This is a genomic window from Bartonella sp. B35(2025) (assembly GCF_053794465.1).
This window is the reverse complement of the sequence record NZ_CP200035.1, coordinates 1440858-1498528: the sequence shown is the minus strand read 5'-3', so window position 1 is coordinate 1498528 and position 57671 is coordinate 1440858. Positions and strand designations below refer to the sequence as shown.

41 protein-coding genes and 1 pseudogene (2 of these 42 cut by a window edge) are annotated in these 57671 nt (G+C 36.2%); 27 read left to right on the top strand and 15 right to left on the bottom strand.

The window, feature by feature from the left end:
* Positions 1-732: the 3' portion of a methionyl-tRNA formyltransferase gene (gene fmt / locus V4P56_RS06245; RefSeq protein WP_455482036.1), read on the top strand. It extends 198 nt beyond the left edge of the window; only the last 732 of its 930 coding nucleotides appear in the window; its start codon lies off the left edge, out of view; the stop codon is at positions 730-732.
* 1 nt (position 733) lies between these two features.
* The gene (gene truA / locus V4P56_RS06240; protein ID WP_455482035.1) at positions 734-1477 is read left to right on the top strand and encodes a tRNA pseudouridine(38-40) synthase TruA; all 744 of its coding nucleotides are present in this window, start codon (positions 734-736) and stop codon (positions 1475-1477) included.
* 34 nt (positions 1478-1511) lie between these two features.
* On the opposite strand, the gene V4P56_RS06235 is transcribed toward truA, so the two are convergent.
* Positions 1512-2351, bottom strand: a complete 840-nt coding sequence (locus V4P56_RS06235; protein ID WP_455482034.1) for an LOG family protein — start codon at positions 2349-2351, stop codon at positions 1512-1514.
* 128 nt (positions 2352-2479) lie between these two features.
* Here V4P56_RS06235 and dapD point away from each other — a divergent pair, with 128 nt between their 5' ends.
* On the top strand, positions 2480-3328 hold the full coding sequence (gene dapD / locus V4P56_RS06230; protein WP_455482033.1) for a 2,3,4,5-tetrahydropyridine-2,6-dicarboxylate N-succinyltransferase: 849 nt from the start codon (positions 2480-2482) through the stop codon (positions 3326-3328).
* 81 nt (positions 3329-3409) lie between these two features.
* Here the strand turns inward: dapD and lepA are convergent, their stop codons facing one another.
* From lepA to dnaK, 5 genes are all read right to left on the bottom strand, one after another.
* Positions 3410-5215 carry a translation elongation factor 4 gene (lepA, locus tag V4P56_RS06225; protein WP_455482032.1) on the bottom strand — a complete coding sequence of 602 codons (1806 nt, stop codon included), beginning with the start codon at positions 5213-5215 and terminating at the stop codon, positions 3410-3412.
* Positions 5216-5668: 453 nt separating this feature from the next.
* On the bottom strand, positions 5669-6580 hold the full coding sequence (locus tag V4P56_RS06220) for a DMT family transporter (protein WP_455482031.1): 912 nt from the start codon (positions 6578-6580) through the stop codon (positions 5669-5671).
* A gap of 33 nt (positions 6581-6613) precedes the next feature.
* Positions 6614-7519 carry an acetylglutamate kinase gene (gene argB, locus V4P56_RS06215; RefSeq protein ID WP_455482030.1) on the bottom strand — a complete coding sequence of 302 codons (906 nt, stop codon included), beginning with the start codon at positions 7517-7519 and terminating at the stop codon, positions 6614-6616.
* A gap of 1325 nt (positions 7520-8844) precedes the next feature.
* A complete protein-coding gene (gene dnaJ / locus V4P56_RS06210; RefSeq protein ID WP_455482683.1) occupies positions 8845-9987 on the bottom strand; it encodes a molecular chaperone DnaJ in 1143 nt (380 codons plus the stop codon).
* 157 nt (positions 9988-10144) lie between these two features.
* The gene (dnaK, locus tag V4P56_RS06205; protein WP_455482029.1) at positions 10145-12034 is read right to left on the bottom strand and encodes a molecular chaperone DnaK; all 1890 of its coding nucleotides are present in this window, start codon (positions 12032-12034) and stop codon (positions 10145-10147) included.
* 913 nt (positions 12035-12947) lie between these two features.
* On the opposite strand from dnaK, the gene V4P56_RS06200 reads away from it, so the two are divergent.
* Positions 12948-13505 (top strand): copper chaperone PCu(A)C, encoded by a 558-nt coding sequence (locus tag V4P56_RS06200; protein ID WP_455482682.1) that lies wholly within the window; start codon positions 12948-12950, stop codon positions 13503-13505.
* A 148-nt stretch (positions 13506-13653) separates the two neighbouring features.
* Here V4P56_RS06200 and V4P56_RS06195 read toward each other — a convergent pair.
* Positions 13654-14077 (bottom strand): annotated as a pseudogene (locus V4P56_RS06195) (peptidoglycan-binding protein LysM).
* 362 nt (positions 14078-14439) lie between these two features.
* Between V4P56_RS06195 and V4P56_RS06190 the strand changes: the two are divergent.
* From V4P56_RS06190 to V4P56_RS06170, 5 genes are all read left to right on the top strand, one after another.
* Positions 14440-15162 carry a response regulator transcription factor gene (locus V4P56_RS06190; protein WP_455482028.1) on the top strand — a complete coding sequence of 241 codons (723 nt, stop codon included), beginning with the start codon at positions 14440-14442 and terminating at the stop codon, positions 15160-15162.
* A gap of 58 nt (positions 15163-15220) precedes the next feature.
* On the top strand, positions 15221-16987 hold the full coding sequence (locus V4P56_RS06185; RefSeq protein WP_455482681.1) for a stimulus-sensing domain-containing protein: 1767 nt from the start codon (positions 15221-15223) through the stop codon (positions 16985-16987).
* 23 nt (positions 16988-17010) lie between these two features.
* The gene (locus V4P56_RS06180; protein ID WP_455482027.1) at positions 17011-17475 is read left to right on the top strand and encodes an HPr kinase/phosphatase C-terminal domain-containing protein; all 465 of its coding nucleotides are present in this window, start codon (positions 17011-17013) and stop codon (positions 17473-17475) included.
* Between the two features lie 130 nt (positions 17476-17605).
* A complete protein-coding gene (locus V4P56_RS06175) occupies positions 17606-18013 on the top strand; it encodes a PTS sugar transporter subunit IIA (protein ID WP_455482026.1) in 408 nt (135 codons plus the stop codon).
* 5 nt (positions 18014-18018) lie between these two features.
* Complete coding sequence (locus V4P56_RS06170; RefSeq protein WP_455482025.1) at positions 18019-18315, top strand: HPr family phosphocarrier protein; 297 nt, start codon at positions 18019-18021, stop codon at positions 18313-18315.
* Between the two features lie 807 nt (positions 18316-19122).
* Here V4P56_RS06170 and grpE read toward each other — a convergent pair.
* Positions 19123-19809, bottom strand: coding sequence for a nucleotide exchange factor GrpE (gene grpE, locus V4P56_RS06165; RefSeq protein WP_455482024.1), 687 nt, complete (start codon positions 19807-19809; stop codon positions 19123-19125).
* Between the two features lie 123 nt (positions 19810-19932).
* Positions 19933-21003 (bottom strand): heat-inducible transcriptional repressor HrcA, encoded by a 1071-nt coding sequence (hrcA, locus tag V4P56_RS06160; protein ID WP_455482023.1) that lies wholly within the window; start codon positions 21001-21003, stop codon positions 19933-19935.
* Between the two features lie 316 nt (positions 21004-21319).
* Here hrcA and rdgB point away from each other — a divergent pair, with 316 nt between their 5' ends.
* Both rdgB and hemW read left to right on the top strand, forming a co-directional pair.
* Positions 21320-21967 carry an RdgB/HAM1 family non-canonical purine NTP pyrophosphatase gene (gene rdgB / locus V4P56_RS06155; protein WP_455482022.1) on the top strand — a complete coding sequence of 216 codons (648 nt, stop codon included), beginning with the start codon at positions 21320-21322 and terminating at the stop codon, positions 21965-21967.
* The gene (gene hemW / locus V4P56_RS06150; RefSeq protein WP_455482021.1) at positions 21964-23160 is read left to right on the top strand and encodes a radical SAM family heme chaperone HemW; all 1197 of its coding nucleotides are present in this window, start codon (positions 21964-21966) and stop codon (positions 23158-23160) included. Before rdgB ends, hemW begins: the two co-directional genes overlap by 4 nt.
* Before the next feature lie 47 nt (positions 23161-23207).
* On the opposite strand, the gene dapE is transcribed toward hemW, so the two are convergent.
* The 3 genes from dapE to V4P56_RS06135 all read right to left on the bottom strand — a co-directional run bounded on the left by dapE (position 23208) and on the right by V4P56_RS06135 (position 26156).
* Positions 23208-24380, bottom strand: a complete 1173-nt coding sequence (gene dapE, locus V4P56_RS06145; RefSeq protein WP_455482020.1) for a succinyl-diaminopimelate desuccinylase — start codon at positions 24378-24380, stop codon at positions 23208-23210.
* Between the two features lie 216 nt (positions 24381-24596).
* On the bottom strand, positions 24597-25343 hold the full coding sequence (locus V4P56_RS06140; RefSeq protein ID WP_455482019.1) for a M48 family metallopeptidase: 747 nt from the start codon (positions 25341-25343) through the stop codon (positions 24597-24599).
* A gap of 33 nt (positions 25344-25376) precedes the next feature.
* The gene (locus V4P56_RS06135) at positions 25377-26156 is read right to left on the bottom strand and encodes an alpha/beta hydrolase (protein ID WP_455482018.1); all 780 of its coding nucleotides are present in this window, start codon (positions 26154-26156) and stop codon (positions 25377-25379) included.
* A gap of 192 nt (positions 26157-26348) precedes the next feature.
* Between V4P56_RS06135 and infC the strand changes: the two genes are divergently transcribed.
* Together infC and V4P56_RS06125 are read left to right on the top strand one after the other, a co-directional pair.
* A complete protein-coding gene (gene infC / locus V4P56_RS06130; protein ID WP_455482680.1) occupies positions 26349-26867 on the top strand; it encodes a translation initiation factor IF-3 in 519 nt (172 codons plus the stop codon).
* A 217-nt stretch (positions 26868-27084) separates the two neighbouring features.
* Positions 27085-28851, top strand: coding sequence for an ABC transporter ATP-binding protein (locus V4P56_RS06125; RefSeq protein ID WP_455482017.1), 1767 nt, complete (start codon positions 27085-27087; stop codon positions 28849-28851).
* Positions 28852-28879: 28 nt separating this feature from the next.
* On the opposite strand, the gene V4P56_RS06120 is transcribed toward V4P56_RS06125, so the two are convergent.
* Entirely contained in the window at positions 28880-33529 is a 4650-nt protein-coding gene (locus V4P56_RS06120; protein WP_455482016.1) for a translocation/assembly module TamB domain-containing protein, read from the bottom strand.
* Positions 33529-35493 (bottom strand): autotransporter assembly complex protein TamA, encoded by a 1965-nt coding sequence (locus V4P56_RS06115; RefSeq protein ID WP_455482015.1) that lies wholly within the window; start codon positions 35491-35493, stop codon positions 33529-33531. Before V4P56_RS06115 ends, V4P56_RS06120 begins: the two co-directional genes overlap by 1 nt.
* A 368-nt stretch (positions 35494-35861) precedes the next feature.
* Here V4P56_RS06115 and V4P56_RS06110 point away from each other — a divergent pair, with 368 nt between their 5' ends.
* The gene (locus V4P56_RS06110; RefSeq protein WP_455482014.1) at positions 35862-37394 is read left to right on the top strand and encodes a YifB family Mg chelatase-like AAA ATPase; all 1533 of its coding nucleotides are present in this window, start codon (positions 35862-35864) and stop codon (positions 37392-37394) included.
* A 12-nt stretch (positions 37395-37406) separates the two neighbouring features.
* Here V4P56_RS06110 and V4P56_RS06105 read toward each other — a convergent pair whose 3' ends face one another.
* A complete protein-coding gene (locus V4P56_RS06105; protein ID WP_455482013.1) occupies positions 37407-38276 on the bottom strand; it encodes a transporter substrate-binding domain-containing protein in 870 nt (289 codons plus the stop codon).
* Positions 38277-39275: 999 nt separating this feature from the next.
* Between V4P56_RS06105 and gyrB the strand changes: the two genes are divergently transcribed.
* The 13 genes from gyrB to addB form a co-directional block, all read left to right on the top strand.
* Positions 39276-41708, top strand: coding sequence for a DNA topoisomerase (ATP-hydrolyzing) subunit B (gene gyrB / locus V4P56_RS06100; RefSeq protein ID WP_455482012.1), 2433 nt, complete (start codon positions 39276-39278; stop codon positions 41706-41708).
* A gap of 118 nt (positions 41709-41826) precedes the next feature.
* The gene (gene ubiE / locus V4P56_RS06095; RefSeq protein ID WP_455482011.1) at positions 41827-42609 is read left to right on the top strand and encodes a bifunctional demethylmenaquinone methyltransferase/2-methoxy-6-polyprenyl-1,4-benzoquinol methylase UbiE; all 783 of its coding nucleotides are present in this window, start codon (positions 41827-41829) and stop codon (positions 42607-42609) included.
* Positions 42610-44193 (top strand): 2-polyprenylphenol 6-hydroxylase, encoded by a 1584-nt coding sequence (ubiB, locus tag V4P56_RS06090; RefSeq protein ID WP_455482010.1) that lies wholly within the window; start codon positions 42610-42612, stop codon positions 44191-44193.
* A gap of 64 nt (positions 44194-44257) precedes the next feature.
* Positions 44258-45652, top strand: a complete 1395-nt coding sequence (coaBC, locus tag V4P56_RS06085; RefSeq protein WP_455482009.1) for a bifunctional phosphopantothenoylcysteine decarboxylase/phosphopantothenate--cysteine ligase CoaBC — start codon at positions 44258-44260, stop codon at positions 45650-45652.
* 701 nt (positions 45653-46353) lie between these two features.
* Complete coding sequence (locus V4P56_RS06080; protein WP_455482008.1) at positions 46354-47073, top strand: sulfate transporter family protein; 720 nt, start codon at positions 46354-46356, stop codon at positions 47071-47073.
* 587 nt (positions 47074-47660) lie between these two features.
* A complete protein-coding gene (gene accD / locus V4P56_RS06075; protein WP_455482007.1) occupies positions 47661-48581 on the top strand; it encodes an acetyl-CoA carboxylase, carboxyltransferase subunit beta in 921 nt (306 codons plus the stop codon).
* A 3-nt stretch (positions 48582-48584) separates the two neighbouring features.
* A complete protein-coding gene (locus tag V4P56_RS06070; protein WP_455482006.1) occupies positions 48585-49904 on the top strand; it encodes a bifunctional folylpolyglutamate synthase/dihydrofolate synthase in 1320 nt (439 codons plus the stop codon).
* 43 nt (positions 49905-49947) lie between these two features.
* Positions 49948-50946 (top strand): complex I NDUFA9 subunit family protein, encoded by a 999-nt coding sequence (locus V4P56_RS06065; RefSeq protein WP_455482005.1) that lies wholly within the window; start codon positions 49948-49950, stop codon positions 50944-50946.
* A gap of 649 nt (positions 50947-51595) precedes the next feature.
* On the top strand, positions 51596-51727 hold the full coding sequence (locus V4P56_RS06060; protein WP_455482004.1) for a hypothetical protein: 132 nt from the start codon (positions 51596-51598) through the stop codon (positions 51725-51727).
* Between the two features lie 552 nt (positions 51728-52279).
* Positions 52280-53677: an adenosylhomocysteinase gene (gene ahcY / locus V4P56_RS06055; RefSeq protein ID WP_455482003.1), complete on the top strand. Its 1398-nt coding sequence runs from the start codon at positions 52280-52282 to the stop codon at positions 53675-53677.
* A gap of 40 nt (positions 53678-53717) precedes the next feature.
* Complete coding sequence (locus V4P56_RS06050; RefSeq protein ID WP_455482002.1) at positions 53718-56183, top strand: PAS-domain containing protein; 2466 nt, start codon at positions 53718-53720, stop codon at positions 56181-56183.
* Between the two features lie 53 nt (positions 56184-56236).
* Positions 56237-56713, top strand: a complete 477-nt coding sequence (gene tsaE, locus V4P56_RS06045) for a tRNA (adenosine(37)-N6)-threonylcarbamoyltransferase complex ATPase subunit type 1 TsaE (protein ID WP_455482001.1) — start codon at positions 56237-56239, stop codon at positions 56711-56713.
* A gap of 414 nt (positions 56714-57127) precedes the next feature.
* A protein-coding gene (gene addB / locus V4P56_RS06040; RefSeq protein ID WP_455482000.1) for a double-strand break repair protein AddB crosses the window boundary here: on the top strand, positions 57128-57671 show its 5' end (the start). Its footprint extends 2558 nt past the window's final position; the window shows 544 of its 3102 coding nt (coding positions 1-544); it begins with the start codon at positions 57128-57130; the stop codon falls past the right edge of the window.

The following is a 57671-nucleotide window of genomic DNA, read 5'->3' as shown; positions in this document are numbered from 1 at the left end:
ACTCTTAGAACGCCTGAAGAACAAGCTCGCTTTATAGCGCTCTCCATTGATACTGCTATCGTCGTAGCCTATGGATTAATTTTACCGAAAACCATTCTTGAAATACCACGCTTTGGTTGTTTCAATGTTCACGCTTCACTATTACCACGCTGGCGCGGTGCTGCGCCAATCCAGCGTGCGATAATGGCTGGTGATCAGGAAACAGGTATAATGGTCATGAAAATGGATGAAGGACTCGATACAGGGCCAATCGCTCTATCCCGCTCCATCCCTATCACCGATAACATTACAGCCACTGAACTTTCAGATAAACTTTCACATATAGGAGCAAAACTTATCGTGAAAGCTTTGTCAGATCTTGAAAAAGGTCAACTTAAACTAACACCGCAACCATCAGAAGGGATTACCTACGCCTCTAAAATCACAAAAGAAGAAACACAAATCGACTGGACAAAATCAGCGGAATTCATTCACAGAAACGTCTGTGCTCTCTCCCCTTTTCCTGGTTGCTGGTGTGAAATGATTATAGGTGGAAAACGACAACGAGTGAAAATTCTTGGAAGTCGTTTAGCAACAGGACGCTCTCTAGAAATTGGTCGGATAGAACCAAATCATCTTATTATCCATTGTGGGCAAGGACGTCTTGAAATAACTCATCTTCAAAGATCTGGTGGAAAGATTCTTGATAGCTCAACATTTCTAAACGGATCTAGTATTTCTGCTGTTTTTTGATATGCCACGTTTTAAACTCACTCTTGAATATGATGGCTCAAATTATGCCGGATGGCAACGTCAAGAAAATCTTCATACCATACAAGGTGCCCTTGAACAGGCTATTTTTCGATTTAGTGGAAAACAACTGACCATTATGACAGCTGGTAGAACTGATGCGGGTGTACATGCTACGGGACAAGTTGCTCACATTGATTTTGAAAAAAATTGGCGCACCCACACTATACGTGATGCGATCAATGCCTATTTACAACAACAACGTGAAAATATTTCAATCTTAGATGTACAAAACGTTTCTGAGAACTTTCATGCACGTTTTTGTGCAATTAGGCGCCATTACCTTTTTAAAATTCTCAATCGCCGCTCACCACCAGCTTTAAATATCAAACGTGTATGGTGGTTACCAAAACCCCTCAATGCTGATGCCATGCATGAAGCAGCCCAAAAACTTGTAGGACGGCATGATTTTACTACTTTCCGATCAGCCCACTGCCAAGCTAAAAGCCCTATTCGTACTCTTGAACGCTTAGATGTACAAAGAAAAGGAGAAGAAATTTTCTTTTATGCACAAGCTCGTTCTTTTCTTCATCATCAGATCCGTTCATTTGTAGGAAGCCTCATGGAAGTTGGTATTGGACGTTGGACAGTACAAGACCTTGAAGCAGCTCTCCACGCTAAAGATCGTATGCGCTGTGGTATGGTTGCACCTCCCTCAGGATTATACTTGACTCAAGTTGACTACTAACTGTTCCTGTACAAATTTTTCCCTCACAAATTATTTAAGCGAGCTTATAAAAGGAGTGTATTTTCTCAAAAGCTTCCGCTGCTGTGTTTACAAATGTCATAAGCGTAAGATCAGAAGGCGAAATCGTGCCTTGTGCAGATAAATACTCAAAATTGATAACATTTCTCCAAAATTCCTTGCCAAACATTAAAATTGGAACCCGTTTCATACGCCCCGTTTGCATTAAAGTTAATGCCTCAAATAACTCATCCAGAGTACCAAACCCTCCAGGAAAAACAGCTAATGCCTTCGCTCGTATTAAAAAATGCATTTTGCGCATCCCCAAATAACGAAAATTAAAACACAAATGTGGAGTCACATAAGGATTGGGTGCTTGCTCATGAGGTAAAACAATATTCAAGCCAACCGTTGGTGCACCAACATCAGCAGCACCACGATTTCCTGCTTCCATTACCCCAGGACCTCCCCCAGTGACAACCACAAATTCTTGATATTCAGTAGTAGCAGAATAACGTGAGCATAAACGCGCAAATTCTCTTGCCTCATCATAATAAGACGACATAGCATGCAAATTTTTCTTTTGTGTTTTATTTTTTTCTGCCCATACTGCTTTACTAGGCTCAGGAATACGCGCACCACCAAATAAAACAACTGTTGATTGAATACCATATTCTTGAAATGCTATTTCTGGTTTTAAAAATTCAAGACCAATGCGTTGTGAGCGTAATTCAGAACGCATCATAAAATCCTGATCAATGTAAGCTAAACGATAAGTAGGTGAACACACTTGTGGTGCATTTGAAACTTTATACATCTGTTGTACTGTCTCCTTTTTATGGAGAAATGAACATCCACTCTTTTTTTCTTTTTTCATTTTTCTCCTGTAGCCTTTCTTATACGCTTCCTGCTTGCTAATCGTTTTATTGACTGAATACATTTCTTCACGTAAGTTATAGGAAGGTAAATCTTGAAGCTTTCAACTTATTTAACAAAATTTTAACTATGATCAATCTTACACAACTTGAAATAATTATTGAAAAAGCCTTCAATGATCGTAATTCTGTCGATACCATGACAAAAGGTGAAATCCGTGACAGTGTTGAACATGTATTAAACCTTCTTAATCAAGGTAAAATTCGCATTGCTGCACGCCAAGAAAATGGTAAATGGTATGTACACCAATGGTTAAAAAAAGCTGTTCTTCTCTCCTTTCGGCTTAATTCTATGCATATTATTCCTGGTGGAGCGAATGAAACATATTGGTGGGATAAAATACCTTCAAAATTTTCTGGTTGGCAAGAAGATGATTTTAAAAAAGCTAATTTCCGTTCAGTTCCTGGAGCAATTGTACGTCATTCTGCCTATATCGCACCAAATGTTATACTGATGCCTTCCTTTGTGAATGTTGGTGCTTTTATTGATGAAGGAACAATGATTGATACATGGGCTACCGTTGGTTCCTGTGCACAAATTGGTAAACATGTGCATCTTTCTGGTGGTGTCGGAATTGGAGGCGTTTTAGAACCACTGCAAGCTAACCCAACAATCATTGAAGATAATTGTTTTATCGGTGCACGCTCCGAAGTCGCTGAAGGCTGTATCATACGTGAAGGTGCTGTTTTGAGTATGGGAGTTTTTATTGGAAAGTCAACAAAAATCATTGACCGTACAACAGGCGAAATTTTTATAGGCGAAGTACCAGCCTATTCTGTTGTTGTACCAGGCTCACTTCCTGGAAAGCCATTACTAAATGGCGAGCAAGGACCCAATCTTTATTGCGCTGTTATTGTTAAACGAGTCGACCAAAAAACGCGAGAAAAAACATCAATTAATGATCTATTGCGCAGCTAAAGAGTATTTTTCAAAGATCTTAATTGATAAGTAATATGTATAAATTCAATTGATCAAGAGAAAAATATTGCACTCTTTCTATTATTTACCCATTTTGAGCGCTTGAATAAACGCAGATTGAGGAATTTCTACCTTCCCAAATTGACGCATCCGCTTTTTACCTTCTTTTTGTTTTTCTAAAAGTTTACGCTTACGTGTAACATCACCTCCATAACATTTGGCTGTTACATCTTTGCGCAAAGCGCGAATTGTTTCACGAGCAATGATTTTACCACTAATTGCTGCCTGAATCGGAATCTGAAACATATGTTGAGGAATAAGATCTTTCAATTTTTCACACATAGAACGCCCACGCTTTTCCGCTATACTGCGATGCACAAGGATCGACAATGCATCAATACATTCCCCATTAACCAAAATAGACATTTTAACTAAATCACCCTCAGAATATTCAGTTACCTGATAATCAAAAGAAGCATATCCCTTGGAAATTGACTTTAAACGATCATAAAAATCAAAAACCACCTCATTTAAAGGCAAATCATACGTTACCATAGCACGTGTCCCAATATAGGACAGATCAGCCTGTACCCCACGTCGTTCTTGGCAAAGCTCTAGAATAGCCCCAAGATAATTATCAGGTGTCATAATTGTTGCCCGAATCCATGGTTCTTCAATGGAAGAAATTTTAACAGTATCAGGCATATCCGCTGGGTTGTGCAATTCCTTAACAGAACCATCATTCATATTCACCCGATAAACAACAGAAGGTGCTGTCGCAATTAAATCCAAATTAAATTCGCGCTCTAACCGTTCTTGAATAATTTCAAGATGAAGAAGCCCTAAAAAACCACAACGAAAGCCAAAACCCAAAGCGGCTGATGTTTCCACTTCAAAAGAAAAACTAGCGTCATTCAAGCGCAATTTTCCCATAGCTGCACGTAAATCTTCAAAATTAGCTGCATCAACTGGAAACAATCCACAAAAGACAACTGGTTGAGCAGATTTAAAACCAGGCAACGCATCTTCACAAGAACGTCGTTCTTCAGTAATGGTATCACCAACCCGCGTATCAGCAACTTCTTTGATAGAAGCCGTTATAAAACCAATTTCTCCTGGTCCTAATTTATCAACCTGAATCATTTTGGGAGTAAATACTCCAACCCGTTCAACTGGATATTTTGCTCCTGTCCTCATCATACGAATGGTTTGACCTTTTTTCAATACACCATCAATCACTCGCACCAAAACGATAACACCGAGATAAGCATCATACCAACTATCAACCAGCATTGCCTTTAAAGGGTTGGTAATATCACCAGTGTGTGGAGGTGGTAATTGTATTACAATCGCTTCCAAAACATCAGCAACACCTAAACCTGTTTTTGCTGATATTTCAACTGCCTGAGATGTATCAATACCAATCACATCTTCAATTTGTTCTTTAACACGCTCAGGTTCTGCGGCTGGAAGATCAACTTTATTAAGTACAACAACCAATTCATGAGAATTATCAATAGCTTGATAAACATTTGCCAATGTTTGTGCTTCCACCCCTTGGCTCGCATCTACTACCAGCAATGAGCCTTCACAAGCTGCCAACGAACGTGATACCTCATAGGCAAAATCAACATGGCCAGGTGTATCGATAAGATTTAAGATATAGGTTTCACCATTCTTTGCTTTATAGCACAAACGAACCGTTTGTGCTTTAATGGTAATCCCCCGTTCACGCTCAATATCCATAGAATCCAGAACTTGCTCTTTCATCTCCCGTGTTTCAAGACCACCAGTCATCTGAATTAGACGATCAGCCAAAGTTGACTTTCCATGATCAATATGAGCTACAATGGAAAAATTACGTATATTATTGCGATCTATAGTCATACAGCGCGATTTAGCAAAGAATAACACAAAACGCAAAGACCAATTACGTACTCTTAAAAACCTTTTAAAGAATAAAGGTAGAAGTTACTCTTAAAGAAATAACCCTTCATAGTTTGAAAGAAGCTAAATATTTTCCAGTTTGGATTTCACCAACATGCTACTTTTATATCACATTAAAATTTTGTATATTATAGATCGTTTTATCAACTTTGTTGAAAAATCTTCAATTAACTGGCTTGGTAAGCAAAATCTTGAAGATATATTTTGCTTTTTGATGCTCTTCAAAAAGTACAAAATGTAGAATACTGATCTCTCTAAAACGAATCATAAATATGAAAAATCTTGTTTTAGTTTTTTAGATTTTTTATTATAAGATTTTCAACGATCTAAATAAATAGCTTCTGTTTAAAAAAAATCACCACTCAAATAATAGTTACAAAAGAAGTAAATTAATCAAATTTTTTCAATCATTTTATCTTGTTTACGCCATTGCGAAGGCTGTAATTCAGCCACTACAATCCCAATCAAAATAAGTAAACCACCAAATAAAGCTAAAGGAGATAAATATTCACCAGCCAAACGCCCAACAATACCAGCCCATACAGGCTCACCTGCATAAATAAGTGTTGCACGAGTGGGTGAAACGGATTTTTGTGCCCAATTCATCGTTAATTGAATCACCGCACTCATCAATGCCAATCCTATACCAATATTCAACCATATCCATGAAAATGCAGGAACACTTTCACCTACCAAAGGCATACAGCAAAATGAAAAAATACCGGCAAAAAACAACTGAATAATTGTAATGCGACGACTATCAACCTTGCTAGCAAAAAGCCCAATCAAAATAATTTCTCCAGCAATCGCTAAGGCGCCCAGCAAAGTAAGAATTTCACCTTTTGAGAAACTAATACCCTGTCCCCCTTGTCCCGAAACAAACATTAATCCCAAAAAAGCAAAAATAATACCAATCCAACTAGTTAAACGAGGTGATTTTTTAAAAATAATCCATTGCAATATTGGCACCATCGGCACATAAAGCGCTGTAATAAAAGCTGATTGACTGCTGATAATAGTCTGAAGTCCTGATGCCTGCAAAGCATAGCCAAGAAACATTCCTACACCGATAGCCATACCAGCAAAAATCTCATAAATAGTTAAGCCTTTCATAGAGCGCCAAAAAATCATCCCACACATAAATGATGCAACGATAAAACGAAATCCGACGAAAAAGAAAGGACCACTATAGCGTACCGCAATATGAATCACTAAAAATGTAATCCCCCAAAGTATTGTCGCAGAAAATAACGCCAATTCCTGTTTACTGAATAAAGGAGGCTTTAACTGTTTAATTCCAGCCATAAAAGTTTTATCCTTTGATTGATTTTATACATTTTAGGAAACAATAAGTGTCCCAACCCCATGTTCAGTGAATAATTCAAGCAAAACAGAATGAGGAGTTTTGCCATTCAAGATAACTACACCTTCTACACCATTTCGAAGAGCATCTACACATGTTTCTACTTTTGGAATCATACCTTCTGAAATTGTTCCATTCTTGATGAGGGCTTCAGCTTCAGCAATAGTCAATTCTTTTAAAATTCTACCCTCTTTATCCAATACTCCAGGAACATCAGTTAGAAACAAAAGGCGTTTGGCTTCTAAAGCACCAGCAATAGCTCCAGCAAAAACATCAGCATTAATATTATAGGTTTTACCATCACGCCCCGGAGCAACAGGAGCAAGAACTGGAATCATTTCAGAAGATGCTAAAAGATCCAGCAATGTTCGATCAATTTCAACAGGTTCACCAACAAATCCCAAATCTAAAATACGCTCAATATTCGAATCAGGATCAATTACAGTCTTATAAGCCTTTTCAGCAAAAACCATATTGCCATCTTTGCCACACAATCCTATTGCCCATTCACCTTCAGCGTTGATAAGAGCAACAATTTCCTTGTTTATGGATCCTGCTAAAACCATTTCAACAATTTCAATAATTCGTTCATCGGTTACGCGCAAACCATTTTCAAATCGTGACTCAATCCCCATTCTCATTAAAATCTTAGCAATTTGTGGACCGCCACCATGAACTACAATGGGATTAATACCTGATTGCTTTAACAAAGCAATATCACGTGCAAATGCCCGCCCCAAATCAGGATCACCCATGGCATGACCACCATATTTCACAACAACCGTTTCATTTTCATATTTTTGCATATAAGGTAAAGCAGACGATAAAAATGCTGCTTGTTTTTCAAAAATATCTGCAGCAGCTTTCCCAATATCATCCATAAAAAGAGTCTCCTCATCACTTTTCATCATCTCTTAATGAAATTTAGGAAAAGTAAAAACAATTTTAAAATAAATTTTACTCTATCCATCCCCTGAAAAATCGTCAAACCTTCTTAAAATTATAGCTAAAAATAAACAATGATATGAAACAAAAGCAACTTTCTCAGAAATATTAGCGTCGAAAAATCAAATGAAGTAGAAATACACAATGCTATTATCTTATGATTTTTATGTATAAAATTTGATAGCAGAATTTATGAGATTTTTTAAGCAACACTGTACACTGAATTAATTGACTCCATCGTCTAATAGAGTCTTTAATAAAACATAGATATATACGAAATCATTGATTTTATAAATTAAAAACAAAAACTTTTTATAATGGGATCAATTCTCATATCATTAATACAAAAATAACTATATTTCAGATATTATCCACCTAAGTTGCAGTTTTATTCTAAAAACCTATCGCCTTTCTAATAATTAGCAATAGCAACATATCAAAAAATGTAGAATAATCCAATATACTTATCTTACCAAATCACATACCTTCTTTTCTCTAAATAACCTACAAAATTATTAAAGATCATTTACGTTCAACATGCTCATAGTAACTAAATTATCTTCTACCAATAAGATCCTGAAAGAAATCAAAATATCCTTCCATAGAATTATATCATTACAAAATGAAAACCACTATTGTTGTTTTCTTAAAGGAATAGAAACTTATTTGTTGAAAGCCTTTCACTGCTTTCAAAATGCGTAAATCTAAATATGATCAGTGTATACTACTAAAGCCCTTACAACCACAAAGCATTGAGATTTATTAAAATCTCTTTATAGACAAAATTAAACACAACCAATTAAATACAGAAAAGTATTATGAAGCATCTTACCAAAATCTTTCTCTATACCGCAAACAATGCTTTCATACGCATCAATTCTTATATTTAATATTTAACAAAACAACCTTAAATCAATCGTAATTCAAACTTAAATAACAAACTAATTACAAAATAGAAAGAAAAACAGATTTTGAATTGATAGTACAAATACAGATATTATTAGTACATTCAATACCTTGTTGCATAAAAAACCTCGTTCAAGATTATAAACATTTAAAACAAAATTTACTCGCAGAGCCATATAATGAAAACCATAAGCGAATAAGCATACTTATCAAAGCACAGATAATTTAAAATTAGACTTAAGTGAATAGAAACTCTTATCTTTTTAAATGTTAACCATTTTAATGATTTTGATTCAACAAAAATCTAATTAAAATATTCTGTTAAGTATGCCCTTTCTGTACTTGTTCATTTTCATTAATTCTGACTAGAAATATTCTCAAAAAACTCTTTCATACGTGCAAAAAAACCATGCGATTGTGGTGAATTTTCGTGATTTGAAAGCTTCTCAAATTCTTGCAGCAATTCACGTTGTTTTTTCGTCAATTTTTGTGGTGTTTCAATAGTTATGTGAATATAAAGATCACCCCTTTCTTGTTGGCGTAACATAGGCATTCCTTTACCTTTAAGGCGAAACTGGCACCCATTTTGTGTACCTTCAGGAACTTTAACACGTGCCTTGACACCATCAAGACTGGAAACCTCAAATTCACCTCCTAAAACAGCAGTAACCATTGAAATAGGAACATGACAATGAAGATCTGCTCCATCTCGCTGAAAAAATTCATGTGGTTTTATAGAAAGAAAAATATAAAGATCACCGCTAGGGCCACCACGAATGCCAGCATCACCTTCACCAGAAAGACGAACACGCGTACCATCTTCGATACCAGCTGGAATGTTCACACTTAATGAACGGTTTTTTTCTACCCGTCTTGTTCCACGGCATTTAAGACATGGATCCGTAATGATTTCACCACGTCCATGACATACAGGACAGGTTCTCTCAATAGAAAAAAAACCCTGCGCAGCACGCACACGGCCAGATCCATGGCAGGTTCCACAAGTTTGTGGTTTAGAACCTTTTTTCGCACCTAATCCCTCACAAGAATCACAAACCACAGAACTGGGAATATTAATTTGTGCAGTTTTTCCTGAAAACGCCTCTTCCAAAGACACTTCCATATTATAACTCAGATCCGCACCACGCTCACGACCATCACTGCGCTTACGGTGCCCACCTCCCATAATTTCACCAAAAAAATCCTCAAAAATATCAGCAAATCCACCTCCAGTAGCAAAACCACTAAATGGATTTGCTCCTTCCCGACCATTATTGTCAAAGGCTGCATGGCCAAAACGGTCATAAGCTGCCCGTTTTTGAGGATCTTTAAGAACTTCATAGGCTTCACCAATTTCTTTGAATTTCCGCTCAGCCTCTTTATCTCCTGCGTTACGATCAGGGTGATATTGCATCGCCAGCTTACGAAAAGCAGACTTTAGCTTTTTATCATCACATTCACGGGTTACGCCAAGAATTTCATAATAATCAACCTTCATCATGTATTCCTGATAAATTTTTACTATCTATTTCAAGATAGCATTTATTTTCAATTTAAGCTCCTAGCAACAGCATTACAATTGCTCTCAAACAATAAATCCCAGCCTTATATCTCAAAGGCTGGGTTTATCAAATGATCAGCATCATTGGCTTATACTATTTATTTTTATCATTAATTTCTTCAAAATCAGCATCAACAACATCATCATTTTTTGTATCTGTTTCAGTATTAGTTGCTGCTTCCGAAGCTTCGTACATAGCTTGTCCAAGCTTCATACTAACTTCCGCTAATTTTTGCATCTTGGCTGTTACCTCTTCAGTATCAGTACCATCAAGTGCAGACTTTAAATCAGATATTGCAGTTTCAATTTGGCTTTTATCTTCGGCTGATACCTTATCACCATATTCATTCAGTGATTTTTCAGTTGAATGGATAAGAGCTTCTGCCTGATTTCTGGTTTCAACACCTTCACGGCGTTTTTTATCCTCTGCCGCATGCTTTTCTGCATCTTTTACCATTTGTTCGATATCAGCGTCACTTAAACCACCCGATGCTTGAATACGAATCTGATGCTCTTTACCAGTTCCTTTATCCTTAGCAGAAACATTTACAATACCATTCGCATCAATATCAAAAGTCACCTCAATCTGAGGTATACCACGTGGTGCAGGTGGAATACCAACAAGATCAAATTGAGCTAATAGCTTATTATCATTAGCCATTTCGCGTTCACCTTGGAAAACACGAATAGTTACAGCATTTTGATTATCATCAGCTGTTGAAAAAACTTGTGATTTTTTAGTTGGTATAGTGGTATTACGTTCAATAAGACGAGTAAAAACCCCACCTAATGTTTCAATACCCAAAGACAAAGGCGTCACATCCAAAAGCAATACATCTTTTACATCACCTTGCAATACCCCCCCTTGGATAGCAGCACCCATCGCCACAACTTCATCAGGATTAACACCTTTGTGTGGATCTTTGCCAAAGAATCCTTGTACAACTTCCTGAATCTTGGGCATACGAGTCATGCCCCCCACTAAAACAACTTCATCAATCTCGCCGGCACTCAGTCCTGCATCTTTTAGTGCAGCTTTACAAGGTTCAATAGTACGCTGAACTAAATCATCAACTAAAGATTCAAATTTTGCACGAGTTAATTTCATCGTTAAGTGTTTAGGGCCAGATTGATCTGCTGTAATAAATGGCAAATTAATTTCCGTTTGCTGTGAAGAAGAAAGCTCAATCTTTGCTTTCTCTGCCGCTTCTTTTAAGCGCTGCAATGCAAGTTTATCATTTTTCAGATCAATCCCTTGTTCTTTCTTGAATTCAGCCACAAAATAACTAACCAAGCGCATATCAAAGTCTTCACCACCTAAAAAGGTATCTCCATTGGTCGACTTAACTTCAAAAACGCCATCCCCAATTTCAAGCACAGAAATATCAAATGTACCACCACCAAGGTCGTAAACAGCAATAGTTTTTCCGCCTTTTTTATCCAAACCATAGGCTAAAGCAGCAGCTGTCGGTTCATTGATGATCCGCAAAACCTCAAGCCCAGCAATTTTTCCTGCATCTTTAGTAGCCTGACGTTGTGCATCATTAAAATAAGCAGGAACAGTAATAACCGCCTGTTCAACCTTCTCACCAAGGTAAGACTCTGCGGTTTCTTTCATCTTTTGCAAAATCATAGCTGAAATTTGTGATGGAGAATATTTCTTATCAGCTTCTTCAACCCATGCATCACCATTGTCACCTTTAACAATTTTATAAGGAACAAGCGCTTTATCTTTTTCAACCATAGGGTCATCAAATCTGCGCCCAATCAAACGCTTAACTGCAAAAACTGTCCCCTCAGGGTTTGTAACTGCTTGCCGTTTAGCAGGCTGCCCAACAAGCCGCTCACCCCCATCAGTAAAAGCAACAACAGAAGGTGTTGTTCGTGCTCCTTCTGAGTTTTCGATAACCTTTGCATTTGTGCCATCCATAACAGCAATACAAGAGTTTGTTGTCCCCAAATCAATACCAATTACTTTTGCCATATCATAATCTCCATTCAGCAAACTGCCTCAACCTTTATAAAGCATCTTTCCAAGACAGCTCCTTATCATATTCAAAGCCTGCATTTAATTTCAAATTACACAAAATAATAAACTGAGAATCATAACAAGCTTTGTTGTCTGGTATATAAGAATAGGCTCTTATCCCTACAAGAGAATAATGAGAGAAACATTTCCAAAATAAAATTTTTCTTTAAAATAGGAATTATACTTGTGGATCAACATCACCTTTATAAAAGATACAAACATAACGATATATCTTTCTTTTGATCCCCATAAATATAAAAATATCAGCTTATAAATCTTGAAAAAGCAGGGATAATTATCACGTATTTTCCTTGATACCTTTATCCCTTATAACAGATACTCATAAAAAACTTTTAAAAATACCGTTTAAGTACAATAAGTTTACACCATGAATATTACAGCTTTTTTAGTACCCCCAAATCTTTATACAGCTAACAAACACAGTATTTTCTAAACTTAATTATAGAATTAAATCTAATCTTTCCAAATACTTATTTAAGATAAGTGCTATTTGTAAACTCAATCTCAGCAGCTTTATTTCTAAGCACTTAATCGTTCACTGCTGTTTAAGAATTACATTTTAAGTATATACAATATATTAAGTATATACAATATAATCTTCTTCTTTATAATCTTCTTCTTTTCTTAAATTTTCAAATATATAAAAATAAACCTTTCACTCTTAAACACAATGTTATTTTAAATCTCTCCTTCTTCTTCCAAACTCAATAAATTCACAAATTCCTAATTCTGCACTCAAATAAATATAATTTGAGTAGTTCTTTCTTTTATTTTGAATAAAAATTCTGCTAGAAATAAATTAAATAAAGAATATTCCTAGGTGAATTTAATGAAGGAGGGTAAAGCAATGATAAAACTTATCACCCAAAAAATTAAAGATTCTATATATAAAAATCTTGCTTACATGCAATGTTTATTCAAGAAGATTACTAAAAACACTGTATTAGCTCTTATCTTTGCTTTCATAGCTCTACCTACTGCAACCGCACATCAGTACCAACTTGGGAATATAGAAATCATTCATCCTTGGATACGTGCAATACCCAACAGTACAAAAGTTGGCAGCGGTTATCTTTACATCATTAATCATGGAAATACTCCAGACCGTTTGATTGCAGTTTCAACAAGCGGAGTACAAACAACAGAAATTCACTCCATGACAGTCGTTAATGATATTATGAAAATGGAAAAAATACATAATGGTATTGAAATTCCAGGTAATGGGGAAATAAGACTTAAACCCGGTGGTGACCATATCATGTTCATGGGGCTCGCACAGCCATTCAAGCCAGGTGACAAAATTAATGCAAAATTGACATTTGAGAAAGCTGGTACAATTGATGTTGATTTTTATGTAAGTTCTATAAGAAAAAAAACATCTTCCAAATCAGTATCTTCTCAATAAACTTTCTCATCAACATTTTAAAATCGGAAGCGTGAAAAAATTTGCACGCTTCTTGGTTTTTCATCACTATTGTAGAACATATCGTAAACAAACAAAGAATTTTTTCTCTGTCTGATTATGCCTGATCAATTTTAAAAATACGCAAAACTTATCCAAGATAAATTTCATCAGGTGATTTTTACATAGGCTTATTAGCTTCAAAAATAAACGTATTCTTATCACCTTATCCTTTGCTGTAAACTTCTTCAGCAATTTTTCAAAGGCTATCGCCAAATTTCACCTCATAAAAACGAGAAGCTTTTGTAGACGAAGTATCTGCAATATCTGATTGAGAAACATCAATCGAAGAAATACCTTGCGAATTACCAACAACCAAAATTTCTTTTTCAAATTTTTCTCTGTCTTGAACTTCACCACTCAAAACAGCTTTACCATTTTCAACTCGAACATTCACTGTGTCTGTCCTAAGCTGAAGGTTATCAAATGCAGCCTTAAAATCTTTTTCCTCTGGCTCATAATCTCCAATCCCAAGCTTTTCACCAACCAGTTTTTACAAAATCAAAAAATCCCATCATGATTTCCTTCCATGCAGTGCGGATACATTTTTTACCTAGATGTTAATATCTGCTTTCTTTGCTTTTAAAACAGAGAGGTAAGTTTTCTAAACTTCAGCGATCAAAAATAAATTTTTGGGCATAAACAATAACAAATATCGATAAAAACACCTTTAATGAAAATTTTGTTTAAATGCAGGGATCTTGACATAAACAAAAACGTTATAAAATGACAAAACAAGATAGCTTTTACCATAAAGATGAAAGGTTTTTTACTCTGTAATAATTTGTACCATATTTGTTTTGCAAAAAAAATGTGAACTCCCATATAAATAGCGTAGGCGATTTGCTACCACAGCAATAGAAAGGTCTAAGAAGCCATGAAGGATAATCCAACAATCACCCAAACGATTGTACTTGTTGATGATGATCGCAATATTTTAACATCCTTATCTTTTGCGCTTGAAACAGAAGGATATCGGGTTGAAAGCTACACAGATGGAGCGTCTGCACTTAAAGGCTTAACGTTGCATCCCCCACACTTAGCTATTTTTGATATTAAGATGCCTCGAATGGATGGTATGGAACTTTTACGCCGACTGCGTCAAAAATCGGATATTCCAGTTATTTTTCTTACCTCTAAGGATGATGAAATTGATGAATTGTTTGGTCTTAAAATGGGTGCTGACGATTTCATTACAAAACCCTTTTCTCAACGTCTTCTCATTGAGAGAGTGAAAGCTATTCTACGACGTTCAAATGCTCGTAACCAACCACTTGCAACAGGAGCTTCACCTGCCTCCTCTCTCAAACGTGGAGATCTTGTGATAGATCAGGAACGTCACACCTGTACATGGAAAGATAAACCTGTTATCTTAACTGTTACAGAGTTTTTGATTCTTCAAACCTTAGCACAACGACCAGGGGTTGTGAAAAGTCGTGATGCTTTAATGGATGCGGCTTACAGTGATCAAGTTTATGTAGATGATCGTACCATTGATAGCCACATCAAACGCTTGCGTAAAAAATTTAAACAGGTGGATGATGATTTTGCAATGATTGAAACGCTTTACGGTGTAGGTTATCGTTTCCACGAAGTGTAAAGCTAGTTTATTATAAAAATTTGAATAGCAATCAAATTAATGACAAAAAAATACTCAACTGGAGACTTTGCCCAAAAAAACACCAAATGTTATCTCCTTAATACGGTTTTCTATGCTTGCCAATTTACATTTTCGAGTACAACGCCTACTCAGGCAATTATTTTTTTCTAGTCTTACACGCCGTATTGTCATCTTGAATCTTGCTGCTCTTGGCATTCTAGTTACAGGGATTTTATACCTTAATCAATTTCGTGATGGTTTGATTGAAGCAAAAATAGAAAGTCTATGTACCCAAGGAAAAATTATCGCTGGAGCCATTGCTGCCTCTGCAACGATAGATACAAACTCTATTCTCATTGATCCTCAAAAACTTTTGGAATTACAAGCTGGAGAAAGTGTTACCCCCACACCTCAATCAACTGATTCTTGGGATTTTCCTATTAATCCTGAACAAGTTGCCCCACTTTTACGGCGCCTTATTACACCAAAAACAACAAGAGCACGTATCTATGATCGTGATGCCACTCTGCTTCTCGATTCACGTGTTCTTTATTCTAGTGGCGAAGTTTTTAGCTATGATTTACCCCCCATTAAGACTGAACAAAATCTGTGGGAACGTCTCTATTGGTGGTTTTCAAATACACTCTATGGCAAGAAGACTAATTTTGATAGAAAGAAAGTAAAAAGCAGTGATATTGCTCATCCAGAAGTTTATCGAGCATTAAACGGATCTATCGCTACTGCCAAACGACGAAACAGACAGGGTCAATTAATAGTTTCTGTTGCTGTACCTGTCCAGCGTTATCGCGCTGTAGTAGGTGCTCTTCTTCTTACAACCACTGGTTCAGATATTGATAACATTGTAAAAGGCGAAAGATTAGTTATTTTCAAAGCTTTTGTAGTTGTTGGTAGCGTACTTTTAATACTTTCCCTGTTTTTAGCTCATACAATTGCTCATCCATTAAGTAAATTGTCTGCCTCTGCCAACCGTGTGCGCCATGGCAACAATAAGCGTATAGAAATTCCTGATTTCTCTAAACGTGAAGATGAAATTGGTCATCTTTCAACTTCTATTCGTGATATGACTAATGCACTTTATATGCGCATAGAAGCCATCGAACGCTTCGCTGCTGATGTAAGTCACGAATTAAAAAATCCGCTTACTTCACTGCGTAGTGCTGTTGAAACACTCCCATTAACTAAAAATGAAGAAGCACAGATACAATTATTTAAAATTATTCAACATGATGTGCATCGTCTTGATCGTTTGATTACCGATATTGCTGATGCCTCACGGCTAGATGCAGAACTTGCTCGTGAAACTTCGAAACCAGTTGATATGAAACTACTTTTAGAAAATTTTGTTCATGCTATGCGTGAAATATATCGTAGTACAAAAGCCATTAATATCAGCCTTAGTATTATTCCACGCCCTCATGGAAAAGCCTATCTTGTATTGGGACATGAACTGCGTTTGGGTCAAGTTATTTCTAATATCATTGAAAATGCGTGTTCCTTTATTCCTAATGATAATGGTCAAATTTGTATAACTATGAAAAGTGATGCTTCAACCCTCATCTTAATTATTGAAGACAATGGCCCTGGTATTCGTTCAGAAAATATTGAGCGTATTTTTGAACGCTTTTATACTGATCGACCAAGCGAAGATTCATTTGGACAAAACTCGGGACTTGGACTTTCTATTAGTCGACAAATCATTGAAGCCCATAATGGGACAATTATAGCTGAAAATATTGTTGATCCCGTAATTAAAAATAATAAAACTGGTGCACGATTTATTATTATGCTTCCCTTCATGAAATAACCTATCAACCAAAAGCAAAAGGTATGACAATAAAAAATGAAATACTGCATGCAAATTGTCTCCAACTTGGAGGCAAGGGGCTGTTAATTTTAGGTTCATCAGGATCAGGAAAATCAACTATCACCCTTTCTTTGCTTGATCGTGCTGAATGGTCAAAACGTGAAGCAAAACTTATCAGTGATGATTATACAATGCTTTGTGTAAAAAATGGGAAACTTCATGGATACACTCCAGAAGGATTGCAAGGTGGTATTGAAATTCGCGGTGCTGGTTTACGTACAATAAATTTTGATAAACAAACAACAATCGAATGCGTTATTCTTCTTGGTTCTGAATATGAACGCTTCCCAACAAATCAGACGTTTAAATTTGCGAATCTACACATTCCCCTTTTAAAACTTCCTAGTCTTCATGAAGCAGATTGTACAGCCATTTGTCAGGCCATTGAGGCGTTCTTTTTTAGAAAAATATGGCTAAAATCTGTCTAATTTTTTTCAAAATAGAAAAAAATCATTATTTTTGCTTTTTTTTGAAAATTTTCCTTGGCAGTACGGTAAAGCCTTGTAAAATAGTCCCTCTGCTATATGGTCATGTTTTTTTAATAGGAGTTTCTGTAAAATGATTGGACTCGTGCTTGTAACGCACGGTGGATTGGCTGTCGAATTTCTACATGCTGTAGAACATGTTGTTGGAACACAAGAAAAATTCGCAACAATATGTATTTATCCTGATGATGACATGGACCAACGCCGAGGTGATATTATAGCCGCAGTTTCCTCTACAAATACAAATCATGGCGTAATCATACTAACAGATGTGTTTGGCGGAACGCCATCAAATATGGCTATTTCTGTTATTAAAAAGGGACATATTGAAATGATTGCAGGTGTTAATTTACCTATGCTCATTAAACTGATTTCTATCCGCCAGTGCCCTGATATCTCATTATCAGAAGCATTAAGAATAGCGCAAGAAGCAGGGCGCAAATATATTAATGTACCAAGTATGATTTTAGCGGATAATTAACACTGATGCTTTCTAAAAAAACTCTCCCAAATATATTAAGTCGCCATCTCAATATATGTAATAAACGTGGATTACATGCACGTGCTTCTGCAAAATTTGTACAAACTGTTGACAATTTTAATGCCATTGTTGAAGTTGAAAAGAATGGAAAAATTGTTGGTGGTTCATCAATCATGGGACTTATGATGTTAGCTGCTACATCTGGTTGCAATGTCACTATCCGTGTTTCAGGACCAGAAGCGACTGATGCTCTCAATGCTCTCGAAGAACTTATCAATAATAAATTTGGAGAAGAAAGTTAGAGCTTTTCACTAAAAAGGGAACGTTATAATCCACCTTTATGAAATAAAGAGAGAATTCAACTTATAATTATGAGAGTCACTTTTTAACCATTCTTTATCCACAATAGCGCCTTTTCTCAGTAAAGCAGTTACTTATCAGCCCATCCACCATCGTACCTGTAAGATTATATTTTAACCATAGGAAGATACCATATCACGCCTATTTAGTGCTCTTTAAAATTCTTCAAAAAATAATGGAAACACTTATATCGCTACAAAATGGCTTGCTTAAAGCGCAATAGATTAATACCATTTTATCTTTTTTTGTGAAAGTTAAAAAATCTGTAATAAATGAGCTTATGTATAACTTTGACACCATCCCCCCCTCCTTTTATGTTGCACATCAATGGCTTCAAAGTATTTAGTTTAGAGGATGCTCCCTATTCTCTTGTTGTTCGCATTAAACCTTGTGAAATTCTCAACCTTTTACACGAACAGATGCAATATACCCAAAATTGCTTGAGATTAATCCCTGATAAAAAGTAGTTTACTCCGCACCATCATTCTTGCACGATTACTCGATATTAAATCTGAGGGTCTTTCTTCTTATCGATTTTCTTGAGATGACTTTTCGTTTCCTTTTTTTGAAATTAGCCATTTTACCTTATTTTCATCATAATCTTCCCTGAATAGTAATCTTTATATTGTGAAAAAAGTTGTGCGCTTAAAGTATAAAAGGGTGCTAACCACCCTTTGAAGCGTTTCTTTTATATAAGATTTTAAATATGAGACTACCCACAACACTTTTGTTTTGTGCTGAAGATATTATTACTGATGTGTTTGTGCTGGACTAGATTCAACAGAAGCTTCTTTCACTCCTCCTTTAGCGACACCAACTATTGCCGGACGTAAAACACGTTCACCGATAATATAACCTGCCTGAACAACTTGTTGAACGGTATTATCTGGAACATCGGCATTAGGAATCTCAAACATTGCTTGATGAAAATGAGGATCAAATTTTTGCCCTTCTGGATGGATTTTCTTCACCCCATGACGCTCTAATGCTGCTATCATTGCACGTTCAGTCATTTCAACACCCTCAGCCAATGTTTTTAAACCAGCATCACTCTCTCTCGCACCTTCTGGGATAGCTTCCAAAGCACGATTGAGATTATCAGAAACAGATAACATATCGCGTGCAAAATTAGCAATAGAATAAGCTCTAGCATCAGCCACATCACGCGCAGTACGACGCCGAAGATTTTCCATATCTGCAGCAAGACGTAAAATTTGATTTTTCAGTTCTTTATTTTCATCTTGTAAAGTAGCTAAGGGATCAGTAAACTCGTTTCCTTCTTCTTCAATATCTGTTTCAATATCTGTGCGAGTTTCTTCTTCGCACATTTTTGAAGATTCATCAGTTTCTTGTCTAAGTACATCATGATCACCTGAATTTTCTAAATCGCAATTTTCAAATGAAGTGTCAGCAAACTTATTTTTTTCATCAGACATAAAAATTTTATTCCTTCATAATATTTGTTATTATCGATATCGAAATTTTACAAACAAAAATCAAGAGGTATTTACGTATCTTAACACAATGCGTGTTTATAATAAAATATCCACTTGGTTATTCTAACGCAATAACTGTGATATAAGCTGAGCTGTATAATCAACCATAGGCACAATCCTTGCATAATTAAGCCGTGTTGGCCCAATAACACCTAAAGCACCGATAACTTTTTGCTGTGAATCGCAATAAGGTGCCACCACTAAGGAAGAACCAGAAAGTGAAAAAAGCTTATTCTCTGAACCAATAAAAATACGAACTCCTGAACCTTCATCTGCTAAATCGAGCAGCTGCGCCATACTTTCGCGCGTCTCAAGATCATCAAATAAATGTCGTAACCGCTCTAAATCCTCTTCTGCCTTCACATCTTCAAGCAAATTACCCCGCCCACGAACAATAAGGTGTATTTTATTATTAGCATCCTCCCCTCCCCAAAGAGCCAATCCAGTTTCAATAAGATGATGAGATAAATGATCAAGTGCAGCTCGTGTTTCTAAGCATAAACGTGCAATTTCTTTTTTAGCTTCACTCAATGTACGCCCCTGAATATGAGCATTAAGAAAATTTGTTGCCTCTGTTAATTGTGCATGTGTAACACCTTCTGGCAAATGAACAATACGATTTTCAACTTCACCTTGTTGAGTCACTAAAACTGCAAGAGCATTCTCTCCATCAAGGCGTACAAATTCAATATGTTTTAACGTTCCTTCGTGTTTTGTTGCCAAAACTAGCCCCGCCCCACGTGAAAGATCTGAAAGAACTTGGCTAGCTTGTATGAGAAAATGCTCAACTGATTGTGCATGGCCAGCCTCTTTAACTTGAGTTTCAATACTTTCACGCTCCTCAATTGGCAAATCACCCGCTTCCATAAATGTATCAACAAAAAATCGCAAACCTGATTGCGTTGGCATTCTCCCTGCAGACACATGAGGAGCATAAATTAAACCGAGATGTTCAAGATCACTCATCACATTACGAACTGTCGCAGGCGATAAGGCTTTTTGCAAAAGCCGCGAAAGATTTCGTGATCCTACAGGTTCACCATCATTAAGATAAGCCTCAACGATATGGCGAAAAATATCACGAGAACGTTCATCAAGACATTTTAGTGCATCATTAATAGACTTATACTTCATCACAATTTTTTCACCGCTTTAAAAAACTTTATTCTTAATATAAGTTTTGCTAAGGATCTGGTCAAATAGTCTAAAGCAAAACAAAAAGATATCACGTATTTACTGCAAAAAATACTATCATAAAAAAGGCATCTCCATGTGTTTCTTCAACTTATTACCTTCATTGAATACGAAAGATTTCCTTTGAATAAAATATCAGTAATCATGCAAAAAAAACCATATCTTGTAAAATCTGGCAAGATTCATATCATGTGATCATTTAAGCTGGTTTTAAGCACAGTAGACAGCTATCCCCCTCATTTCTGGAGAAATGGATATGAGAAATATAACAACTAAAAAACTTGTCATTGCCACACATAACACTAATAAATTACATGAAATCACCACATTAATCGTTCCCTTCGGCTTAAAAATACAGTCCGCAAAAGAATTAGATTTACCTGAACCAAAAGAAACAGGAATAACATTTGAAGAAAATGCTTATATCAAAGCTTTTGCAGCCGCAAAAAATACGGGACTTCCCGCTCTCTCTGATGATTCTGGTATGGAAGTAGATGCATTGGGTGGTGCACCAGGCGTTTATACAGCTGATTGGGCTCTTCAGCCTGATGGTACACACAATTTTTCAAAGGCTATGCAAAAAATCGAAGATGAACTTCAAAAAATCAAAGCTCACGAAAAAAAACAACGGAAAATCCGATTTATATCGGTCATCTGCATTGCATGGCCTGATGGTTATGCAGATTATTTTCGTGGCAGTGTTGAAGGTACCTTTGTTTGGCCTCCACGTGGCAATAAAGGTTTTGGATTTGATCCCGTTTTTTTACCAGATGGATATGAAAATACCTTTGGTGAAATGTCAATGGAACAAAAACACGGCTGGAAGCTTAATAACAAAACACCCCTCTCACATCGTGCACGTGCTTTCAAACTTTTAGCAGAAAATCTTTTAGCATTCTCATGAATGAACCTTTCGGCATTTATATTCACTGGCCCTTTTGTACTGCAAAATGTCCCTATTGTGATTTTAATTCACATGTTCGCGCCAATGAAGTTGATCAACCACGTTTTGTTGCCGCCTTTGAACGCGAAATAGAAACACAATACCACAAAATAGGCCCACGTCATGTTACAAGTATTTTTATCGGTGGGGGTACCCCTTCTCTTATGGTACCTAAAACTGTTGATGCCTTGTTGCAAGCACTCACAAAAAAGTGGACAGTTGATGATAAAGCTGAAATCACACTGGAAGCTAACCCATCCAGTGTGGAAGCAGAACGCTTTCATGGATACCGTGCAGCAGGAATTAACCGTTTATCTTTAGGTGTACAAGCTCTTAACGATAAAGCACTGCGACAACTTGGCCGACTCCATGATGTGAAACAAGCCCTTAACGCTATTGCTTTAGCACGAGAAATCTTTCCACGCTTATCCTTTGATTTAATTTATGCCCGCCCTGAACAAACACTCAAACAATGGGAATCTGAGCTTTTTCAAGCTATCGATTTGGCAGCAGATCATCTTTCTCTTTACCAACTTACTATCGAAGAAGGTACTGCCTTTAAACGGCTTCATACTGCAGGAAGACTTATCCTCCCCACATCAGACCTTGCAGCAGATTTATATAATCTTACTCAAGAAATAACTGCTACATACGGACTTCCAGCTTATGAGATCTCAAATCATGCAGTCCCTGGTGCTGAATCAGCACATAATCTTCTTTACTGGCGTTATCATGAATATGCAGGTTTTGGTCCAGGAGCACATGGACGCTTTATCAAAAACCCGCCAAACAATTCCTCTACCTTTTCACAAGTAACTTTATCTCAAATTGAAAACCATGAACGTTTTGTCACCATAAATGAAAAGTACCCTGAGCATTGGCTCGAATTAGTTGAAACTACGGGGCATGGCTGCATCGAAACAGAACAATTAACAAAAGTGCAACAAGCAAATGAAATGCTTCTTATGGGCTTACGCCTTTCAGAGGGTTTAGATCTTACACGCTATGAAACTTTAATCCCCGGATTACCAATGGAAAAACTTATCAAGTTGCAACAACAAGGATTAGTAGAGATGATGGGAAATCAGCGCTTAAGAGTTACAACAACAGGACGAATCCTTCTTAACCACATCATCAACCAACTAGCAAACTAAAATCTTTCTAGCTTTAACCCACATTACATCAAATATAATTCTTTATTCTATACGAAAAAATCAACAATGAACCGTTCATAAATAGCAGTAAGACTTTCCATTGCATCAAGAGCCACACACTCATTTACCATATGCATAGTTTGCCCTGGTAAACCAAACTCAATCACTGGGCAATAATCTTTAATAAATCGTGCATCTGAAGTACCTCCTGAAGTTGAACATTCTGGTATATTTCCTGTTACACTTTCAATAGCATTTGATAAAATTTTAATGAGTTTATCATTTTGAGTTATAAAAACACTCCCTAAACTTTGTAGCCATTCAAGTTGATAATATGGTAATTGATCACAATTATTTTTTGATTGCACTAAAGCAAGACGCTTTTCAATTTCTGCAATAATCGTTTCTTTTGTCCAAAGATCATTATAGCGTATATTAAAATGGATCGTTGTTTGTGCTGGAATAACATTTACTGCAGGATTACCCGTATCAATGGTCGTTAATTCCAGATTACTTGGTTGAAAGTTCTTTGTTCCTCGATCCAAAGCAGTTTGTGTCAACGCTTGGATAAGCTTACTTGCTAAAGGTAATGGATTGGCGGTCCGCTCAGGAAAAGCAACATGACCTTGGCGACCTTTAACCGTAATGATACCAGAAATTGATCCTCGACGGCCAATCTTGATTACATCACCAACAGTCTTTACACTTGTCGGTTCCCCCACAAGAGCTGCAGTCCATTTTTCACCTCTTTGCTCTGCCCATTTTAGGAGTTTTATCGTACCGTTAACAGCCGGACCTTCTTCATCACCAGTGATCAAAAGGCTTACTATTCCTTTAATAGGCTGTCTTTCAAGGATTCGAGCTAATGCAGCAACAAAACATGCTATCCCACCTTTCATATCAACAGCACCTCGCCCATATAATTTTCCCTGATTTATCACACCTGCAAAAGGAGGGTATGTCCAGTCTTTCAGCTCACCTGGTGGCACCACATCAGTATGACCAGCAAACATAAGATGTCTCCCCTCTTTCCCTATTTTTGCATAAAGATTCTCAACATCTTGTGTATTTTTATCCTTAAAAATGGGACGCTCAACACAAAATCCCATCTTTCTTAAAAAATTTTCCAAAGTTGATAAAGCACCTGCTTCATGAGGCGTAACAGAAGGACAACGAACAAGTGCCTGTAAAAGTTGAACGGGATCTGTAAGGACAGGCATCAGCGCACTTCCAATTTAAATTAAGAGTTATCGAAAAATTATTAAGCTGAATTATAAAAAAGATAAAGCAAAAACATTGAAGACACTCAGCAAACCAAGCAGGGGAAGACAATCGTACTGAGGCTTCAATGACTTCTTTACAATGTAATAAAGTATACACATAATGAAGTTCTACACAAAAAGTTCCATAAAATATTACCTTTATTCAAGATTTCTTCACGTCTCTAACCCATATGAATGAAAATTAATTGCATGTAGCATATAACCATTTTCCTTCAACCAAGAGCGATAAGTTTTACTATTAAGGCACAATTTTTCACAAAGAGCCCAAAATTTTGGCCCATGATTCATTTCAATAAGATGAGCTATCTCATGCGCAACGACATATTCAACAATTTCTTTTGGTGCCATAACAAGGCGCCAAGAAAAAGAGAGGCTTCCATCTCTTGAACAAGATCCCCAGCGGCTTTTGGTATCTTTATAGCAAATTGATTTCACTTTGCGCTCTACTTTATCTGCATAATACGTCACTAGTGGTGTTATAGTAAGCGCAGCCTGTTTTTTCAAAACATCAGCAACACGCCTTGGTAAATATTCTAATCGACCATAAACAATAATCTCAGGTTCTTGTCCCGTATCACCTGTAATAATTTTAGACACCCCACGTCCTTCTTTATGCTTTATGGTATGCACAACACCTAATACAGGAATCTTTACACCTTCTTTGAGATAAAAATTTTGGGGAGAAACCTTTATGCATGCAAGACGTTCTTCAATCCATGATCGGTGCTTGTCAATGAAATCCTGAATCAAATAGAAACTTATAGCCGGTGGTGTTGTTAAAAAAATTTCCTGACCATTTGTATCAATACGAAGTATAAAACGGCGTGCATACTTATGTTCCCGTATCCGTAGAGGTACAGTGCGATCAGAGAAAATAAAACTCTGTTCATAAATAGTCATACATTTACGCCTTCATTACTCATGAATCTGACCCTATCCTGCATTAATCTGGTCAATTAATGATTTTAATACTATTTCGATACAATTCAAATCCTGCGGACGTGAAAATCGATGATCTGCATCACGAACTAGTGTTAATGTCACATCATGTAAGGGTAAATGATCAAGTAAAGTCAATGTATGCTGATAGGGTATTTCTTTATCTTCCATCCCTTGCAAAATATGGATCGGACACCCAACATCAATGCATCCTTTCATAATGCAGTTATTTCGTCCATCTTCAATCAAACCCTTTGTAAAAGGCATTGGCTCTGCATCACCAACTGCAGACCATTCAATATATCCTTTTTCTTCTAAAGTTTTCCATTCTGCTGAACCCAATGCTGATTCCACTAATGTTTGTGTGAAATCAGGAGCTGGTGCTATTAAAACCATACCGGCAAGCATCTTGTTTTTCTGTGCTAACATCATAGCAAGTTTTAAGGCAATCCACCCACCCATAGAAGAACCAATTAAAATTGGTGGTTCTTCACAATAAGTTTCAAGAATCGCTAAACTTTCATTAATCCAACGTGAAATCGTACCTTGAAAAAAATCTCCCCCAGATTCTCCATGACCAGAGTAATCAAAACGTAAACAGGACAAATCATTTTTTTGGGCAAAAATATCAATCGTCACCGCCTTACTCCCTAGCATATTAGATCGGTAACCAGAGAGCCATACTAAACCGGGAGAGCCACTACCTTTACGATGACGTACCGCAAGAGCAGTACCTTCAAATGAAAAAAATTGGCAAGGAATACTTTGATCCATCACTATTTGCCTTCCAAAAAATATTTTCACCCAAATGAAAAAAAATTCTATCCTTCAAATTAAACTAAAAGGTAATAAACCAAATCATGAAAAAAACATGAATTTTAGTTGTTTTTCTGTGTATAATTGTATATTAATATACCGTAGATTAATCAAGATTAAGGAGCATAAATCATTCGCAGGCCTTTTAAAATAACACCTACCCAGAAAGATGGGCCACGTTCAAATCATGATATTCGGGTTCCCTGTATTCAACTTATCAATGATGAAGGACAACATCAGGGAATTGTTACAACGCAAGAAGCACTTGCCATGGCTGCAAATGTTGGGCTTGATTTGGTCGAAATTGTACCAAATGCAGAACCGCCTGTATGTAAAATCATCGATTTGGGCAAACTAAAATACCAGACTCAAAAAAAAGCAGCTGAAACACGCAAAAAGCAAAAAATCATCGAAATCAAAGAGATTAAGATACGCCCAAATGTTGATGTCCATGATTATGAGGTCAAGCTTAGGGCTATTCATCGCTTTATTGATAATGGTGATAAAGTAAAGATTACCTTGCGTTTTCGTGGTCGTGAAATGGCACACCAAGATCTTGGGTTAAAGCTTCTTCAGCGAATTAAAGAAGATACAAGCAGCATTGCTAAGATTGAATCTGAGCCAAAATTCGAAGGCCGTCAAGTAATGATGGTGATAGCGCCTAAGTAATTTTGTTGAGATAATGTATAGCGTGCAGCTTATCAAAAATGGCGTGTGAATATGATTTAAGAGCACTGTATGTGATAGGTATGGTGCTTTTTTAAATTGATGGTAATTTACATCAGACTTATCTATAGGAAAGCACTTTATTATAGAAAAGGTTAAATAACTCTAATAAGGAGTGCCTATATTTTATATAAACAATGATAAAATATAAGCATGTTTCATGGTCAAAAAACGAATTTCCTCTTTTGATAAACATCTTGTCATCCGTCTTTTACGAGAAAATTTTCATAAACATGTATATTGGTACAGCGCAGCTATTTTTTCAATGATCATCATTTCTTGCACGACTGCAGCCAGTGCGTGGATTATGCGTGACGTTGTCAATTATATCATTGATACACAAAATTTTAGTATGATCATTTTAATTTCTAGTACCATCGCTGTCATTTTTATTATCAAAGGAATTGCAACTTTTTTTCAAACTTATTTTCTAAGTAAAGCAGGCAATAGTATTGTTGCTGAACAGCAACGCAAAATTTACACACGCCTTATGGAACAGGGAGTCTCTTTTTACCAAAATAATACCTCATCTGATCTTCTTGTCCGTGTAACCCACAATGCTACAGCAGCTCGTAATATCATTGATACCATTATTACAACTTTTGTACGTGATTTACTCTCTGTTAGTGGTCTGTTGCTTGTTATGTTCATTCAAAACTTTGCGTTAATCACTATTACCTTAATAGTGGGTCCATTAGCTTTTTTAGGAGTGAGAATGGCTTTAAAACGTATTCGTAATCTTGTGGAAAAAGAACTTCTCTCACTCAGTGAAATTATCAAAATCATACAAGAAAGTACTGTTGGTATTCGGGTTATTAAAGCTTTTTCATTAGAAGAATTGATGAAAACCCGAATGAATAGGGCTATTTGTAATGTTGAAAAACAAGCAAACAATATTGCAACGCTTGAAGCCATTACAAACCCCATTATGGAAACGCTTGCTGGCGTCGCTATTGCGGGCATTATATGCTTTTCCGGCTATCTTGCAAGCCAACGTTTAAGCGCTCAAGGTGAATTAATGTCTTTTATTGTAGCCTTGCTTCTAATTTACGAACCTGCAAAAAGACTAGCAAATGTACGTGTCAAAATTGAATCTGGTTTGGTTAATATCCGGACAATGTTTGAAATACTCGATCGTCCCCTTACCGTTATAGAACATGAAGAAGCTAAAGATTTAGATAAAACACAAGGATCCATTCGTTTTGAACATGTTTCTTTCGCATATACGGATGATAAAATGGTATTGAAGGATATCAATCTAGAAATAGAATCTGGAAAAATGACAGCATTGGTAGGCCCTTCAGGTTCCGGTAAATCAACTCTTATTAATCTTATTATGCGCCTTTATGATCCCACACAAGGACGCATATTGATTAATAATCAAGATATCCGCTACACTACATTTCGCTCTCTTCGCAACCTTATGGCTTATGTAGGACAGGATACTTTTCTCTTTCAAGGAACTATCAAATATAATATAGGACTTGGAAAAAAAGATGCTAGTGATGATGATATTATCAAGGCAGCAAAAACAGCCAATGCCCATGATTTTATTATGGATTTACCGAATGGTTATGATACACAAATAGGTGATAATGGTAATAATCTTTCAGGCGGACAAAAACAACGACTAGCCATCGCCAGAGCAATGCTGCATGATGGTGAAATCTTGATTCTTGATGAAGCAACAAGCGCATTGGACTCACACACCGAAGCACAAATTAGTGAGGCTCTTCATCATCTCACTAAAGGACGAACAACAATCACAATTGCTCATCGCCTTTCAACAATTGCTTGCGCCCATAAAATTGTTGTAATACAAAATGGACAATTGATTGAACAAGGTACTCAGAAAGAATTGCTAGCAAAAGAAAATAGCTTCTATAAAAAACTTTATAATATCCAGTTTAAAAAGCAAGAATCTTAAATAACTTCACATTAAAAGCTATTAATTTTTAATAGTATTTCTCATAAAATAAACCAATACTGAAATTCTTTTCATTTCCTATGGCACCTTTAGCTTTGAGATGACGTGAAATATCCAAGTTAATTGTTCCTTTTGTTGTTCCAGCTGATCCTGCTTCAAAACCTAAGTAAATGTTGTTGTGTATATAGCGTCCAATACGTAAGCCTGTATTACCCTTTTCATCAAAAATAACATCAAGATCATCAAGACCAATTTTAGCCCGTAAAGTATTCAACAAGGATATATTAGAAGCACCCGCAAGATCAGCAGCAACTGCTGCAAGCTGAGCAATCTGAAATGGCGATAGCTCATTAAGAGAGCGGTTAAAAGTCAAACGTGCTAAAACCTCATCCTGCGGCAAACTAGGTTGTGAAGAAAAATTAATATCAAGATTATCAATATTTCCACTTACAGTTACAGTGATACGAATATCACCGCTATTTTTATTGGATACAAAATAAACAGTAGGATTAAGATTACCACTAAAGCTCGCTTGTCCTTGGTCAAAATTAAGACGCTGTGAAAGAATATCAAAACGTCCACGAATCATCTGAAACTCACCAACTGGATGGACATCATGCAATGAACCCGTCAAGTTAATGCGTCCTCCCAATTCAGTATCTAAACCTCGCCCACGCACAAAAAATTGATTGCGTGCTGTAATCTTCATGTTTAACCGTATAATCGATGAAAACTCTTTAGAAACACCACGATTTTGACTGTAACTTTTAATATCTGCATGTTCGAGTGTTTTTTGAATTGATGTTGTTAAATTTTTATTTTTGATATTAAGAAACTGGGCGTTTTGAAAACGGTCAGAAACAAAAATCTCAGCTTTTTCAACTATGATATTACCACCAATAACAAGATCACCTAAAAAATAACCCGTCATTGTCATCTTACCTGACAAAGTTGTGAAAATCATAGAACCATCATTATAATTGGCATGATCAAGATCTATAATCAAATCTGTCTGTAGATTATTCGTAATATAACCCGAAGCAAAAATAGATCCCCCACCAGATGAAGAAGCAGAAGCTTTCTCTATGAGAATACGATTGCCATCTAATTTACTTTCAATCTCTATATTGTGTAACTCTAGATTTGTTTTTGAATCGAAAAAATTTCCATTAATAACAGAAAAATTTCCAACCAACTGTGGCTGAAACCATGTACCATTTAGAGCAGCATCAATTTTTGCTATGCCTGTTACGTATGCACCACGTTCAGCTAAAAATGGATCAAAAAAAGCAAGAGGCATTATCCCCTTAATATTTAATTTAGTTCCTGAATTGCTCAGAGAAACAATTCCACCTACGGAGAGATCCAATTCTTTATGTCCATTTGCAACAATACGCTCGATATGAAATATAGATTTTTCATAAACACCACGAGCACTCATATTTATTGATGCAAGCCCTTTATGCGTTGTAACGGTCAAGTTTTGGCTAGAAAGATCAAAATGAACAGAAGGATTTTTTAATATTCCACGAATATCAATCTTACCTGTCACCATTCCTTTAAGTGCCTGTTTTTCTATAAAACTGTTAGCTAGATACGCAGGCAAATTTTGTAAATTTACATGCAAATCTAACTTACCTTTATCTAAAGACACAGTTCCCTGTGCTTGCGCTTGTATTCCCTCTCCCGTTAAATCTGCATTCAAAGTAAGAATGTTGTCTATGGTTTTACCTGCAGAAGAAAGCACAAGAGGCACTATTTTTTTATCTTGCAGAGCAACAGTTGTCAGTCCCTCACCTTTTATGTCATAAATTACATTAGGTTCTTTTAAACTACCATGAATCATAACTTGCCCTGTTAAAGTACCAGTAGCTTTAAGATTGGGTTTCCACAGATTTACCAAAGCAACAGGAAAAGCATTCATTGTAAGATGCAGATTAAGAGCATCATAAAAATTGCCTGAAAGTACAACCTTGCCTCCATTAACTGCAATCCCTAATTCACTTACCGCCACCCCATTTTTATTAAAAATAATTGTAGTTGGTTGAAGTAATGTCGCATGAAAATTGGGTTGTTTAACATTTAAAGTTTCAATTTGTATTTCTTGTTTTATACTTTCCGAAAGCCCCACTGTAATCACACGGCCAGCAAGCTGTGCATTTATATTATTATATAACATCGTTTGAATAGTAAAAACTGTTTGCCCATCATTGCAACTAGCATCAACATTTAAATGATTAACCATCATAAAAGGGGTTTTAATATGCTTTGCATCGATAAAGCCTTCAAATTGTGTCATACCAAAAGGATCAAATATATCAGCTTCTACTGTCAACTTTTTAATTTTATTCTTTGCAAAACTTAAATGATCAACATACACTTTAAGATTGGCTTTTTGTTTGTTATCTTGTTTGTCAAAAATAAAATCTCCTTTTACTTTTCCACTACCTTCCTGAAGAAATAATGCAGCAAGCACTGAAATATCATCAGCATCAATATGTAACGTTCCTTTCATCAAACCTTCAAGTGTTTGAGAAAGATTACCAGTTATCCTCGCATTTCCTCCTCTAATATTGATATCCTGAAGTTCTCGAATATTGTTGGAATCTCTAAAAGAAGCAGCTAAATGTAAAGGTTTCTGAGCAAAAGTCCCTTCACCTTTTATAGAGCCTGTTAAATAGGTAGCAATCGGCGACGTATTATCAACAAGTGTATTAACAATGAATGTTGCGTTCTGGAGTTTCTTTCCCACTAAAAATGCTTCAGCAACGTAAGCACGTGTGTTAAGTGTTATAAGATTATTGTGACCTCTAGCTGTACTTTGAACTGTAAGTGCACCATTTATCTTTGGATCCAATATAGTAAGATCAGATACTTGAGCAAATAAATCCATTTTAGCGCTCTCACTTGAAAAATATCCATCAGCCTTTACACTTGCATATTTATTTTTCAAATCTAAACGACGCAAAACTAATCCTGTCGTATTCCGAGCAATACCACCTGAAAGAAAAAAATTTCCTTTGAATAAATGATCAAAAGACTTCACACCTATTTTCATATTTTGGGACATACCCAAGACATCAAGATCAAAACTACCACTAATTAAACCAATCGTTCCTCTGGCTTTTATATCTGCACTACCAGAAAATGATTGTCCATTAAGTAAACTCAAAGGAGCTAATGTTTTTGCGTCTAAACCAAGATTACCTTTAAAAACAAAACGATCTATTTTTCCTTTTAACCAAGCAGAAAAATCCTGAGCTGTAACATTAAAATTATGAATTAAAATTGGTTTTCTAGAAATAACGTCTGTATCTAGATGCACATGAATCGTTTGGTTTAAATCTTCTACCAATACACCTGTAGTTTTTGTAGTCCCCTGAAGAATTCCTTTAACTTGGATACCAACATGACGAGAAGATACATTATCAAGATTTTCACTTACGCCCCCCATATCAAAAATTGCATCACGAATATAAACATTTTTATTGCGAAAATTATGAACAACAAACTGCCCCTTCCAGAATTTTTGTCCTTCGCGGCCATAGTCAATGGTCAAAGCAAGATTATCTATATGCATTGGTGCTTCTAATATGGATAAGTGGGTAGATTCTTTTTCCTTCTCAAAAACCATTTTTCCATTAACAAAAAGCTGCCGTAAAAATCCATCTGCTGTTATTGCAGCATTAGCCACGACATTCATTGCTTTATTCTGAATAGTTATATGATCAAAATGTGTCATACCTTCTTTTGTCATCCTAACTTTTGCTTCCAACGTTACATCAGATTCGAATAGGCAACGATATTGAGAAGGCATCAAAACACCAAGTGTGCCTACCAACTTAGTAGAAAGAGTGTATTCTTCTGAAATATTTGCAAGAACAACACTGCCATTTAAAACAGTATGATGATCAGCTGCTAAATAAAGCTTAACAATTAAATCATCAAAAGTACCATTGCCATTGATAGCAAGATTTAATGCAGGACGTTTTTCGATTTTAAGAATATTCGCAATAATACCATTTTGTGGCTCGCTAATAGCAAGGTCAATTTTTGCCATACGGCTGCTATTAGATACCTTCGTCAAGATAGAAAAATTACCTGGTGCATCTAAACGATGAGCTGCTATATCAGCTTCAAAATTACCATTAGCTAAGGTTAAATATCCTTTTAAAGATACATCAGCAGAAAAGCCCAAAAGATCTTGCTCAAATACTACATGCTTAGCAATAAGTGTATTAATAAAAATGGCTATAGGCAATTTTGGTAAAGAAAATTTCTTCGCTTCAATGAAAGAAATAAGAGAACGGCTCTGCGGTTTGCGTAAAAACGTAATCTGTTCAGCTGAAAGCTGGTCAATATCCAGACACCCCTTCAGCAACATTAAGCGGTTCCAATCCATTTTAGCATTGGTAATTTTAAGCCAAACACCCTTTCTATCACTGACAGTAATAGCATCAATTGACATTTGAGAAGATAATGCTCCCTGCACATTATGCAAACGAACCTGATAATTAGGAGCTGAAAGTCTGCGTTCAATGAAAGAAATAAACCATGAATGATTATCCATTTCTGCTTTGCTAGAAGATGAATTGTCTCTCTGCACAAAAAAAAGAACGCTCATAAGAAGGAAAAAAAAACTAAATAAAAAGATCCATAAATATACTGTTTTTTTCATTAAAATGCTTGCCCTATACCCACATAAAAACCAACACGAGGATCTCCCTGCTCTCGCTTAAGGGGGAAAGCTAAATCAATTCGTAAAGGACCAAGACCTGTTATATAACGCCCTCCGATACCAGCACCCCATTTAATTTTTTGTGAAAAATCAAAATGTACTTTTTCCTCTACAATACCTCCATCAATAAAACTGACGAAGCCTAACTTATCGTTCAAAGAAAAACGTAATTCTGCTGAACCCTCAACAAGTAGATGCCCTCCAATAACAGCATTATTTTCTGTTTTGACACCAATATTGCGATAAGCGTAACCACGAACAGATCCACCACCACCAGCAAAAAAGAGTATATCTGAAGGCACCTTAGCCACATTACTCCCAATAATTGTACCAAGCTTTGCTCTTGCTGCAAAAATAAAACGATCCCTTTCGTCCAACACCCAATAAGAACGACCTTCCACAGCTATCTTTGTTAAAAAATTACTAAAACGCACTTCATAAAAAGGTTCAAAGATAATTTCACCATACAAACCTTTTGCCGCATCAAACTTATTATCACGAGTATCGTAAATCAAACCACTCGGTAACCCAACTGTCGTAAAATTACGACACCCAAAATAGGCATCATATGAATAGCTAGTAGAAATTTCTACAGCAAACTGTCCCAATAAATCACCATTGAAGATATGTGTAATACCCAATTTTCCTTTGATGGCTTTTGTAGTGTAATTATCTAAAACATCTTGCTGTACTTTCAGTTCTGCTCTAAAATCCGTATTAGGAGTAAATATACCAGGCTTTATGAACATACCTCCAAAAAGATAATCAAAATTCTTGAAGTTATACGGTTGCTCCTTATTGCTACCAATACCGCTCATTTTAGTCTCGATTTTAAGACGCTCTGCATAACCAAAAAGATTGTTATGTATCCAATAAGTTTCAAAACCGGCACCATCTAATGTTGAATAGCTACCACCAGCGCCAAAACGCCGTGGTTTACGTTCTTCTAAAATAATCGTAAGTGGTAAACTATTATCAAGGTTAATTGTGTCAGCTTCATGTAGATTTACAGAACGAAAAATATCAAGTCGTGCAAGTCGTTCACTAGCCCTAACTAAAGCGTCAGAATCATATTTCTGACCCGACTTCAATCCTGTCATCCATGCAATATAGGCTGAATCTACCCGTGGTTTTTTACTTACATTACGCACGCTTAAAGAACCGTAGTAAGCTTTTTGACCAAGATCAACCGTAATCTGTGCATTAATGAGACGCGTAGCGTGATCAGCAATTACTTCACGATTAATAATTTTAGCTTTAGCATAACCTTGTTGACGCCATCCCTCAATCACCCATCTTTCTGCTTTTAAAATGGTCTCAGATTTAGCAACTGCACCAACCTTATAACCTAAATCTTCTAGTGAGGGCATTTTATTGGTTTTATATTTTGAGAATGGAGCAATTTTATTGATATTTGCTACTTTAAAAACATACTGTGGACCAGCATCAACCGTAATAACAATATTGGATCGAGCTGGTAATTGTGTTACAGGACTCAAATCAGCAACTTCTAATCCATTAATCTTAATACTAATAATCCCACCATAGCGTCCATCAGCATAAAAAGCAGAAAGAATTGCTCGATAATCTGAGCGTGCTTTAGCTAATAAACCAGAAGAACTAGATAATGCTTTACTTTGATCAGAAACAAGAGAAGACACTGCCTTAACTATTTTAATACCTTCTGACGATGCTCCCGGTGGTGCAACAACCTCAACTTTATAAAATTTTTCTGTATCACTAATGTTATATGAAGAAGAATTTGTCTTCTTTTGATCCAAAATAGGAATACCGAAAAGCTCAAATGCAGCAAGTAGCTGTGGAAAAAAGAAAACTAGGCATAAACCTATAAATATGCTGCGCATGGTTCCTGATTTTAACAAAACTCCCATTTGATATATCATCAAATCAGATACCTTTAGCACACTCTACATAACTTTCTTATCAATAACATCAAACAAAAAGAATAAACATACCTGCTTTGGATATTTCACATATTTAACCACATCAAATGGCACATCTTTGCTTATATATAAATGTCACATCCACTCTTATATTCAAAAAACTCTAAACTGCTGTATTATATAAATGGCTTTGCTCTTTTCATATTCATTTTGCCCATATATAGATACAAATCACCATTTACAATTGCACTACAAAATTTATACAATAATATAGATCTCTCCATCCCAAAAACCATATAGACACTTCTTGATTTTTATATGCAAATATGATTACCTCCTTACAGTAAAAGGGGAGAGAAAATCAACTAATGATTGCGCGTGTCACAACTGTTGCTTTTCGCGGTCTAGAAGCAATACCTGTTGACGTGCAGGTTATGATTTCCTCTGGTAAGATAGGAATGGCTATTGTTGGGTTGGCAGATAAAGCAATCGCAGAGAGCCGTGAACGTGTGCAGGCAGCTCTTCATGCCTGTGGTCTTTCTATGCCTAATAAACGAGTAACCATTAATCTTGCACCAGCTGATTTACCTAAAGAAGGATCGCATTACGATTTGCCAATTGCCGTAGGCTTAATGCGCGCCATGGGACTTTTTCCTCTTGAAGCAGCACAAGACTATATTATTTTAGGTGAATTATCATTGGATGGATCTATTGCAGCCGTTAATGGTGTTTTACCAGCTACAATAACAGCTTTATCACTCAATAAAGGGATTATTTGTCCTCATCAATGTGGATCTGAAGCAGCATGGGTAAATGCAGAGATGAATATTCTCGCACCTGAGACTCTTCTCATTCTTGTTAATCATTTTAGAGGCACTCAAATTCAAAAACGTCCGCAACCACGCCAATACACAATTCAAACTGAACTTTCAGATCTTTCCGAAATTAAAGGACAACAAACTGCTAAACGTGCATTAGAAGTTTGTGCAGCTGGACGGCATAATCTCTTATTTGTAGGACCTCCTGGCTCAGGAAAATCTATGTTAGCTCAATGCTTACCTTCTATTTTACCACCTCTTGATAGCCATGAGCTTTTAGATGTTTCTTTGATTGCCTCTATAACAGGAGAAACAGTACATAATACCATTTCACTCCACTGCCCTTTTCGTGCTCCGCACCATTCTGCTTCTATGGCAGCAATGATCGGCGGTGGTCTTAAAGGACAACCAGGAGAGGTTTCGCTTGCACATAATGGTGTTTTATTTCTCGATGAATTACCTGAATTTTCACCACAAGTTCTCGATTCTCTTCGCCAACCTTTAGAGAGTGGAGAATGTATTATTGCTCGTGCTAATTACCATATCAGCTATCCTGCTCGTATTCAACTCATTGCCGCAATGAACCCTTGTCGATGTGGTATGGCAGGTGAAAAAAACCATGTTTGTACTAAAGGAATTCGCTGTCAAATCGATTACCAATCCCGTATTTCAGGCCCCTTGCTTGACAGAATTGATTTACGAATTGATGTCCCTGCTTTAACAGCTATGGATCTTATGCAACCAGAACAATCAGAAAAAAGCTGTGATGTTGCAAAACGCGTTGCACAGTGCCGTACCATTCAAGCTAAACGTTTTACTAAATTGGGTCTTGATCATATCCGCACTAACGGTGATTGTCCTGCAAAAATTATCGAACAAATTGCTGTTCCTGATCAAGATTCAGCCAAACTTTTACGGGATGTTAGCGAAAAGATGCACTTTTCTGCACGTGCCTATCACCGTATTCTTAAAGTCGCACGCACCATTGCTGATCTTGATGAAGCAGACCATCTTTCACGCCATCATCTTGCAGAAGCCATTTCCTATCGGTTGGGTAATGAAAGGTTAACAGCTATTACCTAAAGAAAATATCCATCAATAAAAACTAACTGGAAAATAGCGCAAATAAAGCTCTACGAGCTTGCCATCAGCTTCTAGAGCCTTCAAAGCATAATTGAGCATATCCACTAATTTTACATTTTCTTTCGCAACAGCAATTCGCATTCCTTCCCCCAATAGCTGTGGAGCTAAATACGTACCCCCAACAAAATGACAGCAATCACCAGACTTTGGGCTATTTAACCATAAAGATAAAGCAAATCCATCATCAAAAATAAGATCAATTTTTTTATCCTGTAACGCTTTATAAAGCTCTGTTCTATTCTTAAATCCCTGCCTTTTTGCTTTAGGAAAATAACTATGCAACAGCTTTTCATGAACACTCTTGAGTAAAAATCCGCTATTTAAATGCGTAAGCCTATCACTTATTGGCTCACCGAGATTCACAAGTTTAGAAGCAATAAATCGAGCAGGAAAGCGAAGATAAGTTCGAGTAAAAGCAAGATCTTGATATGTTTCGATTGTTTCTTTTAAACCAGCGATAATTATGTCTGCATCACCATTTTTGATATGATTTACGAGTTCTTCCCAAGGTACAACTTCTACTTCACAGAATTTCTCTAGGTTTAATTTTGAGCAAATAGCGCGCAATAAATCAATATTATAACCTATAAGGTGTCCTGTTTTATCAAGGAAATTAAAAGGAGGAAAATCAAAAGTTGTTACAAAACGTAAACGAGTTATACCTGTTGTATCAGGTTGTACCAAACGTGAATGTGAATCAAAGAAAAGAGGCAATCTTCCAGCTGTTTCAGCATTTGCGAAAGGCAAAAAGAAGAACTCCCATATTATAAATAGAACTCCAATAATAACATTTAGTATGTCTATAGATTTATTTATTTTCAAAATCTTTTTCTCCGATTTTCCAAAGCTAAAAGACTATTCTCCTAAACCATAGTATCTAATGCACTTAACTAAAATATCTGGTATTTTAATAAATTAAAATATTTGATGTTCTCCCAAAATTGTCAAAAACTTTATAGTTTTCATATATTTTTCAAATACATCTGGTATGCGAAAATTTAATGAAAAATATCAGAACTTGAGCAAAAATCTTCTCAAATGAATGTACAAAAAAGCAAATTTTTAGCAAAAATTTAAAACAAAAAACTTTTATAAATCTATTTTCTTACAAATTATTTTAACCAAAGCAAAAGCCATTTTTTTATATCTTTATCTCTAAATAAACACAAAATTCTGTTTCTGAGAAAATACATTTTAACTTTTCTACTTATAATACGTTAACCTGTACATACTTTGATCAGCATTCCACAATTTTGTAAAAATCCACTACATTTATAAAAATTTACCATGCTCCTACAAAAAATAATGCAAAAATTATCACCAATTTTTATATATTACGCAGGCATATTTTTATTAAATTGATTATATTATTATAAAAGGACATCATAAAAAAATATTTATAAAAGCACAAAGATTTATTTTGTTACCTTGCCAAATACTCCTTAATTACAGTTACCATCATCAAAAAAACGATAATATCTTTTTCTTCGATATTATTACAAAATACAAATAACTATTATCTCCTTCCTTAAACATTAATACCCCATAGAGAATAAATTTTATTAAATAAGTTATGAGTATTTTTGGTACACAGTCGGTATTATCAGACTTAATATAAACTTAAAATTCATAAATGTAACATAATAGTACAACATCATTGATTAGATAATCATTCTACTATTATCTGCTCACAGATGTTGAATATAAATTCGATATACGGTAAACATTTAATATGGTTATTATATAGATAATTGGTTAGACCATTAAGCTCAAAAAAAGCTGATGAAATATCGCAAATTAAATACAAAAATGGATTAACTTATGAGTGATGAAATAACCTCTTCAGTGGGTAATGATGACTATGATGCGGCTTCCATAAAAGTTTTAAAAGGTCTTGATGCTGTACGCAAACGTCCTGGCATGTATATTGGCGATACTGATGATGGTTCAGGCTTGCACCATATGGTATATGAGGTTGTAGACAATGCTATTGATGAAGCTTTAGCTGGTCATGCCACCCTTGTAAATGTCACACTCCATGCTGATGGCTCTTGTTCTGTTTGTGATAATGGACGTGGAATCCCAACCGATATTCATCCAACAGAAGGTGTTTCAGCAGCAGAAGTCATCATGACTCAGCTTCATGCTGGTGGAAAATTTGATCAAAATTCTTATAAAGTTTCTGGAGGATTACACGGCGTTGGTGTTTCTGTTGTCAATGCACTATCGGTTTGGTTACAACTTAAAATCAGACGCAATGGCAAAATCCATGAAATGTCATTTACCAATGGTGTTGCCGATTACCCACTAAAAATTATCGGCGATTGCGGTAAAGAAAGTGGAACAGAAATAAGGTTTTTACCAAGTTCTGAAACTTTTGCTATGGTTGATTTTGATTTTGAGACTTTAGAACGTCGTTTACGAGAATTAGCCTTTTTGAATTCTGGTGTACATATTCTTCTTGTCGATCAACGCCATGCTGATGTTCAGTCAATTGAGTTACACTATGAGGGTGGATTAACTGAATTTGTCAAATACATTGATCAATCAAAAAAAGCACTGCTTGATAATCCTATTTACATTGCTAGTGAAAAAGATGGAATAAGTGTTGACGTTGCTTTGTGGTGGAACGATTCTTATCATGAAAAAGTATTATGTTTTACCAATAATATTCCTCAGCGTGATGGCGGAAGTCATTTAGTCGGTTTTCGCAGTGCGCTAACACGTCAAATTAATGGTTATGCTGAATCTTCGGGTATCACAAAAAAAGAAAAAGTTAACCTAACCGGTGATGATTGTCGTGAAGGATTAACAGCCGTTCTTTCAGTCAAAGTTCCTGACCCAAAATTTTCTTCACAAACAAAAGATAAATTAGTTTCCTCTGAAGTACGACCAATTGTTGAAAATTTAGTGAATGGGGGTCTTTCCACATGGCTAGAAGAACACCCTAATGAAGCAAAAATTCTTACAAGTAAAGTAGTAGAAGCTGCAGCAGCTCGTGAAGCAGCTCGCAAAGCACGTGAACTTACAAGACGGAAAGGTGCTCTTGATATTACATCTCTACCAGGAAAGCTTGCTGATTGTCAGGAGCGTGATCCAACGAAATCAGAGCTCTTTATTGTTGAGGGAGATTCCGCTGGTGGATCGGCAAAAAGTGGACGTTCACGCCAAAATCAAGCAATTTTACCTTTGCGTGGTAAAATCCTCAATGTTGAACGAGCGCGCTTTGATCGAATGCTCTCATCTGATATGATTGGAACGCTTATTACTGCTCTTGGAACTTCCATTGGTAAAGATGAATTTTCTCCAGATAAATTGCGCTATCATAAGATTATCATTATGACTGATGCAGATGTTGATGGTGCGCATATTCGCACCCTACTTCTTACTTTCTTTTTTAGACAAATGCCTGAATTAATTGAGCGTGGTCATCTTTATATTGCTCAACCACCTCTCTATAAAGTAACACGCGGTAAATCTTTTCAGTATATCAAAAATGAAGCAGCATTCGAAGATTTTTTGATTGACACTGGTCTAGAAAATACAACGTTAGAATTATCAACAGGGGAAGTTCGTGCAGGAGCTGATTTACGTCAACTTGCTGAAGATGCCCGCATATTACGCAAACTTTTAAATGGTCTTCATACTCGGTATAATCATAATATTGTTGAACAAGCAGCAATCGTTGGGGCTTTTAATCTTGAAGCCTTTGTAACACCAGAAAAAGCTCAAAAAATAGCTAATGATGTAGCACATCGACTTGATTTGATTGCAGACGATATGGAACGCGGTTGGAGTGGCAAATGTACATCAGACGGAAGTTTATGCTTCGAACGTATTTTGCGTGGGGTTAAAGATGTTATTACTCTCGATTCAGGACTCATAAATTCAGCTGATGCACGTCAAATTGACCATATTTCTCAAAATCTCATCGAAGTATACAGTCCACCTCCTCTCCTACATCGCAAAGATAAATCAGAGCGTATTTTTGGACCTATTAGCTTATTAGAAAGCATTTTTAAAAATGGTAAAAAAGGCATAACTCTGCAACGATATAAAGGCCTTGGAGAAATGAATGCTGAACAGCTTTGGGAAACAACCCTTAATCCTGATGCACGCGCTCTTTTACAAGTTAGAATCAATGATGCAACTGATGCGGATTCACTTTTTTCTCGTTTAATGGGTGATGAAGTTGAACCTCGTCGGGCTTTCATTCAAGATAATGCTTTAAGCGTTGCTAATCTTGATATCTAAAGGTACTCTTTTATTTCTGGTTGTATGAACATCATGATTTTATACGTTGTTTTTTCGTATTTGAACATTCCCTCTATATTTCATTTACGATAAAAGAAAAATAAGGAGGGTCACACATATGACCACTGAAACAGAACGCGTGGGAATCAAAGGTGGCATGGAGTGCTCTTTTGGCTTTACAAGAGTCGATGAAACGCAAAAACAATCTATGGTTGATGGTGTATTTCACTCTGTTGCTGAAAATTACGATAAAATGAATGATATCTTATCATTCGGGCTACACCGTGTGTGGAAAAATTCCATGGTTACATGGCTCTCCCCACCAGCTAAGCCTAATTGGAAAGTTCTTGATGTTGCTGGTGGTACTGGTGATATTGCCTTTCGCATTCTTAATGCTTCACGCCAAAAAGCTCATGTGACTGTACTTGATATTAATGACTCAATGCTCCAAATCGGTAAAAAACGTGCACAAAAAAATGGTCTTGCTCACCTAATCAACTTTGTTGAAGCTAATGCGGAACAATTGCCCTTTAAAAATAAAAGCTTTGATGCTTATACTATTGCTTTTGGAATCCGAAATGTACCTCATATTGATCAAGCTCTTAAGGAAGCTTTTCGTATTTTAAAACCTGGGGGACATTTTCTTTGTTTGGAATTTTCAAACGTTGAGATGCCTCTGCTTGATAAAATTTATGATCTTTGGTCTTTTCATGCTATTCCTAAACTTGGTCAATTTATTGCAAATGATGGTGATGCTTATCGTTATTTAGTTGAATCTATTCGTAAATTTCCTAAACAAGATGACTTTGCCCAGAGTATAAGTAATGCAGGTTTTTCGCGGGTATCGTACCGCAACCTTACAGGTGCAATCGCAACACTGCACTCAGGTTGGAAAATCTAAATGATGCAAATTTCCACTTACTTTCAATTGATACGCACAGGATGGATTTTAGCACGGGAAGGTGTTTTAAGTGCTCTTCCTAGTGATGATCTTCAAGGACTCCCAGCATTATGTTATCGGATAGCAAATATGCTAGCACGACGCAAAACAAAAAAGAAGCGACGATCTGAAAATATTTCTGACGCCATTAATAAGCTTGGTCCCTCTTATATAAAGCTTGGTCAATTTCTTGCTACCAGACCCGATATTGTTGGCCGTGAGATTGCACAAGATTTGGTTCAGTTACAAGACCGTGTTCAAACGTTTTCCCGCACCGCTGCTATTGTCCAAATTGAAAGTTCACTTGGAAAATCTATTAATGATTTATTCATAAATTTTTATCCACCCATCGCCGGCGCTTCCATTGCCCAAGTGCATCCAGCTGAGTATTATGATGAGAAAGGTCATAAAAAAAAATGTGCTGTTAAAGTTATCCGCCCAAATATAAGAACGCGTTTTGCTAAAGATCTTAGAGGATTTTATCTTATAGCTCATTTACAAGAGCGTTATATACCTGCTTCTCGACGCTTGCGTCCTGTTTGTGTCGTTGATACTTTGGCACAAACCACCCGTATCGAAATGGATTTACGGTTAGAAGCAGCTGCAATATCAGAAATGGCAGAAAATATTCAATATGATGCAGGCTTTCGGGTACCACAAATTGATTGGGAGCGAACAGGACGTAATGTTTTAACAATGGAATGGATAGATGGTATAAGAATATCCGAAATTTCCGCACTCAAAGAAGCTGGCTTTAATTTACAAGTACTAGCAACTACGCTTATCCAATCCTTTCTTCGTCATACATTACGTGATGGTTTTTTTCATGCTGATATGCATCCTGGTAATTTATTTGTGGATTCAACAGGATGTATTGTTGCTGTTGATTTAGGAATTACAGGACGACTTGGCAAAAAAGAAAAACATTTTCTTGCTGAAATCCTTTATGGCTTTATTACTCGTGACTATAATCGTGTAGCACGTGCTCATTTTGAAGCAGGATATGTGCCATCACACCATAACATTGAAAGCTTTGCTCAAGCTAACCGGGCCATAGGTGAGCCGATTCACGGACAGTCCGCACAAAGTATCTCCATGGCTAAGTTGCTCACTTTGCTGTTTGAAGTCACTGAGCTATTTGATATGCAAACACGACCTGAGCTTTTACTGCTGCAAAAAACTATGGTTGTTGTGGAAGGTGTTGCTCGCACATTGGATCCTGATTTTAATATGTGGGAGGTCTCTGAACCAATTGTTAAAGAATGGATTGGAAAAAATTTAGGACCTGTAGGAATTGCAAAAGACTTTAGTGAGGGAGCACAAGCACTCTTTTCATTAGTACGTAAAACACCGCAATTGATCCAAAATTTTCAACGTATGGAAGAAGATTTCAATCAAATGATAAAAATAGGATTTGATCTTTCTCCCACCACTCTCAAGCAGCTTGCTACAGAACAAAGTCGTACCACTCGTTATGGCCGTTACAGCCTAGTCATTATCGCTCTTTGTTGTATTTGTTTTACTTTTTTATCTTTTCTAATCTAATAAATATGCTAAAAAATATTAATAATGAAATCATCGAAATCATTTTATTTATTGGATATATTTTATGGCCAGCATTACCATTCGTAATCTCTCACTTGAAGCCAAAGAATCTTTGCGCGTACGTGCTGCACAAAATGGTATTTCTATGGAAGAAGAAGCTCGTCGCCTTTTAAGCAATCTTGCTACTCCAGCCATACAATCATCTCAAGCAAGTTCTGCTGAATTGCAATCATTGCAATCAAAATCTATTCTCCTTATCATTGGAGGCGGTATTGCAGCTTATAAATCTCTTGAGCTGATTCGCCGTCTGCAAGAACGTGGAGCACACTTAAATATTATTATGACACAAGCTGCTCAAAAATTCATCACTCCATTAGCAGCCGAAGCTCTAAGTGGTAGTACTGTATACAGCAATTTATTTTCATGCGAAGAAGAACATGATATTGGCCATATACGACTAGCGCGTGATGCTGACTTGATTATTTTAGCACCTGCTACGGCTAATCGTATTGCAAAAATAGCTACCGGTATAGGAGACGATCTAGCTAATTGTGTACTTTTAGCAGCATACTGTCCACTCTTGATTGCGCCAGCCATGAATCCAGCCATGTGGACACACCCAGCAACGGTTCGTAATGTAACTCAACTACGTACAGATGGAGTTCATATAGTAGGACCAGAAATCGGAAAAATGGCTGAACGCAATGAAACAGGCTGTGGGCGTATGAGTGAACCTTTGACCATTATAGCCGCAGTAGAAGCTCTTTTGGGTATACAAGAAAAACCACTTTCTGGCCGTCATTTCATTGTTACTTCTGGACCAACTTATGAACCGATTGATCCTGTACGTTATCTTGCTAATCGCTCTTCAGGCAAACAAGGCCACGCTATTGCAAAAGCTCTTGCAGATTTGGGAGCCAAAGTAACGCTGATCAGTGGACCAGTTAATCTTGCTGATCCGCAAAAGGTAAAAACCATTCATGTCGAAACAGCATGTCAAATGTTACAAGCAGTTCAAGCAGCATTACCTGCTGATGGAGCTATTTTTGTTGCTGCTGTTTGTGATTGGCGTAGTCAGATACAATCTTTTCATAAGATCAAAAAGAGTGCTAATAAAACGCCACCATCTTTGCAAATGATTGAAAATCCCGACATTTTAGCAACAATTGGACATGCTCCAAATCGTCCCTCACTTGTGATTGGTTTTGCTGCTGAAACGTTTGACATACTCGCCAATGCGCAAAAAAAATGTGTTGAAAAAGGAGCCAATTTTATTCTTGCAAATGATATTTCTCCTCGCATTGATGGTACAAGCGTCATGAATGCTGATACAAATCAAGTTTATCTCGTAAGTAAAGAAAATGTCGAACCATGGCCACATATGAGTAAACAACAGGTGGCTCAAAAATTATCAAGTATGATTGTATCATTTTTCTGTTCTTCTCCTCCTCCCTATTAATAAAAGAGTAAAAGAATCCTTATCTTAAGGAAAAATTTGAGAGATAATTTGATATCGCTAAAAAATATACCATAAAATAAAAAATGGATTTATTCTACTAAATGCACGAAAGTATCTATACTAACAAAATAATCAATCCAACCATAACAGCTACATGCAGAAAATTAAAAGGTACTTTTTTTAGGATCGATATGTTTATAGCTCAGAAGAATTGACGATATAATCACCCTGCATATCAGGAAATATCTGTAATCCATCCTTTAAGTTAAAATAGAAATTTTTCCTGCTGAGTAATTTTTGCTACCAAATCTTTTTAGCAAACATGAATATAAAATAAGCAACATATATCTCTGTATACATTCTGTATAAGAATATTTAAAACTGCTCTCAAAGTAAAATTTTTCTAGATTCTTATCCACTCTAAAAACTGAAATTCCTATTTACTTCAATCTAATTTTAGGCTGATTAATTTTAGTACTTTTTCCTATTGATCACTCAGCTTATCCATTTAATTAACTTCATAAGAAAACTCATTTTTTGATTTTTAATGACCCATAAAAACAAAAAATCTATCTCACTTGCAAATACGATACCAATTATCTATTTCAATTAAAATAGCTGATTCCAGATGTTATAATCCAAAAAATAAATATATATAATATATTCCCTTATCCATATTTTTTTCTGTTCTTGTGTTATTTATGATTTTTATTGCTGCTTATCGTGCCCTACAGCACTTGTTCACCCCACGATATCGAACTATGATAGTAAAAATATTAGGATTTACTTTCATTATTCTTGTTATTATATGGCTATGTCTACACCAACTTTTTATATCTTATTTTGGGTCTTGGGTTGCTCATTTTTTCCCGAAATTATCTGATTGGGTGGGATGGTTAGAGCTAAGCATACTGGTCATTTTTAATCTTGTCTTAGCTTTATTTATGGCTTTTCTGATCGCACCAATCACTGCTATGATTGGTAGCTTTTTTATTGATTCTGCAGCTGAAATTATTGAAGAAGAAGCTTATCCAGACGAACATATTGGACATGCTATGTCATTTAAACGTTCTCTGATTTTCTCTTTGAAATTTGTTATTTTAAGCCTTTTGGGTAATGGAATCGCTTTTATTTTGTTTTTCGTGCCAGGTATCAATTTGATTGCTTTTTACGCTATTAATGGCTACTTGCTCGGGCGTGAATATTTTGTGTTTGCTGCCTATCGTTTTCGATCTGAACAAGAAGCTCATGTATTTTTACATACTCATCACGCAACAGTTTTTGGTGCAGGCTTGTTGATAGCATTTTTTGTTTCTATTCCTATTCTGAATTTAACAACACCGCTTTTCGCGGCTGCCCTTATGACACATTTACACAAAATGCTTTCTCAAAAAGCCACTACACACATCACATTTCAATAATAGTAATTATTCTTTCTTAAAAGTAACAAAAGTGCATGGATAGAAAAAACACAAAACAGCTTCGATCCTAAAAAAGACCGCTTTTTCCCTCTTTTCATCAGAGAAATCTTTGAAAAAATATTGCTCTCGTATTAGTGTTTCGCTAACATGATGTTATCATATCCACTGTTTTTATGAACTATTATAGCCTTATTTATGTTGACGGTTATAAAGCTTTTTTGCTTTAGGTTCATGCTGCTGGTGTTGCTGACGTTAATGGCTTAATAAATGTTAGCTTTCCATTCGCAGTAAATACAACATTTGTTAACCAGCGCAGATAGTGAAATTTGATATCAAAGTAAAAAAAAGATAATGTAAGTTATTAAAATTACTGATAAATTTTTTGTGATGAGTATTCTTATTCAAACTACCGCTATAATATTAGAAGGACAAAAAGATTCAAGAATAATGAAGTTAGAACTGTACGTACATTAGTAAAAGTATTAAGTGGAATCCTTTATTAACCGGTAAAGTTAAGCAAACCACTCAATCCTATATTCCCTCAAATCGCAGAAGAAATGTATAACATTTAAAGAGAGGTTACAAAGATGAACTGGATTACAAATTATGTTCGTCCTAAAATTAACTCCATATTAGGACGCCGTGAAATTCCAGAAAATCTATGGATCAAAGATCCTACCAGTGGTGAAATGGTGTTTCATAAAGATTTGGAAGTTAACCAATATGTGATCCCTAATTCTGGTTATCACATGCGCATCAGTGCTAAAAATCGGCTCACACATTTTTTTGATGATGGGATTTTTACACCTCTTGAAAATCCAAAAGTTGTAACAGATCCTTTAAAATTTCGTGATGAAAAACGCTATATTGACAGATTAAAGGATTATCGTTCAAAACTTGGAGTCGATGATAATATTTTAAGTGCACGAGGTACTATAGAAGGCTTACCAATTGTTGCAACAGTTCAAGATTTCGCCTTTATGGGTGGATCACTTGGCATGGCTTCAGGAGAAGCTATCATAAAAGCTTTTCATACTGCTATTGCTGATAAATGCCCTTTGGTTCTTTTTGCTGCTTCTGGTGGAGCGCGTATGCAAGAAGGAACATTATCGCTGATGCAGATGCCCCGTACAACAGTAGCAGTTGAAATGATGAAAGAAGCAAAACTTCCCTATATCGTTGTTCTTACTAACCCAACTACCGGTGGTGTTACTGCCTCTTATGCCATGCTTGGCGATGTACACATTGCAGAACCTGGTGCTATGATCGGTTTTGCAGGACCACGTGTAATTCAACAAACCATACGCGAGACACTACCAGATGGTTTTCAAAGTAGTGAATATTTGCTTAAACATGGTATGATCGATATGGTTGTATCGCGTTTAGAAATGAAGACCACCATTGCACAACTTTTACGCTTGATGATGAAATATCCTGCCACTTTTAATCCTTCCAATCCCTCCCCAACATATTCTCAGACATCAATTTCCAAAACAAAAGCTGCTTAAATTATGGAAAATAACCAAGTTCAAGGGATGATAGATGATTTACTGAAAGTCTATCCAAAAAAATTTGATCTTTCTTTAGAGCGCATTTCTCGTCTTTTAGAGCATCTTGATAATCCACATTTAAAGCTTGCACCTATTATTCACATTGCTGGAACAAATGGAAAAGGATCTGCTTCAGCTATTTGTCGTGCTCTCTTGGAAAGTGCAGGTCACCGCGTTCATGTATATAGCTCACCTCATTTGGTCAACTGGAATGAGCGCTGTCGGTTGGGTCAAACAGGAAATGGCCAACTTGTTACAGAAAGCCAACTAGCCGAAACAATTCATCAAATTATAAAAGTAAATCGTCAAGAACCAATTACTGTTTTTGAAATTTTTACAGCTGCTGCTTTTATGCTGTTCAGTATACATCCAGCGGATGCAGTAATTTTAGAAGTTGGATTAGGAGGATGTTTTGATGCTACAAATGTAATTAATAAGCCAGCTGTATCACTTATTATGCCTATTGACTATGATCATGAGACTTTTCTTGGAAATACAATTGCACAAATCGCTTCTCAAAAAGGAGGAATTATCAAACCTGAAGTTCCAGTAGTCATCAGTAAGCAAGATCATGATAAAACCCTTTCCATTTTAACTACCCTTGCTGATGAAAAAAAAGCACCTTACTTCCTTTTTGATCAAGATTATCAAAGCTATACAGAATATGGGCGTATGGTATTTCAAAACAGCCAAGGTTTAATGGATCTTCCACTGCCTAACCTTATTGGCGCTCATCAAATTGCCAACGCTGGAGCTGCCATTGAAGCAGTTTATCAAGCAGGTTTTATGCCTTCAGAACAAGCAATAAGTCATGCTCTGCAAAATATTTACTGGCCAGCGCGAATGCAGCACCTTACCTATGGACATTTGGTTAATCAATTATCTCCTGGTATTGATCTATGGTTAGATGGTGGGCACAACCCTGCTGCTGGAAAAGTTGTTGCAGCAGAACTTACCAGATGGAAAAAAAAATCAAATCGTTCTATTATTATGATTACCGGTATGCTTAATACTAAAGACGCTGCTGGTTATTTTCGCCCTTTAAAAAACCTTGTAGATAAAGTATATACTGTTCCATTGACTGATAAAAATGTAAGTATTTGCCCAACAATTTTAGCTGAATCGGCACGAAAAGTAGGTCTTTTTGCTACCCCAAAAATTAATCTGCAAGATGCCTTACATAAAATTAATTTAGAGCATAGAGAAGCAATTGTTCTTATTAGCGGTTCTCTTTATCTTGTAGGCGATATTTTACGTGACAATAAAACACCACCATGCTAAAAATCAGCTATTCATAAAGCTTTAAAAGGTAGACCTTTTGACCATGCAACTTGATTGCGCACTTTATCAACATCCTAAACTTATTACTGTTTTCGGCGGCTCCGGCTTTGTGGGACGGCATATTGTTGAAACTCTAACCAAGCGAGGTTATCGTGTTCGTATCGCTGTTCGTCGCCCACAAAAAGCTTATTACATGCAGCAAATAGGAGAAGTTGGACAAACCCAAATACTCAAAACTGATGTTAAGCATCGTGCCTCTGTTGCACGTGCACTACTTGGAGCAGATGGCGCAGTATTCCTTCCTGGTAGCTTAATGCAAGCAAATGAACCAAATTTTCAAAATATACAAATTGATGGCACACAAAATGTCTCTGAATTAACCACTGAAGCTGGCATTCCACTTATCTATATGTCAGAACTTATTGCCAATCAAGATACTTCGTTTTTTTATGCGCGTACCAAATTTATGAGTGAACAAATTGTTCATGATAAACATCCTAAAGCAATTATTATGCGTCCGTCAGTTATCTTTGGGCCAGAAGATTGTTTCTTTAACACCTTAGCAAACTTATCACGTTTTTTACCGATCATACCGCTTTTTGGAGGGGGGCAAAATAAATTGCAGCCTGTATATATTGGTGACATTGCTGAATTTGTTATACGTGCTTTAGAAAAACACATCCCCTTTGGAAAAAGCTATGATCTCGGCGGTCCCCAAATTATCACATTCCAAGATGCTCTTGAAAATATATTAAAAATAATTTACCGCAAAAAAATAATTCTATCCATGCCCCTTTTTGCTGGGCTTGTAATTGGAGGTCTTTTAGGAACTATTGGTAAATTACCTCTCCTACCGACATTTGTAACAGCCGATCAGATACGCTTCCTGCAGGTAGATAATATTGTCTCTCAAAAAGCTATAGAAAATGGATGCACTTTAGAAGGAGTAGGTATTATCCCCAGAGCAATGACGGCTATTTTGCCAAATTATCTATGGCGATTCCGTCCACAAGGTCAATTTTCTAAAAATTTACCAGCCTAGTGTACATTTTTTATGATAGAATTAAATTTTTATTTCTAAAGAAAATAATTGGTAAAACTTGTATGTTTCACTCTTTTTTAAAAACACATAATCTAGAGCAATTTTTTTTACTGTTACGCTTACCTTAAAACTCAAAAATCAACAAACACCCACAAACCTTGCTCACATATTAAAGCTTTTCATGAGTTCCTTTATACTTTGTCAATAACCTTTTTGATGCTGCAGACCATAAAAATAGAAGAAATAAAGGCTTAATTCCTAAAGATCTTTCAGATGAGATCCTTAAGATTATTATTATGGTGAACATAAAAACTTGAAATCTTCTTGTTTCTCTGTTGTTTTCTTTTAAAGCGATCGTTATTTTTTTTTATATTTTAGGTTTATCGTTGTTTTTTTGACTGTTACGCTGATTGAATCGTATATTGTAATAAATGCATCTATATTGTTTATGGGTTTTGAAGTTTCTCAATAGGCAAGAAAAATAAGTATAATAACTTTTCGTTCTGCTGTTTCTTTTAATGCAAAACTATTTTTTCTTATGCCCATAATTACTTTAATTATTGATTCTATAAAGACATTGCAGCATTCTTATAATTATTCTTCTGCATCAAACTGAACATTGTTAAGGTTTACTTTGCTGTATACATATTTGTCAAAGACCATTCCTGAAATTATTGGTGATTTGATTTTTGGTTCAAGCAGTCGTGATGACTTAACTCTTGGAGCAATGGCTGATACTGCTATAGGTACAGCTACAGAAGCTACAGTCGCAGAGAAATGATAAATGACAAATAATAGGTGACATAGGTAACGCTATGAGAAGAGTAGGAAACGGAATAAGTAGTGTATAGGGAATTGAGAAAAATGGTAAGTGCAGACAGCAGTAACTTTGATAGCTGTATGAGAAGAATTAGCAACGGCATAAATGCTTATCAAATGATGGAAAATCTACTCAAAGAATATGACTTCAATACTATTCTGAAAATCCACGTATAATAGGTGGTATTCCTTCAATGAGAGCTAATAAATTGAACACAAAATTTATTGCCCGAAATTTATTGCCCGAAAAATCGGAAAGACTACTCAATATTGACTTTAAAACTACAAAAATTTTAGCCATTTTTTCTGTACCTGACATATTTTTGTACCTAGCATAGAAGTAAACTTTTATACTTTGTTGATAACATTATCACTTAACACGTAAATGCATGTCTGTTGCGCAATTTTATGGAAATTTGAAAAAAAATTTCACATAAAGAAGCCTTTCTATTTGCTTGCATTTTTTTTTAATTTCTCCTACCGTTTAAAAAAAATAATTATAAAGGAATAAAAAATGACAACTCAAGATTATGTTGTCAAAGATATCGCACTTGCTACCTATGGTCGAAAAGAACTTGATATTGCTGAGACAGAAATGCCTGGTTTGATGGCTTGCCGTAAGGAATTTTCCTCTAGTAAACCTTTGCGCGGAGCGCGTATTTCTGGTTCATTGCACATGACGATTCAGACAGCTGTTTTGATTGAAACACTAAAAGCGATCGGTGCTGATGTTCGGTGGAGTTCTAGCAATATTTTTTCCACACAAGATCACGCAGCAGCAGCTATCGCAGCCACTGGTACTGCTGTCTTTGCAGTCAAAGGTGAAACACTTGAAGAATATTGGGCTTACATAGATGCAATTTTCCAATGGCCTGATGGAAACCCATCTAATCTTATATTGGATGATGGAGCCGATGCTACAAACTATATTTTAACAGGATGCCGTGCAGAAACAAATAAAGATATTTTATCTTATCCTACAACAAAAGAAGAAAAAATCTTTTTCAGACAAATCCAAAAGCGTATGGATACAACACCAGGATTTTTTACACGTCAATGTACAGCAATCAAAGGTATAAGCGAAGAGACTACAACAGGTGTACACCGCCTTTATCAATTACAAAAGGAAGGACTTCTTCCTTTTCCTGCCATTAATGTTAATGATAGTGTTACCAAATCAAAATTTGATAATAAGTATGGATGTAGAGAGTCATTAGTAGATGGTATCCGACGCGGAACTGATGTGATGATAGCTGGCAAAACAGCTATTGTCTGTGGCTATGGCGATGTAGGTAAAGGTTCAGCAGCATCTCTTTCAGGTGCTGGTGCTCGTGTCAAAGTGACAGAAATCGATCCAATTTGTGCCCTTCAAGCGGCTATGGATGGTTACGAAGTCGTTACTTTAGATGATGCAGCCTCCAGTGCTGATATCATCATAACAACAACCGGCAATAAAGATGTTGTTCGCTTAGACCATATGCGACAAGTTAGAGATATGTGTATTCTTGGAAATATTGGCCACTTTGATAATGAAATCCAAGTATCATCTCTTAGAGACCTGCCATGGACAAATATTAAACCACAAGTCGATATGATTACCTTTCCTGACAAAAAACGCATAATTTTATTATCAGAAGGGAGGTTGCTAAACCTTGGTAATGCCACAGGTCATCCTTCGTTTGTCATGTCAGCCTCATTTACCAATCAAGTTTTAGCGCAAATTGAACTTTTTACTCATGCAGAAAATTATACAAATGAAGTAACTGTTTTACCCAAGCATCTTGATGAAAAGGTTGCACGCCTTCATCTTGATCGGCTAGGAATAAAGTTAAGCATTTTATCAGAAGAACAAGCAGCCTATATTGGAGTTACACCACAAGGACCCTATAAGCCAAATCATTATCGTTACTGAAACGTTTTCTAGGGTTTTAAAGAAAAAAGGGAAATACGTCGTGCTCAGCTTTGGTGACTATGCCCCCAAAGAAAAAGCTCAAAAAATGATCCAAATCTTTTTTGATATTTTTTACCTTTTTTTCTTCTTTTCTCCAACATGTGCTATCGCTCAGCCATTGGAAGCATATTTCCCACATATCTTCACTTTATCAGATGGTCCATGGTTTATTTTAGCGCTCTGTGGAGGAATTTTTTGTGCCTTATTTCTTGCATGCATAGTAGTTATCATGCATGCAAAAAAAGCTTCATGGAAGCCTTTAAAGATAAATCAAGCAGATTTTTCTGAAAAACTTAAGCAATATGAATGGATTTTAACTGAAACAGGACAATATATTCTTGTTTGGGAAAACCCAACAGCCTCGCCATGGGCAGTTGGTAATATTCCTTCATTACAAAAAGCGGGAATTAATCAGCAAGATTTTCAGCATTTTGAGCTTTGGATTGAAAAAACTTCTCTGCGAGAGCTTGACCACGCGTTGACTCAACTGCGTTGTAAATGTCACCCTTTCGAACTTTCTATCACTACTACAAAAAATATACTGTTACAGGTTACAGGTGTTATCACAGGAACAGCCGCAATTGTACGTTTTCAAGATATCTCAGTACAACAGAGCGAAAATGCTCGTTTACAAAAAGATATTGCCAGAATCCTTGTGGAGCTAAGAATGCAGCGCAATCTTCTTGATTGTATTCAAGAATCAGTATGGATACGAGATTGTGAAGGAAAAATTTGTTTTATTAATCGTGCATTCAAAGAAATGACAGGTTTTCGAGAGGATAGTAATGAGGTAGTTGATCCTTTCAACGAAACAACACAATGCAAAACAAATGAGACAGAAACAATTTTTCAAGAGCACGTTCATACAGTAATTAATGGAGAACGGCACCATTTTCACCTTACACGTATTACGACAGCAGAAGGAATGGCAGCTTTTGCCCGTGATGATAGTGCATATGAAAACCTTTCTCGCGAAATGGAACGCATTCTTCAAAACCATTGTGAAACACTTGACCAAATTTCAACAGCTGTAGCGATTTTTGATACCAATCAAAAATTAAAATTCTGCAACCATGCTTTTAAAGTTTTATGGCCGTTAGAGAGTTCTTTCCTAGAAAGTGAACCAAGTCATACATTGCTTCTCGAACGTTTGCGTGAAGAAGGATTTATCGGTGATCATCCTGATTGGCGCATGTGGAAAGAAGAATTATTTAAAGCTTACCAACAAACAGAATCGAATCAACAAATTTGGAATCTTCCAGATGGACGCACAGTACGTGTTCTCTCTAGCTCTCATCCACAAGGAGGTGTTACTTGGTTTTATGAAAACCTCACTGAAAAAATTGATCTTGAGCGACGTTATAATACATTAATAAAAATACAAGGTGAAACACTTGATAAACTTTCCGAAGGAGTAGTTGTTTTTGGTGCTGATGGACGTCTTCGTTTATCAAATCCAGCTTTATCAAAATTGTGGTCTTTACCTTATAATTTACAGGTAGAAGGTACTCATATTACACAATTACAAACCTATTGCTCATCTTTAACGGTAGAAAAAGAATGGAGTCAGTTTACCCAATTTATTACTGGTTTTGCCGAAAAACGCGAAACATATTCAGGCCGTATAGATCTAAAAAATGGAACAATTATTGACTACACAGTGGTACCGCTGCCTAATGGACAAACAATGCTAACCTTTGTTAATGTTACTGATACTGTCCATGTTGCACGTGCCCTTCAAGAAAAAAATGAAGCGTTAGAAAGTGCTGACCGTTTACGCAATAAATTTGTCCAACATGTTTCCTATGAGTTGCGTACACCTCTTACCAATATTATTGGATTTTCTGATATTTTACGTGACCAAATTTTTGGCTCTATCAATAAACGCCAACATGAGTATCTTGGATATATTCATTCAGAATCAGGCACTCTTTTGAACCTTGTTAATGATATTCTTGACCTCGCAACCCTTGACGCAGGAATCATGGAGCTGGATATAAAACCGGTTAACATTGCTGACGCTATGATGCAAGCAGTATCACGCATAGAAGAACGTCTTAATGGACGCCATATTACACTTTTACAGCAAATTTCTCCTTTCTTAAATTTTATTTATGCTGATGCAAAACGTTTGCATCAAATCTTTGTGAACATTCTCAGTAATGCTATTAATTTCGCAACGGAAGCGAGCACAATTGAATTTTGTGCTGATGAACAAAATGATAACATTGTCTTTAGTGTTTACAATGAAGGATCTGATATTCCAAAAGACATTCTTGATCAAATTTTCAAACGTTTTTCTTCTCATTCACATCATGGTGGACGTGCAGGAGTAGGTCTTGGTCTTTCTCTTGTCAAAAGCTTTGTTGAGCTTCATGGTGGGCATGTTGAAATTCTCACTGGCACAAGACAAGGAACAACAGTTAAATGCTTTTTTCCAGTTTCCAAAAGAGATAAATTTTTTTAAGTTGATATTTTATTGTTATATAATTTTTTCTCATCCATTTCATGGGAATTTTAATGAATTTTAATTTTTTTCTTGAAAATGAAGAAGCAACTAAGCTTTTTGCACAAAATTTAGCTCCCATTTTAAGGCCGGGTGATCTTGTAACACTCCAAGGCGATATTGGAACAGGAAAATCAACCCTTGCACGTGCACTCATCCAGACACTGGCCAACGATAGTACCATGGATATTCCAAGCCCCACTTTTACTCTTTTTCAAAGCTATCAACTTCCACAATTTGAAATTATTCATGCTGATCTTTATCGCCTTTCTACGGCAGAAGAAATCAATGAACTAGGGTTTCATGAAGCACGTGAACACAGTATTTTATTAATTGAATGGCCAGAAAAAAGTGCAAATCTTTTAGAGCCCATTACCTTTGCTATTGCCTTACAATACGAAGGTAACGGACGTCGTATAACTTTTTCGTTAGCAAAACATTCTGTTAAACGTCTACAGCAGTCTTTTATAGATAGATTTCGAAAACTCTAAGAATTTTTGTACACTTCTGCCAATAAGACAAAAAATCATCTTATTTTAAACATCTACCCTACTATATACAAGATTATTCTTACCTGTAATTCTTCATGTTCAATTCTCACATCTTTACAAAACTTAGATCAAGAAGTGAGCTTCCTTTCAAAGAAACAATGAATCCCTCACTGCTTATCTCCCGTTGACTATTTCTACTACAGCAATCAGCTTTTGTTTTAGAAATTTAGTAATAAGTATATACTCAGTCTTTGATTAGAATTAGCTCTGCTAAACTGGCTACTTACTCAAATCAAAAATCTACCATACAAATACAGCTTTTTAGTTTTTTCATACATGAAAATTGTATACAGTAGAAACAACGTAAATAATCAATAAAGTGGAATATTTTTCACATATCCCAAACGAGATTACATGACTCATCAACCACGTGTCTTTTCTATTCCTCTCGGAACTGCTTTTCTACCGCATTTTGTTGATGCACTGCTCTCAGGTGCTCTCATTGATAACTTTGCACCAAATGGAGATATCCAAACTGCCCTTGCTGATACCATCATTTACGTACCAACACGCCGTGCTGCTCGTGCTTTACGTACAGCTTTTGTTGAAAAAAGTGAAACACGATCAACTTTCTTACCAACCATTCGCCCCTTAGGGGATGTAAATGAAGATAGTTTTCTTTTTTTTGAAAACTATGCAAATACTCTGAAATCCCCTATTGGAGAAAGTGAACGTCTTCTACTTTTAGCACGCCTTATTCGTCCTTGGCGTAAAAATTTACCTGTTCATCTGCATGCCATGCTTGGTATAGAAGATGTATCTATTCCTGCCCATACTGCTGATGCTATTTGGCTTGCGCAAGATTTAGCACACTTAATGGATGAAATTGAAACAGAATCAGCAGATTGGTCAAAGCTTAAAGAAATTGCACCCGATATGGTAGCTGAATGGTGGCAAA

Excerpts from the sequence above, each read along its gene's own strand:
- truA (WP_455482035.1), top strand. The coding sequence starts at position 734 with ATGCCACGTTTTAAACTCACTCTTGAATATGATGGCTCAAATTATGCC.
- V4P56_RS06235 (WP_455482034.1), bottom strand. The coding sequence starts at position 2,351 with ATGAAAAAAGAAAAAAAGAGTGGATGTTCATTTCTCCATAAAAAGGAG.
- dapD (WP_455482033.1), top strand. The coding sequence starts at position 2,480 with ATGATCAATCTTACACAACTTGAAATAATTATTGAAAAAGCCTTCAAT.
- lepA (WP_455482032.1), bottom strand. The coding sequence starts at position 5,215 with ATGACTATAGATCGCAATAATATACGTAATTTTTCCATTGTAGCTCAT.
- V4P56_RS06220 (WP_455482031.1), bottom strand. The coding sequence starts at position 6,580 with ATGGCTGGAATTAAACAGTTAAAGCCTCCTTTATTCAGTAAACAGGAA.
- argB (WP_455482030.1), bottom strand. The coding sequence starts at position 7,519 with ATGGATGATATTGGGAAAGCTGCTGCAGATATTTTTGAAAAACAAGCA.
- dnaJ (WP_455482683.1), bottom strand. The coding sequence starts at position 9,987 with ATGAAGGTTGATTATTATGAAATTCTTGGCGTAACCCGTGAATGTGAT.
- dnaK (WP_455482029.1), bottom strand. The coding sequence starts at position 12,034 with ATGGCAAAAGTAATTGGTATTGATTTGGGGACAACAAACTCTTGTATT.
- V4P56_RS06200 (WP_455482682.1), top strand. The coding sequence starts at position 12,948 with ATGATAAAACTTATCACCCAAAAAATTAAAGATTCTATATATAAAAAT.
- V4P56_RS06190 (WP_455482028.1), top strand. The coding sequence starts at position 14,440 with ATGAAGGATAATCCAACAATCACCCAAACGATTGTACTTGTTGATGAT.
- V4P56_RS06180 (WP_455482027.1), top strand. The coding sequence starts at position 17,011 with ATGACAATAAAAAATGAAATACTGCATGCAAATTGTCTCCAACTTGGA.
- V4P56_RS06175 (WP_455482026.1), top strand. The coding sequence starts at position 17,606 with ATGATTGGACTCGTGCTTGTAACGCACGGTGGATTGGCTGTCGAATTT.
- V4P56_RS06170 (WP_455482025.1), top strand. The coding sequence starts at position 18,019 with ATGCTTTCTAAAAAAACTCTCCCAAATATATTAAGTCGCCATCTCAAT.
- grpE (WP_455482024.1), bottom strand. The coding sequence starts at position 19,809 with ATGTCTGATGAAAAAAATAAGTTTGCTGACACTTCATTTGAAAATTGC.
- hrcA (WP_455482023.1), bottom strand. The coding sequence starts at position 21,003 with ATGAAGTATAAGTCTATTAATGATGCACTAAAATGTCTTGATGAACGT.
- rdgB (WP_455482022.1), top strand. The coding sequence starts at position 21,320 with ATGAGAAATATAACAACTAAAAAACTTGTCATTGCCACACATAACACT.
- hemW (WP_455482021.1), top strand. The coding sequence starts at position 21,964 with ATGAATGAACCTTTCGGCATTTATATTCACTGGCCCTTTTGTACTGCA.
- dapE (WP_455482020.1), bottom strand. The coding sequence starts at position 24,380 with ATGCCTGTCCTTACAGATCCCGTTCAACTTTTACAGGCACTTGTTCGT.
- V4P56_RS06140 (WP_455482019.1), bottom strand. The coding sequence starts at position 25,343 with ATGACTATTTATGAACAGAGTTTTATTTTCTCTGATCGCACTGTACCT.
- V4P56_RS06135 (WP_455482018.1), bottom strand. The coding sequence starts at position 26,156 with ATGGATCAAAGTATTCCTTGCCAATTTTTTTCATTTGAAGGTACTGCT.
- V4P56_RS06125 (WP_455482017.1), top strand. The coding sequence starts at position 27,085 with ATGGTCAAAAAACGAATTTCCTCTTTTGATAAACATCTTGTCATCCGT.
- V4P56_RS06120 (WP_455482016.1), bottom strand. The coding sequence starts at position 33,529 with ATGAAAAAAACAGTATATTTATGGATCTTTTTATTTAGTTTTTTTTTC.
- V4P56_RS06115 (WP_455482015.1), bottom strand. The coding sequence starts at position 35,493 with ATGATATATCAAATGGGAGTTTTGTTAAAATCAGGAACCATGCGCAGC.
- V4P56_RS06110 (WP_455482014.1), top strand. The coding sequence starts at position 35,862 with ATGATTGCGCGTGTCACAACTGTTGCTTTTCGCGGTCTAGAAGCAATA.
- gyrB (WP_455482012.1), top strand. The coding sequence starts at position 39,276 with ATGAGTGATGAAATAACCTCTTCAGTGGGTAATGATGACTATGATGCG.
- ubiE (WP_455482011.1), top strand. The coding sequence starts at position 41,827 with ATGACCACTGAAACAGAACGCGTGGGAATCAAAGGTGGCATGGAGTGC.
- ubiB (WP_455482010.1), top strand. The coding sequence starts at position 42,610 with ATGATGCAAATTTCCACTTACTTTCAATTGATACGCACAGGATGGATT.
- coaBC (WP_455482009.1), top strand. The coding sequence starts at position 44,258 with ATGGCCAGCATTACCATTCGTAATCTCTCACTTGAAGCCAAAGAATCT.
- V4P56_RS06080 (WP_455482008.1), top strand. The coding sequence starts at position 46,354 with ATGATTTTTATTGCTGCTTATCGTGCCCTACAGCACTTGTTCACCCCA.
- accD (WP_455482007.1), top strand. The coding sequence starts at position 47,661 with ATGAACTGGATTACAAATTATGTTCGTCCTAAAATTAACTCCATATTA.
- V4P56_RS06070 (WP_455482006.1), top strand. The coding sequence starts at position 48,585 with ATGGAAAATAACCAAGTTCAAGGGATGATAGATGATTTACTGAAAGTC.
- V4P56_RS06065 (WP_455482005.1), top strand. The coding sequence starts at position 49,948 with ATGCAACTTGATTGCGCACTTTATCAACATCCTAAACTTATTACTGTT.
- ahcY (WP_455482003.1), top strand. The coding sequence starts at position 52,280 with ATGACAACTCAAGATTATGTTGTCAAAGATATCGCACTTGCTACCTAT.
- tsaE (WP_455482001.1), top strand. The coding sequence starts at position 56,237 with ATGAATTTTAATTTTTTTCTTGAAAATGAAGAAGCAACTAAGCTTTTT.